The sequence below is a fragment of the Actinomyces sp. SKVG-SVH-4(1) genome (assembly GCF_048514265.1).
GTDB lineage: Bacteria > Actinomycetota > Actinomycetes > Actinomycetales > Actinomycetaceae > Actinomyces > Actinomyces oris.
In genome coordinates, this window is sequence record NZ_JBGEVE010000004.1 from 33674 (window position 1) to 91344 (window position 57671).

At 68.8% G+C, this 57671-nt stretch carries 50 protein-coding genes, 1 pseudogene and 1 riboswitch (1 of these 52 cut by a window edge); of the genes and pseudogenes, 27 read left to right on the top strand and 24 right to left on the bottom strand.

Translation table 11 applies throughout. The features are described 5' to 3' along the window. Window positions 1-1062: pentapeptide repeat-containing protein (locus tag AB7V09_RS04780; protein WP_419143076.1), on the top strand; the 1062-nt coding region annotated here is incomplete at its 5' end. 500 nt (window positions 1063-1562) lie between these two features. Here AB7V09_RS04780 and AB7V09_RS04785 read toward each other — a convergent pair. From AB7V09_RS04785 to AB7V09_RS04805, 5 genes are all read right to left on the bottom strand, one after another. Continuing rightward, window positions 1563-1832, bottom strand: a complete 270-nt coding sequence (locus AB7V09_RS04785) for a hypothetical protein (protein ID WP_419143077.1) — start codon at window positions 1830-1832, stop codon at window positions 1563-1565. Between the two features lie 269 nt (window positions 1833-2101). After that, a complete protein-coding gene (locus AB7V09_RS04790; protein ID WP_419143078.1) occupies window positions 2102-2971 on the bottom strand; it encodes an EamA family transporter in 870 nt (289 codons plus the stop codon). Between the two features lie 86 nt (window positions 2972-3057). After that, the gene (locus AB7V09_RS04795; protein ID WP_419143079.1) at window positions 3058-3804 is read right to left on the bottom strand and encodes an ABC transporter permease; all 747 of its coding nucleotides are present in this window, start codon (window positions 3802-3804) and stop codon (window positions 3058-3060) included. After that, window positions 3804-4637, bottom strand: a complete 834-nt coding sequence (locus tag AB7V09_RS04800; RefSeq protein WP_419143080.1) for an ABC transporter ATP-binding protein — start codon at window positions 4635-4637, stop codon at window positions 3804-3806. The genes AB7V09_RS04795 and AB7V09_RS04800 overlap by 1 nt, the downstream gene beginning before the upstream one ends. 54 nt (window positions 4638-4691) lie before the next feature. Continuing rightward, window positions 4692-5309 carry a TetR/AcrR family transcriptional regulator gene (locus AB7V09_RS04805; protein WP_419143081.1) on the bottom strand — a complete coding sequence of 206 codons (618 nt, stop codon included), beginning with the start codon at window positions 5307-5309 and terminating at the stop codon, window positions 4692-4694. A 392-nt stretch (window positions 5310-5701) separates the two neighbouring features. Here AB7V09_RS04805 and AB7V09_RS04810 point away from each other — a divergent pair, with 392 nt between their 5' ends. Then, complete coding sequence (locus tag AB7V09_RS04810; RefSeq protein WP_419143082.1) at window positions 5702-5971, top strand: ribbon-helix-helix protein, CopG family; 270 nt, start codon at window positions 5702-5704, stop codon at window positions 5969-5971. An 84-nt stretch (window positions 5972-6055) separates the two neighbouring features. On the opposite strand, the gene AB7V09_RS04815 is transcribed toward AB7V09_RS04810, so the two are convergent. After that, window positions 6056-6868: a 16S rRNA (uracil(1498)-N(3))-methyltransferase gene (locus AB7V09_RS04815; protein ID WP_419143083.1), complete on the bottom strand. Its 813-nt coding sequence runs from the start codon at window positions 6866-6868 to the stop codon at window positions 6056-6058. Window positions 6869-6928: 60 nt separating this feature from the next. Between AB7V09_RS04815 and AB7V09_RS04820 the strand changes: the two genes are divergently transcribed. After that, the gene (locus AB7V09_RS04820) at window positions 6929-7726 is read left to right on the top strand and encodes a YggS family pyridoxal phosphate-dependent enzyme (protein WP_314920393.1); all 798 of its coding nucleotides are present in this window, start codon (window positions 6929-6931) and stop codon (window positions 7724-7726) included. Between the two features lie 15 nt (window positions 7727-7741). Here the strand turns inward: AB7V09_RS04820 and dnaJ are convergent, their stop codons facing one another. Further along, entirely contained in the window at window positions 7742-8866 is a 1125-nt protein-coding gene (gene dnaJ, locus AB7V09_RS04825) for a molecular chaperone DnaJ (RefSeq protein ID WP_141407059.1), read from the bottom strand. 90 nt (window positions 8867-8956) lie between these two features. Further along, window positions 8957-10042 (bottom strand): heat-inducible transcriptional repressor HrcA, encoded by a 1086-nt coding sequence (hrcA, locus tag AB7V09_RS04830; RefSeq protein ID WP_314158449.1) that lies wholly within the window; start codon window positions 10040-10042, stop codon window positions 8957-8959. A 170-nt stretch (window positions 10043-10212) separates the two neighbouring features. Here hrcA and AB7V09_RS04835 point away from each other — a divergent pair, with 170 nt between their 5' ends. Further along, entirely contained in the window at window positions 10213-11289 is a 1077-nt protein-coding gene (locus AB7V09_RS04835) for a DUF3097 domain-containing protein (RefSeq protein WP_075374653.1), read from the top strand. A gap of 50 nt (window positions 11290-11339) precedes the next feature. On the opposite strand, the gene AB7V09_RS04840 is transcribed toward AB7V09_RS04835, so the two are convergent. The 5 genes from AB7V09_RS04840 to AB7V09_RS04860 all read right to left on the bottom strand — a co-directional run bounded on the left by AB7V09_RS04840 (window position 11340) and on the right by AB7V09_RS04860 (window position 16176). After that, window positions 11340-11954, bottom strand: coding sequence for a VOC family protein (locus AB7V09_RS04840; RefSeq protein ID WP_419143084.1), 615 nt, complete (start codon window positions 11952-11954; stop codon window positions 11340-11342). Between the two features lie 90 nt (window positions 11955-12044). Next, window positions 12045-13472 (bottom strand): sodium:proton antiporter, encoded by a 1428-nt coding sequence (locus tag AB7V09_RS04845; protein WP_419143085.1) that lies wholly within the window; start codon window positions 13470-13472, stop codon window positions 12045-12047. A gap of 134 nt (window positions 13473-13606) precedes the next feature. Beyond that, complete coding sequence (gene hemH / locus AB7V09_RS04850; protein WP_075414234.1) at window positions 13607-14650, bottom strand: ferrochelatase; 1044 nt, start codon at window positions 14648-14650, stop codon at window positions 13607-13609. Between the two features lie 245 nt (window positions 14651-14895). Beyond that, a complete protein-coding gene (locus AB7V09_RS04855; RefSeq protein ID WP_419143086.1) occupies window positions 14896-15441 on the bottom strand; it encodes a hypothetical protein in 546 nt (181 codons plus the stop codon). 342 nt (window positions 15442-15783) lie between these two features. Then, window positions 15784-16176: a hypothetical protein gene (locus tag AB7V09_RS04860; RefSeq protein ID WP_314157953.1), complete on the bottom strand. Its 393-nt coding sequence runs from the start codon at window positions 16174-16176 to the stop codon at window positions 15784-15786. A gap of 335 nt (window positions 16177-16511) precedes the next feature. On the opposite strand from AB7V09_RS04860, the pseudogene AB7V09_RS04865 reads away from it, so the two are divergent. The 3 genes and pseudogenes from AB7V09_RS04865 to AB7V09_RS04875 form a co-directional block, all read left to right on the top strand. Then, window positions 16512-16859, top strand: a pseudogene (locus AB7V09_RS04865) (IS110 family transposase); the annotation flags it as partial. Window positions 16860-17039: 180 nt separating this feature from the next. Beyond that, window positions 17040-17741, top strand: coding sequence for a hypothetical protein (locus AB7V09_RS04870; RefSeq protein WP_419143087.1), 702 nt, complete (start codon window positions 17040-17042; stop codon window positions 17739-17741). Between the two features lie 158 nt (window positions 17742-17899). After that, complete coding sequence (locus AB7V09_RS04875) at window positions 17900-18865, top strand: ImmA/IrrE family metallo-endopeptidase (protein ID WP_419143088.1); 966 nt, start codon at window positions 17900-17902, stop codon at window positions 18863-18865. 27 nt (window positions 18866-18892) lie between these two features. On the opposite strand, the gene hemW is transcribed toward AB7V09_RS04875, so the two are convergent. From hemW to lepA, 5 genes are all read right to left on the bottom strand, one after another. Beyond that, the gene (gene hemW / locus AB7V09_RS04880; protein ID WP_419143089.1) at window positions 18893-20179 is read right to left on the bottom strand and encodes a radical SAM family heme chaperone HemW; all 1287 of its coding nucleotides are present in this window, start codon (window positions 20177-20179) and stop codon (window positions 18893-18895) included. Next, entirely contained in the window at window positions 20176-21492 is a 1317-nt protein-coding gene (locus AB7V09_RS04885; protein WP_419143090.1) for a CynX/NimT family MFS transporter, read from the bottom strand. Before AB7V09_RS04885 ends, hemW begins: the two co-directional genes overlap by 4 nt. Beyond that, a complete protein-coding gene (trmB, locus tag AB7V09_RS04890) occupies window positions 21489-22499 on the bottom strand; it encodes a tRNA (guanosine(46)-N7)-methyltransferase TrmB (RefSeq protein ID WP_419143091.1) in 1011 nt (336 codons plus the stop codon). Before trmB ends, AB7V09_RS04885 begins: the two co-directional genes overlap by 4 nt. Window positions 22500-22575: 76 nt before the next feature. Beyond that, window positions 22576-23391: an MOSC domain-containing protein gene (locus tag AB7V09_RS04895; protein WP_101558324.1), complete on the bottom strand. Its 816-nt coding sequence runs from the start codon at window positions 23389-23391 to the stop codon at window positions 22576-22578. 95 nt (window positions 23392-23486) lie between these two features. Next, window positions 23487-25370 carry a translation elongation factor 4 gene (gene lepA, locus AB7V09_RS04900; RefSeq protein ID WP_004565118.1) on the bottom strand — a complete coding sequence of 628 codons (1884 nt, stop codon included), beginning with the start codon at window positions 25368-25370 and terminating at the stop codon, window positions 23487-23489. A gap of 212 nt (window positions 25371-25582) precedes the next feature. Here lepA and AB7V09_RS04905 point away from each other — a divergent pair, with 212 nt between their 5' ends. The 19 genes from AB7V09_RS04905 to ribH all read left to right on the top strand — a co-directional run bounded on the left by AB7V09_RS04905 (window position 25583) and on the right by ribH (window position 48236). Then, window positions 25583-26071 (top strand): DedA family protein, encoded by a 489-nt coding sequence (locus AB7V09_RS04905; RefSeq protein ID WP_419143092.1) that lies wholly within the window; start codon window positions 25583-25585, stop codon window positions 26069-26071. A 157-nt stretch (window positions 26072-26228) separates the two neighbouring features. Continuing rightward, window positions 26229-27842 (top strand): S8 family peptidase, encoded by a 1614-nt coding sequence (locus tag AB7V09_RS04910; protein WP_419143093.1) that lies wholly within the window; start codon window positions 26229-26231, stop codon window positions 27840-27842. A 274-nt stretch (window positions 27843-28116) separates the two neighbouring features. After that, a complete protein-coding gene (locus tag AB7V09_RS04915; protein WP_419143094.1) occupies window positions 28117-29886 on the top strand; it encodes an anthranilate synthase component 1 in 1770 nt (589 codons plus the stop codon). Window positions 29887-29889: 3 nt separating this feature from the next. Then, window positions 29890-30597 carry an anthranilate synthase component II gene (locus tag AB7V09_RS04920; protein WP_419143095.1) on the top strand — a complete coding sequence of 236 codons (708 nt, stop codon included), beginning with the start codon at window positions 29890-29892 and terminating at the stop codon, window positions 30595-30597. 113 nt (window positions 30598-30710) lie between these two features. Next, on the top strand, window positions 30711-31799 hold the full coding sequence (trpD, locus tag AB7V09_RS04925; RefSeq protein ID WP_419143096.1) for an anthranilate phosphoribosyltransferase: 1089 nt from the start codon (window positions 30711-30713) through the stop codon (window positions 31797-31799). 9 nt (window positions 31800-31808) lie between these two features. Then, window positions 31809-34076 (top strand): tryptophan synthase subunit beta, encoded by a 2268-nt coding sequence (trpB, locus tag AB7V09_RS04930; protein WP_419143097.1) that lies wholly within the window; start codon window positions 31809-31811, stop codon window positions 34074-34076. A 1-nt stretch (window position 34077) separates the two neighbouring features. Then, window positions 34078-34953 (top strand): tryptophan synthase subunit alpha, encoded by an 876-nt coding sequence (trpA, locus tag AB7V09_RS04935; protein ID WP_419143098.1) that lies wholly within the window; start codon window positions 34078-34080, stop codon window positions 34951-34953. Between the two features lie 206 nt (window positions 34954-35159). Then, window positions 35160-36695 carry a hypothetical protein gene (locus AB7V09_RS04940; protein ID WP_419143099.1) on the top strand — a complete coding sequence of 512 codons (1536 nt, stop codon included), beginning with the start codon at window positions 35160-35162 and terminating at the stop codon, window positions 36693-36695. A gap of 182 nt (window positions 36696-36877) precedes the next feature. After that, entirely contained in the window at window positions 36878-38389 is a 1512-nt protein-coding gene (locus tag AB7V09_RS04945) for a hypothetical protein (protein WP_419143100.1), read from the top strand. 159 nt (window positions 38390-38548) lie between these two features. Continuing rightward, window positions 38549-39202 (top strand): type II toxin-antitoxin system PemK/MazF family toxin, encoded by a 654-nt coding sequence (locus AB7V09_RS04950; protein WP_419143101.1) that lies wholly within the window; start codon window positions 38549-38551, stop codon window positions 39200-39202. 184 nt (window positions 39203-39386) lie between these two features. After that, window positions 39387-39608, top strand: a complete 222-nt coding sequence (locus AB7V09_RS04955) for a lactococcin 972 family bacteriocin (RefSeq protein WP_419143102.1) — start codon at window positions 39387-39389, stop codon at window positions 39606-39608. A 66-nt stretch (window positions 39609-39674) separates the two neighbouring features. Further along, a complete protein-coding gene (locus tag AB7V09_RS04960) occupies window positions 39675-41660 on the top strand; it encodes a hypothetical protein (RefSeq protein WP_419143103.1) in 1986 nt (661 codons plus the stop codon). Then, entirely contained in the window at window positions 41653-42357 is a 705-nt protein-coding gene (locus AB7V09_RS04965) for an ATP-binding cassette domain-containing protein (RefSeq protein ID WP_009747435.1), read from the top strand. The genes AB7V09_RS04960 and AB7V09_RS04965 overlap by 8 nt, the downstream gene beginning before the upstream one ends. A 142-nt stretch (window positions 42358-42499) precedes the next feature. Continuing rightward, a complete protein-coding gene (gene rpsT, locus AB7V09_RS04970) occupies window positions 42500-42760 on the top strand; it encodes a 30S ribosomal protein S20 (RefSeq protein WP_009396927.1) in 261 nt (86 codons plus the stop codon). A gap of 107 nt (window positions 42761-42867) precedes the next feature. Next, the gene (locus AB7V09_RS04975) at window positions 42868-44355 is read left to right on the top strand and encodes a DUF1846 domain-containing protein (protein ID WP_009405457.1); all 1488 of its coding nucleotides are present in this window, start codon (window positions 42868-42870) and stop codon (window positions 44353-44355) included. Window positions 44356-44486: 131 nt separating this feature from the next. Then, a riboswitch (FMN riboswitch) is annotated at window positions 44487-44616 on the top strand. 86 nt (window positions 44617-44702) lie between these two features. Then, on the top strand, window positions 44703-45791 hold the full coding sequence (gene ribD, locus AB7V09_RS04980; RefSeq protein ID WP_419143104.1) for a bifunctional diaminohydroxyphosphoribosylaminopyrimidine deaminase/5-amino-6-(5-phosphoribosylamino)uracil reductase RibD: 1089 nt from the start codon (window positions 44703-44705) through the stop codon (window positions 45789-45791). Continuing rightward, window positions 45791-46441, top strand: coding sequence for a riboflavin synthase (locus tag AB7V09_RS04985; RefSeq protein ID WP_419143105.1), 651 nt, complete (start codon window positions 45791-45793; stop codon window positions 46439-46441). The genes ribD and AB7V09_RS04985 overlap by 1 nt, the downstream gene beginning before the upstream one ends. Continuing rightward, window positions 46435-47766: a bifunctional 3,4-dihydroxy-2-butanone-4-phosphate synthase/GTP cyclohydrolase II gene (locus tag AB7V09_RS04990; RefSeq protein WP_279015078.1), complete on the top strand. Its 1332-nt coding sequence runs from the start codon at window positions 46435-46437 to the stop codon at window positions 47764-47766. The genes AB7V09_RS04985 and AB7V09_RS04990 overlap by 7 nt, the downstream gene beginning before the upstream one ends. Next, window positions 47763-48236 (top strand): 6,7-dimethyl-8-ribityllumazine synthase, encoded by a 474-nt coding sequence (gene ribH / locus AB7V09_RS04995; protein WP_009747580.1) that lies wholly within the window; start codon window positions 47763-47765, stop codon window positions 48234-48236. The genes AB7V09_RS04990 and ribH overlap by 4 nt, the downstream gene beginning before the upstream one ends. 7 nt (window positions 48237-48243) lie before the next feature. Here ribH and holA read toward each other — a convergent pair whose 3' ends face one another. The 5 genes from holA to AB7V09_RS05020 form a co-directional block, all read right to left on the bottom strand. Then, entirely contained in the window at window positions 48244-49146 is a 903-nt protein-coding gene (holA, locus tag AB7V09_RS05000) for a DNA polymerase III subunit delta (RefSeq protein ID WP_009405959.1), read from the bottom strand. Next, window positions 49143-51035, bottom strand: coding sequence for a ComEC/Rec2 family competence protein (locus AB7V09_RS05005; RefSeq protein ID WP_419143106.1), 1893 nt, complete (start codon window positions 51033-51035; stop codon window positions 49143-49145). The genes holA and AB7V09_RS05005 overlap by 4 nt, the downstream gene beginning before the upstream one ends. Then, complete coding sequence (locus tag AB7V09_RS05010; protein ID WP_419143200.1) at window positions 51032-51805, bottom strand: helix-hairpin-helix domain-containing protein; 774 nt, start codon at window positions 51803-51805, stop codon at window positions 51032-51034. Before AB7V09_RS05010 ends, AB7V09_RS05005 begins: the two co-directional genes overlap by 4 nt. A gap of 157 nt (window positions 51806-51962) precedes the next feature. Further along, window positions 51963-52838, bottom strand: coding sequence for a DegV family protein (locus AB7V09_RS05015; RefSeq protein WP_419143107.1), 876 nt, complete (start codon window positions 52836-52838; stop codon window positions 51963-51965). Between the two features lie 69 nt (window positions 52839-52907). After that, on the bottom strand, window positions 52908-54164 hold the full coding sequence (locus AB7V09_RS05020) for a glycosyltransferase (RefSeq protein WP_419143108.1): 1257 nt from the start codon (window positions 54162-54164) through the stop codon (window positions 52908-52910). 265 nt (window positions 54165-54429) lie between these two features. On the opposite strand from AB7V09_RS05020, the gene AB7V09_RS05025 reads away from it, so the two are divergent. Next, a complete protein-coding gene (locus tag AB7V09_RS05025; protein WP_419143109.1) occupies window positions 54430-56442 on the top strand; it encodes a helicase HerA-like domain-containing protein in 2013 nt (670 codons plus the stop codon). Between the two features lie 121 nt (window positions 56443-56563). Here AB7V09_RS05025 and AB7V09_RS05030 read toward each other — a convergent pair whose 3' ends face one another. After that, window positions 56564-57671: the 3' portion of a leucine--tRNA ligase gene (locus AB7V09_RS05030; protein ID WP_419143110.1), read on the bottom strand. Its footprint extends 1874 nt past the window's final position; the window shows 1108 of its 2982 coding nt (coding positions 1875-2982); its start codon lies off the right edge, out of view — the gene reads right to left on this strand; its stop codon occupies window positions 56564-56566.

A 57671-nucleotide genomic window follows, 5' to 3' on the forward strand; every position in this document is an offset into this window, starting at 1 on the left:
ACACGCTTCGACGGCAACACCCACTTCGACACAGTCCACTTTTACCACGACGCAAACTTCACCGGAGCCCAATTCCATCAGGGCGCTAAGAGCACTGAATTGGAGGCAACATTCCGAGGCACACGCTTCGACGGCAACACCCACTTCGACACAGTCCACTTTTACCACGACGCAAACTTCACCGGAGCCCAATTCCAGGAGAGCGCCGATTCAATCCTAAATACTAGTTTTAAAGGAACGCACTTCCACAACAAAGCCACCTTCAATAATGCCCACTTTCACCGAGATGCCAGCATGCTCGCAACTGGCATAAAAGTCTCCTTCAGAGGTAGCCATTTCCACGGTGAAACCCATTTTGATAACACCCACTTCTGGCGGCGTGCTTATTTTGACGTCAACAGAGATACTGGCTTTGTAACCACATTCGATAAAGAGACAACTTTCCATGACGCCCACTTCTTCGACTACGCAAGTTTTCAGGAAGCGGTTTTCAATGATTCCGCAGACTTTGGAAATCAATATGGAAGTGGGGAAGCAAAGTTTAAAAGTAAAGCGTGTTTTTGTGGAGCCAAGTTTAAATCCGCCGACTTTTCAAGGGTTGAGTTTGCAGGAGTCGATTTCAGTAACACAACTTTTGGTGTCGTTGATTTCAGTGCAGCACACTTCGACTTAGAGCCACGTTCTCCTTTCTTCAAGACTAGCACCCTATCAGCCGATTTCACTCACGCCACATTCGAATGGCGTATCAATTTTCGAGATATCGCGTTTGATCGCTGCACCACATTCGAAGGTGACGCTCGATTTCGTGAGGCAACGTTTCCTTACAACACTAGTTTTGGATTAGATGTGTTTTTCGAATCTAACACTAAAGTCGCAGCCAATGCATTAGGAGCAGTATTCAAAAAAGGAGCGGACTTTACGGAAATTAAACACGATGGGATAAGCTTTCGAGGCGTATGGTTCAACGTAAAACTACGGAATACGGAAGAAATTCTGTTCCCGGATTCTATACCTATAGGAAAGAATGGTCTCCCTTTGGGGGCAGAGTGGAAAACATTCTAGCCTGCGTCGACATCGGTCTGAGGTCATTAGTTTACCTGAGCAACGGATACTGTTTTCATGATACATGACACTAGTCGTACGACCGCAATCCATGCACGCTTAACGAAAGGTGATTCTCATCATAGAAACAACATAGACACGAGAAACAAAGATGGCGCCGAGCGTCCCAAGAAATATACCAGGAACCTTATGAGGTTCCCCGGAGGCGTTGACACCGTATCGGACCGCAATAAGGACAGCAGAGAAAAAGTAGATCCGGATCTGTAAAGCAGCCAGCGGCACCATCGTTGCACTACTCAAGGAAGGTTTTTACCCGTACCAAGCACGCCTTAACGTCCTCCTCAATCACCCCAGGAGGCACCAAGCATGTGTGTCCCCCAGACCAATCAGTACGTCGAGTCTCTAAGTCAACATTCAAATCACTAAGTCGTCAAGTGGCGCACCAAGTACGAAGGTCCTATCCGGCGCTCCAAGTACGTCTGACCTGAGTTGCACAGTTTTTAGTGCCCTGTTGGGATGCTCAGGGCGGTGAGGATTTCTTCGGCTTCGGGGGTCAGAGGGTCGGCAGCGGTGAGGTGGTGGCCGTTGAGGTTGATGGTGACGTCCTGGAGGGGCTTGAGGGTACGGATGATGCGTTTGATGTTGATCCCGGTGGTGTCCTGGAGGTGTCGGGCGACGGCCAGGGCGGCCATGACCACGGTCAGGTGCGCCTCGATGGCATCGCGCTGGTGGTGGAACACGGGGCGGGCTCTCAGGTCGTGCTTGCTCATCCGGAAAGACTGCTCGACGTGCCACAGCTCGTGATACGAGGAGACCACCTCACCGGCGCCCATCAGATGCGCGGGAATGTTGGTGACATACCCCTTGAGCCCCACCAGCGACCTGGCCCGGGCCAGGGACGCCTCATCCAGGGTGGCGTCACCGGCGTGGGTGGTGACGAACCTGGTGCCCTTGGGACGCTTCTCGCCGGCGATGACGGCCCTAGCGCGGTTGGCCTGTGCAACTCAGGTCTGACACCAGGCCTTCTGATGAGCGACGCTCAGAGCGCCATCGCAAGCGTCCCACTGACGAGGAGCACCAGCCCCACAAGGTACCGCCTGTTGACGGCCTCGCGCAGGACGAGGGCGGAGAAGAGGACGGTGACCAGCACGCTCAACTTGTCGATGGGGACGACCACGCTGGCGGGGCCGTCCTGGAGAGCCCGGTAGTAGCAGAGCCAGGAGGCACAGGTGGCTGCCCCGGAGGCTAGGACGAAGCCGAGCTCACCTTTCGGCACAGTGCGGACCTCCCGGAGCTTGCCGGTGACGGCCACCATCACCCAAGCCATCACCAGCACCACCCCGGTACGGATCGCGGTACCGAGGTTGGACTCCACCCCGGTGATGCCGGCCTTTCCGAGGATTGCGGTGAGCGCGGCGAAGAAGGCTGAGCCGAGCGCGTAGAGCAGCCAGCCCCCGCCGTCGTACACGGCCCGCGGCAGGCCGCGCAGGTCATCGGCGTCGAGCATCAGCAACGTCCCGACAGCGATCAGAGCCACTCCGAGCGCACCGATGAGGCTCACCCTCTCCCCCAGGAAGATGAGGGCCAGCAGCACCGTCAGCACCGTGCTCAGCTTGTCGATCGGCACGACCTTGTTGACGCTGCCGAGCTGGAGCGCCTTGAAGTAGCACAGCCAGGAGGCCCCGGTCGCGAGCCCCGAGAGCACCAGCAGCCCAGTGCTGTGGGCATCGAGGTGGGCCAGCTCGGCCTGCGAGCCGACGATGAACACCATGCCCCAGGCGCCTGCCAGCACCACAATGGTGCGCAGCGCCGTCGCCACGGTCGAGTCGGTAGTGCAGATCCCCTCCTTGGCCAGGACGGCAGTGATGCCGGCAAAAAGCGCTGAGCCGCAGGCGAAGACGATCCACATAAGGCAACCCTAACCCCACCTACACTACCGCACGGCGGGCGCAAAGGTCCTCTCCCTCGCACCCGCCATTGCTGGCCCCTCCCGGCTCAGCGGGTCTTGCGCGGCACGGTGGAGGCTGCCACCCCCAGGACCACCAGGCCGAAGCAGACGAGGTAGGCCAGGTATCGGAAGAAATCGTCGGAAGGCTCACTGGATGTGGTGAGCTCGGTGACGGCGTCGACCGCCCAGCTCATGGGCAGGGCGTCACCGACCACCTCCAGGGCACGCGGCAACTGGTCGCGGCTAACCAGGAGCCCGCACAGGAACAGCTGGGGCGCGACGACCACCGGCATGAACTGGACGGCCTGAAACTCGGTGCGCGCGAAGGCCGACACCAGCAGCCCCAGGGACACCCCGACGAAGGCGTCGATCAGCGCGGTGAGCACCACCCATCCCCAGGAGGCGGAGATGTCCACATCCAGGCCCCAAGCGGCCACAGCGCACAGGATGAGGGACTGGATGACAGCGGTCAGCGCAAAGGCTGTGGCGTAGCCGAACAGGAGGTCGGCCCGGTGGATCGGAGTGGTCCACAACCGCTCCAGGGTCCCACTCACGCGTTCGCGCAGCATGGCGACGCTGGTGACCAGGAACATGACCGTCGTCGGCAGGATCGCCATCATGGAGACGGCGATGCGGTTGAACAGCAGGTCCGCGCCGGGGTAGTCGCGGTAGACGAAGTACAGCAGGGTCAGCAGCGCGGCGGGCACGATCGCGATGAGACCGACCGTGCGCTGGTCGGCGCGCAGCTGGGTGAGGATGCGGCGGGTGGTGGCCAGGTAGGTGCGCAGGTGCATCAGCGCTGCCCTCCTTTCTGCTCAGGCCGGCTCTCGGAGTCGGCGATGACGGCCAGGAAGGCGGCGTCGACCGTGTCCGCCCCGGTGCTGGACAGGAGGTCCTTGGCCGTGGTGGTGGCCAGGATGCGGCCGCTGCGCATGAGGAGGACCTGGTCGCAGCGGAAGGCCTCGTCCATGACGTGGCTGGAGACCAGGAGGGTGGCGCCGCCCTCGGCCAGGGCGTGGAAGGTGGTCCACAGCTCCTCACGGGTAACGGGGTCCAGGCCGACGGTGGGCTCATCCATGACGAGCAGGTCGGGGTCGGCCACAAGCGCGCAGGCCAGGCTCACTCGCCCGGCCTCACCACCGGAGTAGGTGGACACGGGTCGGTCCGCCAGGGCGGCCAGTCCGACGACGTCGAGGACCTCATCCAGGTCGCGGGCCCGGCTGCCGGCAAGGGAGGCGAAGTAGCGCAGGTTCTGGCGGGCGGTCAGGTCGGTGTAGACGGCCTGGTCCTGGGTGACGTAGCCAACCCGGCCGCGCACTGCGGCGGCACCGGGAGCGTGCCCGAGGACCTCGACCTGCCCGCGGTAGCGCTGGACGCCGACGATGGTGCGCATGAGGGTGGTCTTGCCGCAGCCCGAGGGGCCGAGCAGGCCGGTGATGGTGCCGGGCACCAGGTTCAGGTCCAGGCCATGGAGGATCTCCTTGCGCCCGCGAGTCACGCGCAGGTCCGTCGCGGTGACGGCCGGCTGCTCCGAGGAGGCGGAGGACGTGTTGTCTCGACTGGAGTCGTGCGATTGGTTGCTGGCCCCCGACTCCCGGGGCGCTTCTCCTCCATCGCTTTTCATCATGTGATGAATATAGGTCGACGGCGAGCCTGTGTCCAGTGATGGGTTCGGGTGTTCTCAGGCGGGATCGGCGAGGCCGGGCAGGTCGTCAAAGGCGTAGCGCTGGATGGTGGGGCCGACGAGCGCAACCACGGCTTCGGCGTCGAGGGCGGCGATGTGGTCCATGCGGGCGACCCAGCGGGCCAAGCCGAGTCCGATGATCTGGCTGGCGATGAGCTGGGCGCGCAGCTGGGGGCGGTCGGGGCAGAAGTGGGTGACGATCGGCGAGAGAATCCCGGTGGCGATGAAGTCGCGGAAGGGCTCGACGTCACTGCCCTGTCCGAGTGCGGCATGGATGACCGCCGTGAAGCGGTCCGCGCCCGCGTCGTCCCACAGGCTAACGACGGCGCGCACGATCCCCTCTCCCAGCTGCTCGGGCTCGAGCTCGGTGATGGAGGCCGCCCGGTGCATGAGGTTGGCATCGACCCCGGCGGTCGACTCAATGACGGCCTTGGCGAAGAGCGTGGCTCGGTCCGGGAAGTAGTGGTGGACCAGGGCCGGGTCGACGCCGGCGTCGCGCGCGATGCCGCGCAGGGAGGTCTGGTAGCCGTTGCGGGCGAAGGCGGTGCGGGCCGCCGCCAGGATGGCCTCGCGCGTGTCCGGGCTTCCCGCCGGCCGCCGCCCCCTCGGGCTCATCGCTCACTCGTCTCGCTCATGGTCAGAGCATGCCCGCATGCCGCTCCGTTGGGAAGCAGCCGCACGACACGACATGTTAGAATTTTGTTTGACAAAATACGTCGACAGGGGGTTGTGCGGATGTTGGACAGGATCACCGTTCATCCTCGCATCACCCGACGCCACCCTGACATACAGGTCGCAGACGTTGAGTCCGCCTGGCGCAGCGCCATCGCAGTCCGCCGAAGAAACTATGACCCACCTGAGTACTACGCAGCAGCCGGAGCAGACTCTCATGGACGGCTGCTCGAGATGGTTGGAGTGGAACTCGATGATGGCAGCCTACTGATTTTTCACGCCATGAGACTCACCGACAAGATGGCTCAGGAACTACAGGTCAGAAGGGAGAGCACATGAGTACCTATAAGACGAGGAGTGGAGCCACGCTCACTGACGACGAGATCGAGCGAATTGGTGAGGCAGCAGAACGAGGAGAGTATCCCGGCACTCCAGGAGAGTTCATTGTTTCTCCAGGCAGGCCTCGACTCTCGGACGAGGATCTTGTCACCATCGCTTTCAAAGTGCCACGCTCACATCGAGACGCACTGGACCGTAGGGCTGAGGCGCAGGGCGAAACTCGCAGTCAGTTCATGCGAGAAGCACTCGAAAGAGCACTAGCCTGAAGCAAGCAGTGTCCACGCTGACACCACGCTCGTCAGCCAACCGACTCAGCTCCTCCGATCTCCACAAGGATCGTCACCACCACCTCACTCCCACAGGCCGCTGGCGTGGGCGAGGACGGCCAGGGCGACGGGGCCGGCTGAGGCGGTGCGCATGACGTGGGGGCCCAGCCGCACCGTCGTCGCACCGGCCACCTCCAGGGCCGCCGTCTCCTCGGGGCTGATACCGCCCTCCGGACCCACGACGACGGCCAGCGCCCGCGGCGCCTCTCCGGGCGCGGGCAGGCGCACCGACTCCATAGCGGTGCTGATCGGGGTGCTGGCCTCCTCATGCAGGACCAGCACCACTCCCCCGCCGCGAACCGTCTGCCCCACCCAGTCGACCAGTCTGCGGGTGTCCCGCACCTCCTCGACCTCGGGGACGCGGGCCCGCCGGGCCTGCTTGGCGGCCTGGAGGGCGGTGGCCTGCCAGCGCTGGCGCCCCTTGGCCTGCTTGGCGCCCTGCCACACCGACACGCAGCGCTCAGACTGCCAGGGCAGCACCAGCCCCACCCCGACCTCGGTGGCGGTCTCCACGGCCTGCTCGTCGCGCCCGCCCTTGGCCAGGGCCTGAACAAGGGTCAGCCGCAGCGAGGGCTCCGGCTCCTCAACACGCTCCAGGACCCGCACGGCCAGACGGTCCTTGGCTCCGCCGACGCCGGCCCCGGTCACCTCGCACACCAGGCGCAGGCCCGCGCCGTCAACGAGGTCCACACGCTCCTGGGCACGCAGGCGCTTAACGGTCACGGCATGGCGGGCCTCAGGCCCGGTGAGCATGAGGACGGTGCCGAAGGTGGCCGAGGCGACGGCGTCGGCGGGCTCGATGGTCTCGGGCGTGAAGAGGAAGACGGGTGCGGTCACGGCTCCAGCCTACGGGCCGTATCCAACCGGTGTCCGCCGGCGGTGCTAGCGTCAGTGACCATGACCGAGCCTTCAGCCGCCCATCCCCCTCAGTCGTCCCCATCCCCCGCCTACACCACCGCCGTCACGGTGGAAGACTTCCGCCGCAACCTGGCCGCCATCCGCGCCCGGATTGACGCCGCCGCGAAGCGCGCCGGCCGCGACGCCGCCGACATCCGTCTGCTGCCGGTCTCCAAGACCGTCCCCGAGGAGCGCCTGCGTACCGCCTTCGCCGCGGGCATCACCCAGATGGGTGAGAACAAGGTCCAGGAGGCCCAGCGCAAGAGTGAGAACCTGGCGGACCTGGGTATCTCCTGGTCGGTCATCGGCCACCTGCAGACGAACAAGGCCAAGAACGTGGCCGCCTTCGCCGACGAGTTCCAGGCCCTGGACTCCCTGCGCCTGGCCGAGGCGCTCGACCGGCGTCTCCAGGCGGCCGGGCGGGGCCTGGACGTCTACGTGCAGGTCAACTCCTCGGGCGAACCCAGCAAGTTCGGGCTGGAGCCCGACGACGTCGCAGGCTTCCTCACAGCGCTACCGGTTTACTCCTCGCTGCGGGTGCGTGGGCTCATGACCCTGGCCGCCAACACCAGTGACGAGGCACGGGTGCGCGAGTGCTTCAGCGTCATGCGCCGGCTGCGCGACAACGCGCTCGAAGCGGGCACCGTCGGCGACGGACTGTTGTCGATGGGGATGAGCGGGGACTTCGAGGCCGCCATCGAGGGCGGCTCCACCTGCGTGCGGGTGGGCCAGGCGATCTTCGGGGCCCGGGTCACCCCCGACTCCCACTACTGGCCCGAGGCGCCTCAGACCGCTTAGTTGCGGGTCGCCTGCTCAGCGCCCGGAGAAGCGCTCCTTGAGCTTGCCCATGACACTCGAGTCGCGCACGGGCTCGACGTCGTCCTCCCCGCGCAAGCGGGCCAGCTCGGCCAGCAGCTCGCGCTGACGGTCATCCAGGCGCGTGGGGGTCTCCACGACGATGGACACGTGCAGATCCCCGCGGCCCTTGCGGCGCAGGCGCCCCACACCCAGGCCGTCGAGGACGACCTCGTCGCCGGGCTGACTGCCGGCCTTGACGGTGACGTTCTGCTCGCCGTCGAGGGTCTGCAGCGGGAAGACGGCACCCAGGGCGGCCGCGGTCATGGGCACGCGCAGCTCGGTGTAGAGGTCGTCGCCGTCGCGCTCGAGGAACTCGTGCGGCTTCTCGTGGATCTCCAGGTAGAGGTCGCCGTTGGGGCCGCCGGCCGGGCCGGCCTCGCCGCGCCCCGACATGCGGATACGGGTCCCGGTGGACACCCCGGCGGGGATGGAGACCTCCAGGTCCTGGCGCACCCGGGTGCGGCCCTCGCCGGAGCAGTCCTTGCAGGGGGTGACGATGACGGTGCCGTAGCCCTGGCAGCCCGGGCAGGGCGAGGAGGTCATCACCTGTCCCAGGAGGGTACGGGTCATGCGCTGGACGTTGCCGACCCCGTTGCACTGGGAGCAGGTGACCGGCTCGGTGCCCGGTGCGCAGCAGGAGCCGTCGCAGGCGGTGCAGGTGACGTAGGTGTCGATGGGGACCGACCGGGTCGCCCCGAAGGCGACGTCGGCGAGCTCCACGTCCACGGCCACGAGGGCGTCCTGGCCGCGGCGGGCCCGGGAGGCCGGTCCGCGGCTGGCCGCTCCCCCTCCGAAGAAGGACTGGAAGATGCCGCCCAGGTCGCCGAAGTCGGCTCCGGCGAAGCCGCCGCCGAAGCCGCCGCCGCCTCGCACGGCGTCCTCCCCACCCAGGTCGTACATCTGGCGCTTATCGGGGTCGGAGAGGACCTCGTAGGCGGAGGAGACCTCCTTGAACTCGTCCTCGTGGCCGGGGCCGGCGACGTCGGGGTGCAGCTGGCGGGCCTTCTTGCGGTAGGCCTTCTTGATCTCCTCGGGGCTGGCGTCGCGGCTGACGCCGAGGACCTCGTAGTAGTTGCTCACTGCGTTCTTCCTTTACGGCTACGACTTCTGCGGTGGTGGTCTGGGGCGTGCCCGGCCGGTCCACTTGGGGCGGGCCGGACAGGCCGGTTCTCAGGTCTCCGGTGGGGACAGGAACCGGGACAGGTAGCGGGCCACGGCCCGAACGGCGGTCATGGTGGCCGGGTAGTCCATGCGGGTGGGGCCGATGACCCCGAGGTGGGCGACGGCCTCACCGGTTCCCGGCCCGTAGGTGGTGGTGACGACGGACGCCTCGGCCAGGGCGTCGTCGTTGTTCTCCGATCCGATGCTCACGCGCATCCGGTTCTCGCCGGCCGGTGCGCCGTTGTCGGCGGTGAACAGGCGAAGCAGCACCACCTGCTCCTCGACGGCGTCCAGGAGGGGCCCCAGGGAGGAGAAGTCGGGGGTGGCGCGGGCCAGGTTCGCGGTCCCGGCGACGACGAGCCGCTCCTCCGCATCGGGGCGCAGGGCGGCGATGAGCTCGTCACAGACGGCCTCGAGCAGGAATCGTTCGTCGGCAGGCGCCTGCTCGGCCAGGGCCGACAGGATCGGGGCGACGTCGGCGGCGCGGCGACCTGCGAGGGCGCCGTTGAGCCGGGTGCGCAGGCGCTCCAGGACGAGGGGGTCGACGACGTCGGCGATGTCGAAGCCCCCGTCATGGCGCGCGCTCACGGAGCCCCGGGACCTGAGGGTCACGGTTCGCTGGTCGACACGCCCAGTGTCGGTGATGATGACCAGCAGGACGCGCTCGGGCCCCAGGGCCACGAGCTCGAGGTGCTGGAGGGCCGCGTACCGCAGGCTGGGGTACTCGACGACGGCGAGCTGGCCGGTGAGCTGGGCCAGGGCCCGCACGGTGCGGGCCACGACCTGCTCCAGGTCGACCGCTCCGGACAGGAGCGCGGTGATGGCGGCACGCTCGGGCGCTGAGAGGGGCTTGATGCGGGCGACCTCGTCGACGAAGAGCCGGTAGCCCTTCTGGGTGGGCACGCGCCCGGCCGAGGTGTGCGGCTGGTGGATGTAGCCCTCGTCCTCCAGGGCCGCCATGTCGTTGCGGATGGTCGCCGGGGACACGCCCAGGCGGTAGCGCTCCACGAGGGCCTTGGACCCCACGGGCTCACGCGTGCGCACGTAGTCGGTGACGATGGCGGACAGGACCTTGAGACGTCGGTCGTTGGCCACGGGTCCTCCTCCCTCATCAGTGCCGAGACGCGATCAGTGCCGGTGTTAGGCGGCAGGCCGCCCGCACACCTGTGGGATGCGGCCAGCGATTAGCACTCACCCCACGTGAGTGCCATCCTACGCTGTGGTCCGGCGGGTCCACCGCCGGCGGACCGTGAGTTTCCCCTACCGTGCCGAGGGTGAACACGCCCGCCCCGTACCGCTCCCCCGTTCCCGGATCGACCGCCGCCCGCCGAGCCGCCCTGAGGGCTCGCGCCGAGGCCGAGCAGAAGCAGCAGGCACAGGGCGCCCCGGCCGCTTCGCGCTCGCGCGGTGGGGCGGCTGCGAGCAAGTCCGCTGCCCGCAGGCCCTCGTCGAGCGACCGCTACGGCGGGGACGTCCTGTCGGTCAACCCGCACCGCACGGGGCCCGGCGCCATACGCCCGGAGTCGGTGCACGTGCCGGTGACGCCGGGACTGGTGGTCGAGGACCGCCAGACCGGCTTCGTCGGGGCCGCGGTGGCGGTGGAGAAGTCGGGCGGCCAGCACGTCGTGGTCCTGGAGGACCGCCACGGTGTGCGCCGCGGCTTCGCTCTGGGGCCGGGTTTCTGGATCGAGGGCCGCCCGGTGATCCTGGACCCGCCCGTGGCGCGCACACGCAAGCCCACCGGAGCGGTGAGCGCCGCCGGCAGACGGCTGACGGCCTCGGGCTCCTACGCGGTCGAGGGTGAGCGGGCCAAGGTGGCGCGCGCCTCGCGGATCTGGGTGGAGGGCAAGCACGACGCCGAGCTGGTGGAGAAGGTCTGGGGTGACGACCTGCGCCACGAGGGCGTCGTCGTCCTCATGCTCGACGGCGTCGACAACCTTGAGGAGGTCATGGCCGACTTCGGTCCGGCCCCCGAGCGGCGGGCCGGCGTCCTCGTGGACCACCTGGTGGCCGGTTCCAAGGAGTCGCGGATCGCTCAGCGGGTGGCCGAGATGCCCGGTGGGGAGAACGTGCTGGTTCTGGGGCACCCGTACGTGGATGTGTGGCAGGCGGTCAAGCCGGCCCGGGTGGGTTTGGAGCGCTGGCCGGACATCCCGCGGGGCACCGACATCAAGCACGGCACCCTGGAGGCCCTGGGCTGGCCGCACGCCACCCAGGCTGACGTCGCCCGGGGCTGGCAGCGCATCCTGGCGACGGTGCGCTCCTACAAGGACCTCGAGCCGAGCCTGTTGGGGCGGATGGAGGAGCTCATCGACTTCGTCACCGCCCCGGGCACGCGCTGAGGAGTCACCGAGGAGCCACAGTCCTCAACACAGTGCCCCCACGGAGAGTCTCACAGGAGGCTGCCGTCATCGAAGGTCACCGTCATGGCCTGCCAGGGTTCCACGAGCTCGAGCCGATCGTCATCGCTCAGCCTGAGGACGGTGTTCCACTTGCGCTCGGGCATCGGGTAGGTGACGTGGGCGATCGAGCCGATCCCATTGGGGTGGGTGAAGTCCCGGGGTCCGGGGTCAGTGCTGAAGTGGCTCATGAGAAACGGCAGGTCGACGTCGTCGGGGAAGAAGACCTCGTAACACAGCTCCCGCCCGTGGGGGTCCACGCGCTTGGGCTTGAGGCGCAGGCCCTTACCACTCAGCAGGGTTCTCCCCTCCTCCAGCTCGGAGACATCGCCCTCGAGGCACAGGCCGCACACCCCCTCGGGGTCTCGGTCCCAGGAGAGGAAGCGGCGAGCCGCGCCTCTGCGCGGGCCGAGCGCGAGCAGGCGCCCCAGGAGCGGCGGCATGCCTGTGCGGGCCAGGAGCTCCAGGTAGGGGCCGGAAGAGAAGTAGATGAGCGCGTTGTAGGGACGCTTCACTGTGCCGTACTCGACGGCGAAGCCCCTGGTCTCGAAGTCGGCCACTGCCCGAGAGAGGTCCTTGACCTTGTAGATGACGTGTCCCAGCTGCACGTGCTCAGGCTACGCATACGCAATTCGGGAGGGAACCCGCCCTTGCGAGAGCAGATGCAGCTGGTGGACCAACAGAGTCCGACAGCCGGCTCAGTTGTCCGCACCCTCGGCCTGGTCGGCCAGGGCCAGGCGGCGGGACTGGGCCAGCAGAAGGGCGTCGCGGCCCAGGAGCCCCACGGTGAGCACCCCGCCCAGGGCCTTCCACAGGAGGCCCGGGGCGATGAAGAGCAGGACCATGGCGGCGATGATCGGCACCAGGTGCTTCATGGCTCGCCACACGTAGCCGCCGAAGCTGGGCATCTCGACGCCGTCGGACTCGGCGACGGACTTGACCATGAAGTTCGGGCCGTTGCCGATGTAGGTGATGGCTCCGCACAGGACGGCGCCCAGCGAGATGGACACGAGGTACAGCTCGGGAACCCCGGTCCCGGCCACAGGAACGCTCCCGGGGTGGGGGACCTTGCCGGCCATCTCGAAGAAGGTCGCGTAGGTGGGGGCGTTGTCCAGGACGGAGGAGAGCCCGCCGGTGAAGATGAAGAAGGTGACCTCGTTGAGCGGCAGCGAGCCGGCGACCTCGTCGAGGTAGTGCAGGGCCGGGATCATGGTGAGGAAGATGCCGATGAACAGGATGCCGACCTCGGCGATGGGCCCCCAAGTGAACTGGTTGTCCTTGAAGCGGACCTCCCGGCTGCCCAGGAAGTAGGAGCCGGCAGCGGAGGCGAGCATGATGAACTCGCGCACGGGGATCCAGTCGCCCAGGGCGGCGTGCCCCTCCTCGATGGCGTGAGCGTCGACGGAGGGGGCGAAGGCGACGGCGGCGATGATGACGGCGAAGAAGACGAAGTTGAGCGAGCCCTTGAGGCCCAGGGGCTCGATCTCGGTGTCGTCGTCGTGCACGGCTTTGGCGGGCTCCTGGGAGTAGTAGTAGGAGTCCAGGGCGTAGTAGCTCACCAGCAGCATGATGTTGACGAAGAGGTACTCGCGCAGGAGGTTGAAGGTCCAGGTGAAGGGCACTCCGCGCAGGAAGCCCAGGAACAGGGGCGGGTCGCCCAGGGGCGTGAGGAGGCCGCCGCAGTTGGCCACGATGAAGATCGTGTACAGCACCGTATGCACCCGGTAGTGGCGCTCCTTGTTGGTGGCCAGCAGGGGCCGGATGAGGAGCATGGCGGCGCCGGTGGTGCCCACGAAGGAGGCGATGACTCCGCCGATGGCCAGGAAGATCGTGTTGTTGCGGGGCGTGGCCCGGATGTCGCCCTTGAGGAAGATGCCTCCGGAGACGACGAACAGGGCCAGCAGGAGGCAGATGAACTGGACGTACTCCACCACGGCGGCGAAGACGGACGTCCAGCCCAGGGCGACCCACATCCAGGCGGCCACCGGCACCCCCAGGCCCACGGCGACGATCAGCTGGCTGGAGTGCTTCTCCCACCAGTGGGCCGTGGCCGGGATCAGCGGCAGGACGGCGATGCAGGCGAGCATGCCCGCGAAGGGCAGGACGGACCACCACTCAAGATGCACGGCAACTTCCTCACAGAATCGGGACTGTTCGCGTCACCATACCGTCCCGGGCATCAGTTTCCCCGGTGAGGGCCTGTCGTCTCTCGTGCTGAGACCAACTTTCCGGCTTGCTGCGGCCACGGGGCGCGCCGGCCTCAGATCCAGCCGGCCAGTACCTTTCTGGCCTGCTGAGCCAGGGTGGCGATGGCGCCGTCGGAGTCGTTGCCCCAGGGGATGTAGTGGAAGCTGCCGCCCCCGGCAGTGGTGAAGGTCTCGCGGTTGAGCTGGTTGATCTCCTCGAGAGTCTCCAGGCAGTCGGAGACGAAGCCGGGGCAGATGACATCGAGGCGGGGGCATCCGGCGCGGCCGAGATCGTCGACCGTGTCAATGGTGGCCGGTCCGATCCAGGCGGCGGGCCCGAAGACGGACTGGAAGGTGAGCTGGGCGAGGCCATCGGGCAGGTCGAGTCGCCGGGAGAGGAGCTGGGCGGTGCGCTCGCACTCGGAGCGGTAGGGGTCTCCGGCGTCGTGCATGGCCTGGGGGATGGAGTGGAAGGACAGCAGGAGGCGCTCGCCGGCAGCCGGGTCGGGGCGGCCGTGGACCTGCCAGTGCTGCTCCAGTGCGGTGGCGAGGGCCTCGATGTAGGCGGGCGCCATCTCGAAGGAGCGGATGGTGCGCAGCTCGGGCTGGTTGCGGGAGGCCAGGATGAAGCGGGCGGCCTCATCGACGACGGTGCCGGCCGAGGAGGCGGCGTACTGCGGGTAGAGCGGGATGAGGGCGATCCTGCGGCAGCCGGCCTCCATGAGCTCACCCATGACGCGGCGCAGGGCTGGCTGCCCGTAGCGCATGGCGATACGCACCTGGACCGATTCGCCGAGCTCTTCCTGAAGCAGCTCGCCCTGGCGCTCGCTGTAGTGCATGAGCGGGGAGCCCGAGCGGCTGGCCTCCTCCCCGGGGCGCCAGATGGTGGCGTACTTCGCCGCCGACGCGCGAGGGCGCACCCGCAGGATGATGCCCTCCAGGACGGGCCGCCACAGGAGGGGGTGCATCTCAACGATCCGGCGGTCGGAGAGGAACTCCCGCAGGAAGGGCCGGACAGCCCTGGCCGTGGGGGCCGACGGCGTGCCGAGGTTGGCCAGGATGAGGGCGGGACGCTCGTCCGCGCCACGAGGGTCGGAGGCGGTGGGGCTCAGGGGCACGGAGGTCCTTGGGAGGGGCAGGATCGTTCTCGACGACGACGGTGTTGAGCGACGTCGGCCTCACTCTAGCCGAGCGGGCACGCCCTCCGGCTCGCAACGAGTCCGCGCCCCGCCGGCTGAGACGAGCGGGGCGCTGAGGGGGCCTGAAGAGATTCAGCGGACGACGTCGTAGCCCTGGATGCGCACGTAGGAGTAGGCGGACAGGAGCATCACCAGCGGGACCGTCACGAGCCAGCCGAACACTGTCAGTACGCCACAACAAGGTAGAGGCCGGCTCCGGTCAGGGCGAAGGGGAAGAGCTCTCCCACATGACTGGACAGGGTGGCCCAGGACGCCTTCATTCCGGCAATGCCGTCCATCCCCTTGTCCACAGTGAAGTACACCGAGTAGTGGAAGAGGAAGGCCGCGATAATGCCCGGAACAACACACAGGAGGGAGCCCACGGACGTGGCGAGCCACGTGAGAAAAGCTGCGAGAAGGCTCGCACCGAAGTTCGGGAAAGTGAACAGGTCACCCCAGGCCAAGGGTCTCCCGGTGGCCACCTTGATCGCCATGTGAGTGGTCACGATACTAGCGAAGAGACCAATAGCGAAGGCGATGTAGTTTCCGTAGGGAACTCCCAGGCTGAAGCCGTGCTCCTCTCCGTTGACAGTGTAGTGGGCCTCTACAGTGAAGCTGGAAAGAACAGTCCACAGGCCCATCCCCACAACGAGAATGAGCGCATTCTCCTTGAACTTGGACCACGCCCAGGACATGCCGTCACCGACACTCATCGGCGCGCCCCCCATCACGCCTGGAGGATACGGAGGCATCCCTCCGCTGGCACCCATACCGGGCTGAGGGCCGTAGCCCGGCACCTCACCCGGCTGGGGACCGTAGCCCGGAGCGGCCGCGGATTGGGGTCCATATCCGGGTTGCTGTTGAGGGTCGGGGCCGGCTCCGTAGCCGGGCTGCGCCCCGTAGTCCGGAACGCTCCCGGCCCGGGGATCGTAGCCTGGTTGCGGCCCGTAGCCGGGGGTACCTGTTCCCTGAGGGATGCCACCAGCCTGGGAACCGTCGTCTGGGTAACCTGGATACTATGGAGTAGTCATCCCATCAGATTGCCACAACTCCCTGACACTACACTGAAAATATCACTGCATCAGAAGAGGTAGACCGTGAGCGGCCCGCGCCTGCTGGATCGCCGCAAGGACCTTCTTCCTATTCCACGTCACAAACTCCAGATCGCCTCCCCGTGCGGTCGAGATAACTACGGTGACGTGAAGGATGACGACCCTGGGGCGCACAGCAAGGATGTCAGCGATGGGGATACGCAGCCGACTTCGCTCACTGTTGAGATTCATGGAGTGCGGCTCGAAGACGAGCCCCGTGGTGGTGACCAGCAGATGCCCTCCACGAGCCACACGCCCCCGCGCACCAGTGAGAATGGCGGGCAGCGAGATGAACCGCTCCAACGCAGAAGCGGGACGGTCGAGATGGTTCGCCGGCACTCTGAGAAGGATCTGCGCCTCAGGTGTCATCGTCATAACCGTCCCCCTTCGATTCCGCCCAGCTATTGACCTGCCGTCAGCCTACTGTTTCGCCCGCGAAGCACGATGGGTAGAACCGCCCCTCAACACACGGATCCTCTCGCAAAGAGTCGCTTCGCGAGGTAGACCTCTCTGCGGCCAGCAGCACAGGACGCTCTCGCCTCCCTGCCTCCAGCAGTCACCGCCTTGCGGGCTCACTGGGTCAGGGCGCTGGTGACCGCTGATAAGGGGAACGACCCATCGAGCGTGAAGTCTTTCGCAGCCGTGGGTGCGGGACCGGTCGTCCACCGTCTGGCTCTGCACCCATGCAGCGAGAGGCGGCACGAAGATGAATATCGAGGAATCGAGGTCTTCATCGGCACTGGGCGTCGTCAAGGAGCGAGCACTGGGCCACGGCCCAGGGCTGGAAGGTCTTCAACAGGGCCCTGCCCGACGACGAGGAGCGCCTGCGTGCTCTCTACAAGAAGCTGGCTGATCATGGGAACCTGCTGGTGGTGGTCGATCAGCCCGCCACCATCGGGGCCCTGACCGTGGCGGTGGCTCAGGACATGGGCATCACCGTGGGCTACCTGCCCGGACTGTCCATGAGACGAATCGCTAACCTGACACCGGGCAGCACCAAGACCGACGGCAAGGACACCGACACCAAGGACGCTGCCGTCATCGCCCAGGCCCACCGCCACATCCTGATCCTCCACGCCATGATCCGCAACGACATTCTCTACGACCCCCATTCATCAACACAGCCACCCGTAGCCGCTTGACACACCACAACAGCCCCCCTGCCACTTCCGGTTCTGTGCGCTCACCTGTGGTAACTTCTGGTTCCGTCCACTCGTTCGAGGCTCCGGGAGGCCCTCATGACTCAGCCCATCACACAGCTACCGCACACACGAGTCATCACCGGAACGGCGGCCGAGCAGGAACTCCGCACGATGGGCCTGACCCCCTCCAAACTCACTCAGCCCTGCGTTGAGGGGCTGCAGAGCGCAGTCGCCGGCTACTCACATTTCGAGCCGGCGATCGCCTTCGGAATCTCCATCTGGTCGAAAATCGTGGGAGCGCTGCGCAAACAGCTCAACGACGAGAACTGGAAGCACCATGACATCGCCAACGCTCCCCGATCGGTCAGCCCAGACGGAACCATGGCAATCGCAGCAGTTGGCGGCGACTCACAGACTGCTCACGCGAACGGCAACCCGCGCAATGTGCACCTCAAAGGACCCAAATTCGCCAATGAGATCGAAAACAACGCGGCAAAGAGTAGCGCTCCAAGATACACGCAGTGTCGACTCAACCTCGGACCTGGAGATGAGGATACAGTTTTCGCCAACCTGCAAACCTGGGTCCTACTCTATTTCTGGGACCGAGCCAGCAATGAGTTACGCCTGGAGCTGTCACTGCCGATAGAATGCGACAAAGGCTTCGTTACCCAGTGGGAGACGCGAATCATTCTTCCCACACAAGACCTCTCAGGATATACTGAATTGTCTTCCGGAGACGACATGCAGTCCTATTCAGCCACACAGGACGTGGACTTCGAGATCACCGCTATCTCATGACACTCGAGGCATCGCGAGTCACCCTGGCCAGACAGAGGGCAGGACTGTCCAAGTCAGCGCTGGCCCACAAAGCCGGGACGACACCTCGCACAGTAACAACATGGGAGTCTACGGGCCCCCCCTCATCGAGGTTGCATCAGATCGCCACCATCACAGGGATGCCGCCTGAGTTCTTCTCGACCAAGGAGATTGACCTACTGGAAGAGAAACAGGTGTTCTTCCGGGCACGACGACGTTCTCCATCCGCCTTACTGCGTCGTTCAACAGCCTTCGGAGCACTTGGCGTCGAGTTCTACAGATCCGTCTCCAAACATTTTAGGACACCCGCCCTCAGCCTGATCGACACCGAGTTTCGCAACTCACCTCAAGAGGCAGCTATGGCTCTGCGTCTGGCATGGGGAATGGGCCTGGGGCCTGCTCCAAATCTGGTGCAGATGGCTGAGGCTCACGGCATCAGGGTCCTCGGAATTCCATTGGAGGACGTCAAAGTGGATGCATTCAGTTTCTGGTCAGCGGAGGGACGCCCCTTCATCTTCCTGTCCCGAGTCAAGACAGCGGAGCGTTCACGTTTCGATCTGGCACACGAGATCGGCCACTTGGTACTCCACTCAGATGTCACCAGAACCGAAGAGTCGACAGACCGCCAGATCGAGCATGAAGCGAATATCTTTGCCGCCGAGTTCCTGCTTCCCACAGAGGCCTTGCGTGCCAAGCTGTCAAGTCCTCCGTCACTCGATACTCTGATGAAGATCAAGAGCACCTACGGAACGTCGGCCATCGCAACGGCGCGTTCGATCTACGACGCAGGAGTGCTGTCGGACTGGGGATACCGTCAGATGCTCGCTGCGCTCACCACACGAGGCTTCCATCAAGGGGAGCCGGGCAGCACACTCCCCTACGAGAAATCACGAGTCTTCAGCACAGTCAATGATCATCTCAGGTCTCGGGGACTCTCAGTCTCGGACTGGGCCAGGACAATCGGTCAACGCCCTGAAGATGTTACTGGTTTTATGCTCGGCCAAGCACTTCACGCAGCCCCGGCTCCGGGCACGGAATTCAGCATCGAAGATCTGGACAGCGAGAAGGACCCGGCTGTCAGGCCAAAACTTCAGATTGTGAAGTAACTCGATTCAGCAGTACCTTGGTTGGGATCATCGAGTCAGGGCGCGGGTGACGGTGTCGGCCATGAGACGACCGCGCAGGGTGAGGACCGCCCGGCCCCGCATGGCCGCGCCGGCATCGAGCAGCCCGTCGGCCACAAGTCCGGCCACGACGGGTACCAGGTGCGGCGGGGTGGCTCCAGCCACGTCAGGCCGGTCTGCTGAGGGGCAGTCCGGCCGGTTCCCGAGGCTCGCCAGCTCGATGCCCTCGCGCAGCCGGATACCCAGCATGATCCGCTCCAGCTCGCGGGAGTCGGCATCAATGACCTCGTGCCCGGCCACAGGCAGGTGACCGGTGGCGATCTGCCCGGCCCAGGCGACCGGGTGCTTGGTGTTCCACAGGCGCACGTCCCCCAGGTGGGAGTGAGCTCCGGGCCCGGCTCCCCACCAGTCCCAGTCCAGCCAGTAGGCCTGGTTGTGACGGCACTCGGAGCCGGGCCGAGCCCAGTTGGAGATCTCGTAGCACTCGTAGCCGGCCCGCCCCAGGGCGGCGTCGGCCATCTCGTACTTGATGGCCTCGTCGTCGTCCTCGGGCATCGGCAGCTCCCCGCGGCGCACCTGCCCCCACATGCGAGTGCCCTCCTCGATGACCAAGGCGTAGGCGCTCACGTGGTCCGGGCCGATGCGGGTCACCGCCTCCAGGGAGCGCTGCCAGTCCTCCAGGGACTCCCCCGGCGCCCCGTAGATGAGGTCCAAGGAGGTGCTGAGGCCCGCCCGCCGTGCCCACTCCACCACGCGGGGCACCCGGGCAGGCTCATGGGTGCGCTCCAGGACCTTCAGCACGTGGGGCACGGCCGACTGCATCCCGAAGGAGACGCGGGTGAAGCCGCCTTCGGCCAGGGCCGCCAGGCCGGCCTCGTCCACGGAGTCCGGGTTGGCCTCCGTGGTCACCTCCGCGTCTGCTGCGAGCCCGAAGCACTCGCGCACCAGATCCAGCATGCTCACCAGATCGGCGGCGGGCAGCATGGTGGGGGTTCCTCCGCCCACGAAAACGGTCTGCGCAGCGCGCACCGGCAGGCCCGCCTCGTCCATGGCGCGGCGGGCGGCGCGCAGCTCGCCGGCGAGGGTTCCCACGAAGTCCTCGGCCGAGGCGCCCTGCCCCATGGCCAGGTTCGTGTAGGTGTTGAAGTCGCAGTAGCCGCAACGCACCCGGCAGTAGGGCACGTGCAGATACACCGAGAACGGGCGCTCGCTGCCGTCCGGTGCGGACGCGGCCACCTGCACCGGCAGCTCCCCCAACCCCGGCAGTGGCTCCCCCACTGGCTGGGCCGGGCTCACTGGTCGCCGCCTTGCTCGGCCTGCTCATCCTCGCCGGACAGGACGCCGGCGGGAATGGCCGGCTCGGGCCTGCCGGAGTCGCCGGCGCGGGCCGCGATCTGGGCGCACACGGTCATGAGCACCAGCACCCCCACGACCATGGCGAAAGGGGCCACCCAGCCGCCACTGTGCTCATGGACCCAGCCCATGACCACCGGCCCCGTGGCGGCCAGGCAGTAGCCGGTCGTCTGGATGACGGCGGTGGTCCGGCGGTTCTCGTCAACCGACTCCGAGCGACGGATGACCAGGGTGAACAGGGCGGCGAAGAAGGCGCCGTGCGCAATGCCGGAGAACATGCAGGGCACCAGCCAGTAGGCGGGGGCCACCGTCAGGCAGACCGGCAGCATGAGCCAGCAGGCGCAGATGACGCCCAGGACCCTGCTGGCAGGCCACCCCAGCGCCTCGAACATGACCGGGACCAGCAGGGGTCCCACGATTCCCAGCAGGGAGAACACGGAGGCGGCGACACCCGCACCGGACTCGCTCATGGAGAGCTCGTCGACCAGGGCCGTGGGCAGCCACCCCGAGATCGCGTAGTAGGAGAAGGTCTGGGCCGCGAAGGCCACCGCCATCACCCAGGTCAGGGGGCGTTTCCAGACGGCGGTACCGGTCGACGACGTCGGACGGGCCAGGGAGCGCTCCGTCACCCAGGAGGTCATGCCCGATCGCTCCCGCAGGCTCTGCCGGGGCGCCTGGCTGCCGGGCGGGAAGACCCACAGCCACATGGCACCGGCCAGCAGTACCGGGATGGCGGTCCAGGCGGCGGCCGAGCCCTGCCAGCCGATGACGAGGGCCAGCGGCACGGCCAGGGCGGTGGCAGCAGTGACGATAACGTTGCAGGTCGAGGAGTACAGGCCCGTCATGAGTGAGGTGCGGTGCCAGAAGTCGCGGCCGATGACCATGGGCGCCACCAGGTTGCCCACCGTCAGCCCCGCACCGATGATGACGGTTCCGGCGAAGGCCGCCCAGGTGGTGCCGGCCGAGCGCAGCAGCGCCCCGGCCAGAGCCATGACCAGGGTGAGCAGGCCCGCGGTGTTGATGCCGACGCGGCGCACCACCATCGAGGCCAGCGGGGTGAGCAGCCCGAAGCACAGGATCGGCACGGAGGTCAGTGCGCCGCGCGCCACCTCCCCCATCCCCAGGTCCTGCCCCAGGCGCGTCAGCAGGGGCGGGATGACGCCGACCGGTGCCCGCAGGACCGCGCAGAACCCGAGGAAGCCGGCGACGATGACCATGAGCCAGGCGCGGCGGGGCAGCCTGGCAGCTGCACTCACGACCGGTCCGCCGGGTGCAGCAGGCCGTCGCCGCGTCCCTCACGCAGGCGCCAGGGCTGGGACTCCAGGTGGTTCCAGGCCTGTCCCTCGGCCTCGAGGTGATCCAACATGGAGGCGCCGCGCTCGGGGATCCAGCCCGCTTCGGTGCGCACTGCGGTCAGGTCGCGGATCGTGCGCCCGGCATCCAGGCCCCGCTGCTCGAAGCGGGTCATGACCCGCCCCTCGTAACGGGGCGACCACCCGCCGCGCACACCCGCCGGGGATCCCGGGTCCAGACCGTTGCCCAGGCTGCCCTCCTCGGCAGTCTCGGCCCCCAGGTCGGGGCGGGCACCGGCGTCGTCATGCCGGAAGTAGGGCAGAGTGATGTCCGGGCGCAGGCCCGTGGGCAGCGCCGCCACGGCCTCGATGACGTCGCGCATCTGCCAGGCGTAGTCCGCCCAGTCGGTGGCCAGGCGCCACACCCCGCCCGGACGCAGCACCCGGGCCACCGAGTCGGCGAAGGCCGTGGTCACCAGGCGGCGCTTGCGGTGGCGGGGCTTGCGCCAGGGGTCGGGGAAGAACACCCACACCTCGCTGGCGCAGGACACCGGCAGGGCCGTGGCCAGCAGCTGGGAGGCGTCGGCGGGGACGACGCGCACGTTGTGCAGGCCCTGACGGTGGATCGAGGTCACCAGGCGGGCGATGGCGGTCTCCCAGACCTCCACCGCCAGGTAGTCCACCCCCGGGTGGGCGGCGGCATGTGCCAGGAGCGCCTCCCCGCTGCCCGAGCCGACCTCGACGATCAGCGGCCGCACCTGACCCATGTGCCCGAAGACCTTCTCCGGATCGAGGCGGAAGCTCGGGGACACGGTGCGCACGGCGTCGGCCCGAGGCACGTCGACCACGTAGCGGGGGCCGAGCTGGGCCAGGGCCTCGGCCTGGACGGGGCGCAGCCTGCCGCCGGCGCGCGAGAAGGAGCGCACCCTGGAGTGGATGGCGTGGGAGCGGGGCGGGTGGTGCTGAGCCATGCGGAGCCTTGCGTCCTTTACTTCTGTGAGGTCTCGAAACCGTCTGCCCGGGGTCGTCGGGCACCCAGCGGCGCCATCAGCCGACCTGCTCGTGGGCGGCGGCCCGCACGTACTTCTTGGTGAAGTCGGCGATGACGCAGTTGCCGAAGATCTCGGAGTTGAGCAGTCCCTGGGCGTCGCGCGGGTCGTGGTGGGCGAACCAGCGCCTGCAGGTGACCCGGTGCCCCGGGGAGGAGACCACGCGCACCTCGTCGCCGGCCTGCACCGTCCCCTCGGTGAGCACCGCCAGGTAGACGCCCACCCGGTTGCGCGCCGAGAAGACCTCCACCCAGTCCGCACGGCCCACACCGCGGGCGAAGGTGGCGCACGGGTTGCGCACGCCGGTCACCCTGACCCGCAGTCCTGCGTTGCTCGGGTCGCCGATGGACAGGATCGCGCCGATCTCCACGTCGTCGATGTCGCCCTCGATGAGGAGGTTCTCCCCCAGCCGCCCCGGCTCAATACCGCCCAGGACCTCGGACCAGTGACGCTGCTCGGCGGCGCTCATGACGTAGAGGGCCTTGTCAGTGCCACCGTGGTGGGCGCGGTCCCCGTGCCTGTCGGTGACGATCCCGGTCCGGCTCACCTCAACCGGCCCGTCGACGGCGCCCTTGTGGATCGCCGAGACACCTGCCGCTCCGGCGTCGGGCCGCAGCCCCTTGACGGTGCATACCGCGCCGACGGTTCCCACCAGGTCGCCGTCGTGGAACGGTGAGGGCTCGTCCTGGTGGCGCCCGTCCGCACCGGCGTGGGGCTCACCCAGGACCCGGGCCAGCTCCCGGGTCAGGACCAGGCCGGAGCCGTCGTCGCTCAGGGCAGCATCAACCGTGGTCTGCCTGCTCGTGTCACTCATGTCCGCAGCCGTCCTTCCGTCGTCCGCCGGCGCCGTCCTGGTACTACTCGGTCCTACTCAGCCCTGCTCGATCCTGCTCGTGCCCGCCGGCTGCGCTACTTGCCCGGCTTGGCGCCGGTGGGAGTGTCCGCGCCGAGGGCCGCGATGAAGGCCTCCTGAGGCACCTCGACCCGGCCGATGGCCTTCATACGCTTCTTGCCCTCCTTCTGCTTCTCCAGCAGCTTGCGCTTACGGGTGATGTCACCGCCGTAGCACTTGGCGAGCATGTCCTTGCGCAGCGCCCGGATGGTCTCGCGGGCGATGACGCGGGTGCCGATGGCCGCCTGCACGGGGACCTCGAACTGCTGACGCGGGATGAGGTCCTTGAGACGCTTGGTCATCATGACGCCGTAGGAGTAGGCCGAGTCGCGGTGGACGATGGCGCTGAAGGCGTCCACCTTGTCCCCGTTGAGCAGGATGTCGACCTTGACCAGGTTGGCGTCCTGGGAGCCGTCCGCCTCGTAGTCCAGGGAGGCGTAGCCGCGGGTGCGCGACTTCAGGGCGTCGAAGAAGTCGAAAACGATCTCCGCCAGCGGCAGCACGTAGTGCATCTCCACGCGGGACTCGGAAAGGTAGTCCATGCCCTGCATGGTGCCGCGGCGCGACTGGCACAGCTCCATGACCGTGCCCACGAACTCGCTGGGGGTCAGGATCGTGGCCCGCACCACCGGCTCGGAGACGGAGGAGACCTTGCCCTCGGGGAACTCGCTGGGGTTGGTCACCGTGTGCGTGCTGCGGTCCTCCATCGTCACCTCGTAGACCACGGAGGGGGCGGTGGAGATGATGTCCAGGTTGAACTCGCGCTCCAGACGCTCGCGGATGATCTCCAGGTGAAGCAGGCCCAGGTAGCCGCAGCGGAAGCCGAAGCCCAGGGCCACGGAGGTCTCCGGCTCGTAGGTCAGGGCGGCGTCGTTGAGCTTGAGCTTGTCCAGGGCGTCGCGCAGAGCCGGGAAGTCCGAGCCGTCCACCGGGAACAGGCCGGAGAAGACCATGGGCTTGGGGTCCTGGTAGCCCGACAGGGGCTCGTCGGCCGGGGCCGCCGCGGAGGTGACCGTGTCACCGACCTTGGACTGGCGCACGTCCTTGACCCCGGTGATGAGGTAGCCGACCTCGCCTGCCCCCAGGCCGGCCGACGGCGTGGGCTCGGGGCTGATGACGCCGATCTCCAGCAGGTCGTGGACGGCCTTGGTGGAGAGCATCTCGATGCGCTCGCGGGGCTTGAGGGCGCCGTCGACGACGCGCACGTAGGTGACCACGCCGCGGTAGGTGTCGTAGACGGAGTCGAAGATCATGGCGCGGGCCGGGGCCTCGGGGTCGCCGTGCGGGGGTGGGACGGTCTCGACGATCCGGTCGAGCAGCTCGGGCACGCCCTGGCCGGTCTTGCCTGAGACCTTGAGGACGTCGTCGACGTCGCAGCCGATGAGGGAGGCGATCTCCTCGGCGTGCTTCTCCGGCTCGGCGGCGGGCAGGTCGATCTTGTTGAGGACCGGGATGATGGTCAGGTCCCCCTCGATGGCCATGTAGAGGTTGGCCAGGGTCTGGGCCTGGATGCCCTGGGCGGCGTCGACCAGGAGGACCGCGCCCTCGCAGGCCGCCAGGGAGCGGTTGACCTCGTAGGAGAAGTCGACGTGCCCGGGGGTGTCGATCATGTTGAGGGCGTAGGCGCGCGTGACGCCGTCGTCGCCCTCAATGGCCCAGGGCATGCGCACGGCCTGGGACTTGATGGTGATGCCGCGCTCGCGCTCGATGTCCATGCGGTCCAGGTACTGGGCCCGCATGTCGCGGGGCTGGACGACGCCGGTGGCCTGGAGCATGCGGTCGGCCAGGGTGGACTTGCCGTGGTCGATGTGCGCGATGATGCAGAAGTTGCGCAGCCGGGCCTGCTCGGTGGCGGCGGGCTGGACGCTGGTCATCTGCTCTGGTGTGGGGATCGGTGACACGGAGATCGGTTCCTGGCTCTTCCTCATATCCGGCATGGGTCTGGCCCAAGTCTCCCACGACGGCGGCCCGCCGCCCCAGCCCGCCGGGCCAACCCACAGTGTGAGGTGCGGCCACGCGCCGGTTCCCCACGCCTCCCGCGGGCGCAGGCGTCAGCACGGGCACAGGCGAGCCCGCCACCGGGCACCAGTTGACTTAGGTTAGCCTTCCTCGCATGCTGGAACGGATCCACTCCCTGCCCTATCCCTGGGTCTTCCTGTTCTTCTGGTGCCTGGCCATGATGCGTTCGCACACCATGTACTGGATCGGCCGGGGTATCACGGCGGGGACCGCGCGCACCCGGTGGGTCTCGTTGCTCGAGTCCCCCGTGTACGCCCGCGCCCAGGCGTGGTCGGCGCGCTGGGGCGTGCTGGCAGTGCCGGCGTCCTTCCTGACCGTCGGCATCCAGAGCGTCATCCAGCTCTCCGCGGGAGTGGCCCGCATGCCGCTGCGCCGCTACGTGGCGGCCACGGCCGCCGGGGCGATCGCCTGGGCCGCCGTCTACACGACCATCGGCATGGCGATCCTGACGGCCTGGCTGACCGGACCGACGGGGCGTCTCATCTGCCTCCTGATGCTCACGGCCCTGGCGCTTGTCGTGGTCATTCGCCGCAGTCGGGTCATGCGAGCAGGCCGGGGCGGCCCGCGCCGCGAGCGCGTCTGACCCGGGCAGCTCTGGCATCTCTGTCCGCACAGCCCGCTGGGGAGGCCTCCCCACACTCACGGGTGAGCCTGTTCCGCAGTCTCATGCCAGAATCGTCGCATTCGGGGTTCCTGTGCACTCCCTGTCCCGAGACGTCCTTACCGAAAGCCTCCCCACCATGACCCTCAGCAGAAAACGCGTCCTGCTCATCGTCGTCGCCTCCGTCGCGACAGTCTGTCTCATCGCCGTCGGCCTGGTTCGCGCCGGAGTCCTCGGCGGACACAAGGCCACCGCCGCGGCATCGGCCTCGGCCCACGGCAACGCGGCGAAGGTCACCGAGCCCAGTGACCGCTTCATCATCTCTTACGCCGAGAACTCGGCGGCGGGCAAGGTCATCGCCTCCGCGAAGGCCTACGGCGAGAACGTCCTCAACTCCCTGCCCGCCAAGGACAAGGAGGCGCTGACCGCCGCCGCGGGAAAGTTCTCGGTCAAGCTGGAGAGCGTGACCGCTCACGCCATGAGCACAGCGGCCGTGAAGCTGAGTGGTAAGCTCACCGTGGATCAGGTCAAGGAGTTCATCTCCACGCTCGAGGCCGCTGACGGCATCGAGGCCGTCGAACCCGATATTCACGTCACCGCCCTGGGCGACACCTCCGCCCAGGACCGCAATGTCCCCAACGACCCCTACTTCTCCAAACAGTGGGACATGACCTCGGGCTCCTACGGAATCAACGCCACCAACGCCTGGTCGCAGTCCACCGGCAAGGGCGTCACGGTCGCCGTCATCGACTCCGGCATCCTGACCGACCACCCAGACCTCAAGGGCCAGCTCCTGCCGGGCTACGACTTCATCTCCGACGCCGAGAGCGCCCGTGACAACGACGGCTACGACGCCGATCCCTCCGACGAGGGGGACTGGTCCGAACCGGGTGAGTGCCCCGCCTATGACGGCGGCAGCAAGCACCGGGACAAGGGCCAGCAGTCGACCTGGCACGGTTCCCATGTAGCCGGCACCATCGCCGCGCGCACGAACAACGGCGATGGTGTCGCGGGTGTCGCCCCGGACGCCAAGATCGTGCCCATCCGCTTCCTGGGCCGCTGCGGCTCCGACGGCGCCAACCTCGTCGACGCCATCACCTGGGCCTCCGGTGGCAAGGTCAACGGCGTACCGGTCAACAAGAACCGTGCCCAGGTCATCAATATGAGCCTGGGCGGCCCTGGCGCGTGCACACGCTTCCTGCAGAAGACAATCGATTCCGCTGTCGCACGCGGCTCCATCATCGTCGCCGCCGCCGGCAACAGTGATGAGGACGCCGGTAACGTCAATCCTGCCAGCTGCGAGAACGTCATCACCGTCGGTGCCACCACGAGCACCGGGACCCGCTCGTCCTTCTCGAACTACGGTGACACCGTCGAGATCTCCGCCCCCGGTGGAGAGGCCAGCAAGACCAGCCCCGAGATCCTGTCCACGACCGACGAGTCGCCGACAGCCCCACAGGCCCCCGCTTACTCCTTCATGATAGGCACCAGTCAGGCGGCTCCCCACGTCTCCGGGACCATCGCGCTGATGCTGGCCGCCAACCCCGATCTGAAGACCGCGGAGGTCGTCAGCATCCTGCAGAACACGGCCACCCCCATGGCCAAGTGCGACCGAAAGTCCTGCGGCGCCGGCATCGTCAACGCAGCCTCCGCCGTCGCCGAGGCGGGCAGCAAGAGCGCCAAACCCAGCAGCAAGCCCAGCGCCAAGCCCAGTGCCACCTCCGGTAGAAGAACCCTCCGCCTGGGCAACTGACGCGGACGAGCACCTGAGCCGCACCGATGCCTGTGCACGCCACACGACCGGTGCGGGCAGGCGTCTCATCTCCGGCCGACGATTTGGTCACGTCATCACATCGTTCTACCCTCGGTGCCATGACAGCGTTCCGTGACCGCCAGTGGTGGTGGCTCCCCTCGAGGCGAGCCGCCATCATCCTGACGCGTTAGGACCTTCCGGCTCGCTCACCGCGGGCCCGCCCGACGCATGAGTGAGAGGCCCGCCTGAACCCCGATCTCAGGAAAGAGGCCCCATGTCACCCACCGTGCCCGACTCCGTGCCAGACACTGCCCCCGAGGCCGCACCGTCAGCCGCCTCGCCCACCGTCTCACCCACTGTGCTGACGCGCTCAGTGCGCTACCACGCCGACGGCGGCGCCCTGCTGGAGCAGCTGACTTGCTCCGGTCTGCTGCGCACCACTACGGGCCCGGCCGCGCAGGGCGGCCCCGTGCGGCCAGTGGACTGCGTTCTGCTGGAGAGCGCCGACATCACCACCAAGGCCTCCCGTACCACGGTCGCCGTCCTGGAGGCCTCGGCCAGGCTGACGTGCTGGGGCGGGACCGTGATGGCTGAGGCGCTGGACGCCGTCGACGGAGGGGGCCCCGGGGCCGATGGTCTGGCGGCTCTGGCTCGTCTTGAGGAGGGGCTGGCCGAGCACGTCACCGACCGCCGCCCCGGCCGGCTGGCTCTGAGCCTGCCCACGATCTGCGACGACGACCCGACCGTCGAGGAGCGCGAGCGGCTCACCGCCCTGTCCACGATCGAGCCGCTGCGCCTCCTGGCCCGGGCAGAGGTCGACCACCCCCACCTGCCACTGGAGGCGGGGGCCTTCGCCTTCGACTACCTGTCCACCTTCGAGTCCCTGCCCGAGGTGGACCAGGGCGCCAACACCTGCCCCGACTACCTCTTCTACGACGCCCGCATCATCCTGGTCGTCGACCACCCCACCCAGGAGGCGACCCTCGTGGGGGCCTCGGTCGACGCCGCCGACCTGGAGCGGCGCATGGAGGCGTTGGCCACCGCCATCGACGGGATCGACGACCCAGCCGCCAGCGCCGACGCAGCTGCCGACACAGCCATTGAGGCACCGGCCGGTGGCCCCGACTCCCCCGTCCTGCACGCGGTGCCCACCGTCTCCGACGCCGACTTCGAGGCGGTCGTGGAGGAGATGCGCGGATACATCGCCGACGGCGACGTCTACCAGGTGGTGCCCTCGCGCGGCTTCACCATTGACTGCCCCGATGCGCTGGCCGCCTACCACGTGCTGCGCCACGCCAACCCCAGCCCCTACATGTTCTACCTGGCCACCCCGGACTTCGAGCTCTTCGGCGCCTCCCCGGAGTCGGCACTGCTGTACTCGGTGCGCAGCGGCCGGGTCGCCATCCGCCCCATCGCCGGGACCCGGCCGCGCGGGCTGCACCCCGACGGCTCGGTGGATCACGAGCGAGACACCCGCCTGGAGCTGGAGCTGCGCACCGATGCCAAGGAGGTCGCCGAGCACGTCATGCTCGTGGACCTGGCTCGTAACGACGTCGCCCGGGTCAGCCGTCCGGGCACCCGCAGTGTGCAGGACCTGCTGCGCGTGGACCGCTACAGCCGAGTGATGCACCTGGTCTCGGAGGTCTCCGGCGAGCTGGCCGAGGACCTCGACGCCCTGGACGCCTTCCGCGCCTCCATGACGATGGGCACCCTCACCGGGGCCCCCAAGCTGCGGGCCGCCGAGCTCATCCGCCAGGCCGAAGGAGTGCGTCGCGGCTCTTACGGCGGCTCGGTGGGGTACATCCGCGGTGACGGGGAGCTGGACACCTGCATCGTCATCCGCTCCGGCTTCGTGTCCGCCGGCACCGCCCTGGTCCAGGCCGGGGCCGGTGTCGTGGCGGCCTCCTCCCCGGCCGCCGAGGCAGCCGAGACCGTCCACAAGGCCCGCGCCGTCCTGGAGGCGGTCGCCGCCGCGCAGGGCGCCGCCCTCGTCATCGACCAAACCGGCAACCAGGCTGGCAACCAGACCGGAGAGGATGCCTGACCCATGCCCTTCACCAGCAGCCAGAGCACCGCACAGGCCGCCGGGAGTCGTGCCGAGGCACCGGCACCGGCTCGAGTGGTTCTGCTCGACAACCGCGACTCCTTCGTCTACAACCTCGTCGACCAGTTCGCGACCCTCGGCTCCCAGATCGAGGTCTACCGCAACAACGTGCCGGCCTCCCGGGTGCTCGCCGCCCTGGAGCCCACCGAGGCCGAGCGCCAGGCAGGGCGGCGCCCGGTCCTGTGCCTGTCCCCCGGGCCGGGCTACCCGGCGACGTCGGGCTGCCTCATGGAGCTCATCGCCACCGCCCTGGACGAGGCGATCCCCACGCTGGGCATCTGCCTGGGGTTCCAGGCCCTGGTCGAGGCCTGCGGCGGGCGGGTCGCCCCGGTCGGCCCGGTCCACGGCCGCTCCGACCGCCTCGAGGTCACTGAGGCGGGACGCGCGGACGAGGCCTTCGCGGTCCTCGACGGCGGTCCGCTGGATGTGGCCCGCTACCACTCCCTGGGCACGCGCACACTTCCTGAGGCACTTGTCAGCCTTGCCCGGACTACCCAGACGGACGAGGACCCAAGCGGTGGCATCGTCATGGCGGCCAGGCACCGGTCGCTGCCCGCGGTCGGGCTGCAGTTCCACCCCGAGTCGATCCTCACCCCGCAGGGCCCGGCCCTGCTCAAGGCCGTCACCGCCGGCCTGGCCCGAACCCCCTGAGCCACACCTGCGCCCCGTCGGCCCGCACATACCGACGTCGGAGCCGCCGTTCGGGCAGAATCACCCCCGGGCGCTCGACCAGCCTCAACCACCTGCGAAGGAGCTACAGACCGATGAGTCAGACCAACAGCGCGGCCCCGGCCGCTGCGCAGGCCGCGCCTGCCGCCACGGCGCAGGAGGCGCACGAGCTGCTGCGAGAGGTGGTGCAGGGACGGCGCCTGAGCCGCGAGCAGGCCTCCGCGGTCTTCGCGGCCCTGGGTGCCGGCGAGCTGTCCGAGGTGGAGACGGCGGCGCTGCTGGCGGCGCTGCACGCCCGCGGTGAGGAGCCCCAGGAGGTCGCCGGGGCCGCGAGCGCCTTCCGCCAGGTGGCCCGGGACTTCCCGTCGGTGTCCTTTCCGCTGGTGGACGTCGTGGGCACCGGGGGCGACGGCGTGGGCACGATCAACATCTCCACGGGGGCGGGCCTGGTGGCCGCCTCAATGGGGGTCGCAGTGGCCAAGCACGGCAACCGGGCCGTGTCCTCCAGGACGGGGGCGGCCGATGTCATCGCCGAGCTGGGGCTGCCGCTGGACGTGGAGCCGGCCACGGCGGTCGAGCTGTTGGCCCGTGACCACTTCACCTTCCTGTTCGCCCAGGCCTACCACCCGGCGATGCGGCACGTGGCCCCGGTGCGCAAGGCGCTGGCCACGCCCACGATCTTCAATGTCCTGGGGCCGTTGGTGAACCCGGCCCACCTGACCTTCCAGCTCATGGGCGTGTGGGACCCGGGCATGCTGGACATGATCGCTGAGGCCATGGTCCAGCTGGGGCGCGAGCGCGCGCTCGTGGTCCACGGCTCGGGCCTGGACGAGATCGCCGTCCACGGGCCGACCCTCGTGCGTGAGGCGACGCCCGACGGGGTGCGGGCCTACGAGGTCACGCCTGCGGATCTGGGGGTGCCCGCCTACGAGCTGGCCGACCTGCTGGGCGGGGAGCCGGCCGACAACGCCCGCCTGCTGCGCGAGGCCGTCTCGGGTGAGGGACGGCCCGCCCACCGCGACGCGATCGCTGTCAATGCCGGTGCCCTGCTGTACCTCACCGGCCGGGCCGACAGCCTCGCCGACGGCTCTGCGGCGGCCCTGGAGCAGATCCTTTCCGGTGGCGTGGCCCGCCACCTGGAGTCCATGACCAAAGCCAGTGACCTCGCCACTGAGACGGCCTGAGGAGAAGCCGTGACCACCCCCGACACCGCCCCCGTCCCCGCCGCGTCACCCGATGGCGCAGGCCCTGGCGAGCGCACCCACCGTGAGCCGGTCGAGGCGCGCCTCATCGCCACGGGCACCGTCCTGGACTCCATCGTCCAGGCGCGCCGCGAGCGCATTGATGAGCTGCGCGCCCGTTTCGGGCACCTGAGAGCTGAGGACCTGGAGCGCTCGCAGCGCTCCTTCGCGGCCGCCCTGCGCACCCGTAGCGGCCAGGGCCGTAGCCCGCAGCCTGCTCTCATCATGGAGTGCAAGGCGGCCTCGCCCTCGCGCGGCACCATCCGCTCCGACTACGACCCGGCTTCGCTGGCCGCCCAGTACGCGCCCTACGCGGCCGCGGTCTCGGTGCTCACCGAGCCCGATCGTTTCAACGGCTCCTTCGACGACCTGGCGGCTGTGCGCGAGGTGGTGGATGTGCCCGTCCTGTGCAAGGACTTCATCGTCGATGAGGTCCAGGTGCTGGCGGCTCGCAGCCTGGGGGCGGACGCGGTCCTGCTCATGCTCTCGGTGGTGCCCGACGACGTCTACCGCGAGCTGGCCGAGCTGGCCCACAGCCTGGGCATGGAGGTGCTCACGGAGGTCTCCACGCCTCAGGAGATGCATCGTGCCTCGGCCCTGGGGGCGGAGGTCATCGGCATCAACAACCGTGACCTGCGCACCTTGGAGACGGATCTGGCGCGCACCGAGGAGATGGCTCCCCTGGCCCCGGCCGGGGTGGTGCTTGTGGGTGAGTCGGGGGTCGGTGCTGCCGAGGACGTGCGGCGCCTGTCGGGCCTGGTGGACGCCCTCCTGGTGGGCTCGTCCCTGTCCGGGGCCCCGGATCCGGCCGAGGCCGCTCGTCAGCTGGCCACCGCGGTACCGCTGCCTCAGGGTGAGGGCGCGTCGTCGTCGGCCCTGGACCGGGACGGCCAGGAGACGGGGCACCACCCGCGCCTGCCGGCCTTCTTCGGACCCTACGGGGGCCAGTTCGTGCCCGAGCTGCTCATCCCGGCGCTGGACCAGCTCGAGGACGCCTTCATCGACGCCCAGGCCGATCCGGCCTTCGCCGCCGAGCTGGAGACGCTCATGACCCGTTACCTGGGGCGTCCCACGGCGGTCACCGAGCTGCGCAACCTGCCACTGGAGGGCAACGCCCGCATCCTGCTCAAGCGCGAGGACCTGGTCCATGGTGGCGCCCACAAGGGCAACCAGGTTCTGGGGCAGGCCCTCCTGGCCAAGCGGATGGGTAAGCGGCGCATCATCGCCGAGACCGGCGCGGGCCAGCACGGGACGGCCACCGCCATGGTCTGCGCTCTGCTGGGCCTGGACTGCACCATCTACATGGGGGCCACCGACGTCGTGCGTCAGGCGCCCAATGTCGAGCGCATGGAGCTCATGGGCGCCACGGTGGTCCCGGTGGACAGTGGTGCGGGCACGCTCAAGGACGCCGTCAACGAGGCGCTGCGCGACTGGACGGCCTCCTTCGCCGACACCCACTACCTGCTGGGCACGGCGGCCGGGCCTCACCCCTTCCCCACGATCGTGCGTGAGTACCACCGGGTCATCTCCCGGGAGGCCCGCGCCCAGGTCCTGGGCCTGACGGGGCGGCTGCCGGACTCGGTCATCGCCTGCGTGGGCGGCGGCTCGAACGCGATCGGCATGTTCGCCGAGTTCATCGATGACCCCGGGGTCGAGCTCATCGGGGTTGAGCCGGCCGGTGAGGGCCTGGACACCTCCCGCCACGGCGCCCCCATCAACAAGGGGCTGGTGGGGATCCTCCACGGGGCGCGCAGCTACCTCATGCGCACCTCGGAGGGGCAGGTCGAGGAGTCCTTCTCGGTCTCGGCGGGCCTGGACTACCCGGGCGTGGGGCCCGAGCACGCCTGGCTGTCGGACACCGGCCGGGCCCGCTACGTGGGCATCAGTGACGACGAGGCGATCGAGGCATTCCGCCTGCTGTCGCGCCACGAGGGGATCATCCCCGCGGTGGAGTCGGCCCACGCGCTGGCTCAGGCCCTGGCCATGGCCCGCCAGGCGCCCGACGGCGAGGAGCCCCCGATCCTACTGGTGTGCCTGTCGGGCCGTGGGGACAAGGATCTCGACCAGGTGCAGGCGAGGCTGGGCGGCTCCTTCTCCACTGACGGCGCCGTGGCCAGGGCCTCGCGCATGGTGGAGCAGATGGGCAAGCGCACCGAGTACGCGGGTCTGAACGCCGCCAGGGGCACCAGCCCGGACGCCGGCCCGGATGAGGAGTTCTGAGATGAGTCGTTATCCCGCGATGTTCGCCGCCCTCAAGGAGCGCGGCGAGGGCGCTTTCGTCCCCTTCGTCATGGTCGGCGACCCCGACCCGGACACCAGCGAGGCCGTCATCGAGGCGCTCATCGCCGGTGGGGCCGACGCCCTCGAGCTCGGCGTGCCCTTCACCGACCCGGTCGCCGACGGCCCCACGATCCAGAAGGCCCATGTGCGGGCCCTGGCCGCGGGTGTGGGTTTCCAGGACTGCCTGGAGGTGGTTCGGCGGGTGCGCCGGCGCCACCCGCGGCTGCCCATCGGCATGCTCATCTACGGCAACGTGCCCTTCGCCATGGGCCTGGAGCGCTTCTACTCCGAGTGCGCGCAGGCCGGCATCGACTCGGTGCTGCTGCCCGACGTCCCGATCCGCGAGTCGGCCCCCTTCAGCCGGGCCGCCGAGGAGGCCGGTGTCGACGCCGTCTACATCGCCCCGCCGTCGGCCGCGGCCGAGACTCTGGACGCAGTGGCGGCGGCCTCACGCGGTTACGTCTACGCCGTCTCCCGGGTGGGGGTGACCGGCACCGAGCGGGCCTCCTCCACCGTGGGGCTGGCCGAGTCGGTGGAGCGCCTACGCGCCGACGCCGCCGCACCAGTGATGCTGGGCTTCGGCATCTCCACGCCCGAGCAGGTCGCCGAGGCCATCGCAGCCGGTGCCGACGGCGCCATCAGTGGATCGGCCACGGTCAAGATCGTGGAGCGCTACGCCCCCGAGATCATGGCGGCCGCCAGCGGCAACAACGGCGCAGGCGGTAACGAGGAGCGTCGTCACTACGCGCTCGGAGCGCTGCGCAGTGACCTGGTCACCTTCACCGCCACGATGAAGGAGGCCACGCGCCCGCACTGACGGGCGAAGTCTGGCAGACGAACCGCGAAGAGCCACGACAAAGGTCGGTTGCGCCGAAAGCTGGGCGCAACCGACCTTTGTCTATTCCTTTCGTGAAGGCAGGGAAAGTGCGGCAGAAGAAGCACTTCGCCATTTCCATAGCACTGTGTTCAGAGATATATTAAAGGACCGGTCGGCGTCCCTTCCGATTCATTTCAGTGAAAGGCATGCTCATGCACGTCCCATCTCTCCCATCCACTCGTCCGTGGCGGCGTCTCCTGGGTGTCGCCACGGCTCTTCCCCTGCTCACCATCGGCGCCGTCGCCTCTCCGGTGAGCGCAGCCGTCCCAACCGCCACCCCGAGCCCAGGAATCACCGTGGAGGGGCACTATCATCCCGCCGGCGCCGGCTGCCACGGCTCCGACAGTGCCGAGGGCTGCCTGAGCTGGGGTGTCCGAGTCCCCTCGACCGTCGCCCCGAACTCATCGACCACCGTCACCATTGAGGCCGACTCCGTGCCGGGTCAGTGGACCTGGTCCTGCCCCTCTCCGGACGGCGACAGGGTGGCCGGGACCAGTGCCTTCTACATTGACAGAGGCAAGGACGAGCCCGTATCGAAGCTGGCCGACTCCGGCCTGGGTTTCTTCGACCACCTGTACTACAACCATCACGGGGACAGCGCCGGCTCGGTCACAGCCGCTTCCTGCACTCCTGAGCACCTGAGCCTGACCTACGAGGTCGACTTCGACACCGCCCGGGACCAGAGCTCCTATCTCGACCTGGACCTGGGGACCACAGTCGTGGCTCCCGGCGCGGACGCGCGCAGCTACACCTTCAGCCCGAAGATCACGACCTCCACGGGCAGCCTGGTTCTCACGCCCACCGCGACAGCCAAGAAGCCGGCTGCCAGCGAGGCTCACGCCACCGTGTCCACCCAGGAGGTCGCGGTCGACGGCGCCGCCAAGGACACCTCCCGCTTCACCATGACGGCGCGGAACGACTCCACCACACCCCTGTCCAACTTCACCATCTCCGCCGGCAGATCCAGAGGACAGGCACAGGTGGGCACCCTGACCTGCGACCTGACCTCCTTCGGAGGCAAGGTCGTCTCCGCCACCGGACCGGCCGAGAACCTCACGGTCTCCAGCGGAGCGGCGAAGGTCCCTCAGGGCAAGGAGATCACCTGCCAGGTCGACCTGACCGGCGTCACGGGACGCAACACGGTCAAGGCCGCACTGACCACCGGCAAGCAGACCTTCTCCAGTGACTTCACCAAGGATCGCCCCATCAGCGAGGTGAAGGTCGAGCCCACTGATCGCGGAGTTGAGGCCGCCCCCACCGGCACCTACGAGGTCGAGGTCGGCTACTCCGTCACCTTCACCAACACTACCGACGCCGACGGCCACACCTCCAATATCGTCCTGCACCCCCCGATCCCGGCCGGCTTCAGCTTCATGTACGTGTTGGACAGTGGCGTCCCATGGTGGATCAGTATGGACGACTACGCGCTCCAGCCCGATGGCTCCATACCCCTGTCCACGAGCGACACCCTGTACGCCCACTCCTCGACCACGATGACCTTCACCGCCTTCTACGAGGTCAAGGCCGAGGCGGTCACCGAGGACACGTGGAAGTCCCTGGGCACCTGCGACCCCAAGGACCCCTCCAAGGGACTGACCACCCAGATCGACGTCGTCGGCAGCGACGGGGTTGAGCCCGGCACCTACTCGGCCTGCACCGTCGTGACGCGCACGAAGAACTGAGCACGAGCTCAGGTCGATCAGCCCGGCTGGTTGAAGGTCGGATAGGTGAGTATTTCACCTATCCGACCTTCATATGGCTGTCTCCCGCAACGGAAATCCCATTCAGTAAGAAGCAGTCCGTTGAAGACGCAATTCGTTCCTTACTCCATTCACCTCACTTCACCTCACTGAAAGGCGCGCTCATGCACTTCCCATCCTCCCCACCCTCTCTTCCCTGGCGGCGCCTCCTGCGCATCGCCCTGGCTCTTCCCCTGCTCGCCGCCGCAGCCGTCGCCGCCCCGGCGTCCGCTGATACCGACATCACCGTGGAGGGGCTGTATCACACAGCCGGTGCAGGCTGCCATGGCTCCGACAATGCCGAGGGCTGCCTGAGCTGGAAGGTCCGCATCCCATCAGCCATCGCCCCGAAGAGCGCCACGGACGTCACCATTGAGGCCGACTCCGTGCCGGGCCAGTGGACCTGGACCTGCCCCTCCCAGAACGGTGACGAAGTGGCCGGGACGAGCTCCTTCTACATCGACAATGGCGACGGTGAGCCCCCGGCCTTGATCGTGGACTCCGAGCTGAGCTCCATCTCTGAGCTGTACAACCCCCTGCTGGGTGAGCCCATCGGCTCGGTCAAAGCCGTTTCCTGCACTCCTGAGCACCTGAAGCTGACCTATGAGATCAACTTCTACCTCCAATGGGACAAGAGCAGCTACCTCGACCTGGATCTGGGGACCACGGTGGCGGCTCCCGGTGCGGACGCGCGCAGCTACCGTTTCACCCCTACCGTCGAGGTCTCCACGCGCAACGCGATTCTTCAGCCCACCGTCACGGCGAACAAGCCCGCTGCCAGCGAGGCTCACGCCACCGTGTCCACCCAGGACGTCAGGGTCGACGGCGCCGCCAAGGACGCCTCCCGCTTCACCATGACGGCACGGAACGACTCCACCACCCCGCTGTCTCACTTCACCATCTCCGCCGGCAGGTCCAAGGGGCAGGCACAGGTGGGCGCCCTGACCTGCGACCTGACCGCCTTCGGAGGCAAGGTCGTCTCGGCCACCGGACCGGCTGAGAGTCTCAGCGTCTCCAGCGGAACGGCGAAGGTCCCCCAGGGCAAGGACGTCACCTGCCAGGTGGACCTGACCGGCGTCGTGGGACGCAACCGGGTCAAGGCCTCACTGACCACCGGCAACCAGACCTTCTCCAGCGACTACGTCAACCACCGGCCGGTGATTGAGGTGGAGACTCATCCCACGGATCTCCTGGTCGAGGCCGAGCCCACCGGCACCTACGAGGTCGAGGTCGGCTACACCGTCACCTTCACCAACACCACCGACGCCAACGGATCCAGCTCCGATATCGTCCTGCGGCCCGGGATTCCGGCCGGCTTCACCCTCAAGAGCGTGACAGGTACCGGCACCCCGTGGTGGGTCGGCCCGGACAGCTATGCCCTTCAGGACGACGGCTCCTTGTCCTTGCGCACCGGTGACTCCCTGAACGCCCACTCGTCAACCACGATGACCTTCACCAGCACCTACCAGGTCAACGCCGAGGCGGTCACCGCGGAGACCTGGAAGTCCCTGGGCACCTGCGACCCCCAGGACCCCTCCCGGGGGCTGACCATGCAGATCGACGTCGCCGGCAGCTACGGCGGCACCGAAGCGGGGAGCCAGACAATCTGCACCCCTGTGACGCGCTCCGGGAACTAGTACCTCTCCGACGCGATTCTCCGGGCGCACCGCACCGTCACCCCATTCGCCGGCGCCACCGGTGGTCCCCCTGCTTCGAGGCAGGTCCACCGGTGGCGCTGGTCGCCGTCGTGAGCCTGCAGCAGCCGCCCCTTCCCGCCCGGCGGTAGGGTGGCGCCCATGGCCAGCCTTCTCAACCGGATCCTCACCCTGCTCGGACGCGCCGCCTCCGACGCCGTCAGCGACGCCCTTTCCCAGAAGTCCTCGACGCCGTCGGGCACGTCGGAGAGCAGGTCACCAGGTTCAGCTGAGACCGCGCAGTCCCGCGCCCCCAAGTCGTCGGCGGCGAAGCCGTCACCGACCCGGCCCCGCGCCCACGACAGCGGCGCTGCGGTGGGTGCGACGGCCCCCTTGGCGCGAGGCGTCAGCGTCTACGACGTCTCCGCCCTGGGGCTGCCCGACTTCGCTTACTCCCCCGACCCCGATGGCGAGGCCGACCCCGGCGAGGTGGTGTGGGCCTGGGTTCCCTTCGAAGAGGATCCCGCCCAGGGTAAGGACCGGCCCGTCCTGGTCCTGGCTCGCCATGAGACCCGTCTGGTCGTGGCCCAGATGACGAGCAAGGACCACGACCGCGACGCCGCCCAGGAGGCGCGCTGGGGCCGCTTCTGGCACGACGTCGGCACCGGTGACTGGGACCGGCAGGGTCGCCCCAGTGAGGTGCGTCTGGACCGTCTGCTCCTGGTGGAGCCGGCCTCGGTGCGCCGCGAGGGAGCCACGATGAAGCGCGAGGTCTTCGACGGCGTCGTGGCCGCCCTGCGCCACCACCACTCCTGATCGCCTCCAGATTTCGACAGATCGCACAGGATACGGATGTCATCCGCTAGGCCCGGACACGCTGGAAAGCACCTGCATCGGAGGTTTCTACAAAACAAGATTGAAGTATTGCCTATCCTTCCTTCACGCATAAACTTGACTCACTGGCCAGCCCACCTATCCCTATGAAGTGATCGGAGCGATCATGGCACTCCCAACAGTCGCCGGCGGGACCTGGAGCTACGGCACGAACTCGAAAGTTGTCTACTCGAACTTTCATCACCCTTCTCGATGCCATGGCTCCTCAGCCCGAACCTACAATGGGCTCATCACCGCACGAAGTCCCAAAACTGCCGCAGGGAAGTGGTCTTACGCTCAGGTCCAACGCTCCACTGACACAAACGAAGCCTTCTACTGGTTCTGCTGAGAGCCATTAGTGTCTTGCGGTAGGCGGCGGCCCCGCTGATGGAGCCCCACCTACCGCACCACCCTCATGAAGATTCTTCTCAGAGCCACCTGGGCCCTCAACCTCACGCTGTGCTTGGCGACTATCCTGCTTATCCCACAGTCGCTCCTTTTCTTGTTCCCAGCCGAGACGAACGGCTATGTCATTATCAGTGAAACCGGCGTCGACCCGGATGAGCTTCATCAGATCGGCAAGCAGGCCGGCGTCGAGGTTGCCCAGGTACGCCACATCACAGACTTCGCCGATACCACCGACGAGTCATACTCGACAACCAGCGTCGAGCTCCTCGGCTACGAGGCTGATGACTACATTCGCCCGCCATTGACTCCCCTGCTCCTGCCGGAGCCCATCGCCTACAGCGCCAGCACCGTCCAAGACGATGCCCTGGGCGGGTGGTATGCGATCGGCTCGCGGCAAAATACCACCCAGTTCCTCAGCCAGGTCACAGACCGGTGGTGCGATCGCATCAGTGAGTCGGGGATTCTGACACCGGGCCTTGCCCTGTCCACCGCCATCAGCTCCGAGATCGGCGTGAGCCTGCTCCTGGCCCAGACGGTTCTGGCGCTCGTCCTGGCCCTTGCCACCGTCTCCCAGTCCTCCTCCTACAGGAGCGCCCGGTTGCAGGGCCGCTCCCACACCCGTCTGGCCCTCCACCTCCTCAAGAACAGCCTCCTGACAGCATGCCGGTGGCTCCTGCTCCCTCTGGCGCTACTCGCCCTGCTGGTGGCCTACGACATCTACGGCTCCGCCGTGCTGAGCGTCCACCGTCTGAGCGCCGAGCTCATCGCCTGCTGCGCGCTCCTGTCCCTGGCCGCAACCCTGACCGGCACGCTCGCAGGATGGGTGGTGCTCGCGGTTGGAAGCAGGCAGCGACCCGGGACAGCAGAGCGTCCGCGCCACGGGATCGCCCTGCTGACCTATGCGCTCGTCCTGGCCATGACCTGGTCCTTCTCCACCGCGAGCTCCAGCCTCATCATCGATGTCCTCCAGGCGCAGGCACTTCGCAACCAGGCTCAGGCCCAGCAGTCCCTTCCCCCGGCCACCGCTCTGAGCATCTGGTCCGTCAGCGAGCCCACCTTCGGTGCCAAGACACCCCAGATAGCCTCCTTCATCACCCAGGCCCAGCAGGAGGGGAGCCTCGTTCTGGCCTGGGCGATCCCCAACGGCTCCACCGGGGACGGCGACGGGCCGCCCATCCTGTATCTCAACAACACGGCCGCCGCCCACTACGGCCTGCCCAAGGTTACCGCGCAGCAGGTGACCCTCTACCGGCCCCGGTCGCTGGCCGGCCAGGACGAGGCCTTGACCCAGGAGCTCGTCGAGCAGGCGCGTTTCAACACCATGCACGGGGCGAGCGCGAACGCCGTCACCGTCACCTCCCACGACCTTGAGGAGGTCAGCTCGCTCCTACCGGAGAGGCTCCCCGCCGTCAGCTTCTTCCTCAGTAGCGAGGGCACCCGCACCAGCGACTGCCTCATCGCCGTGGTCCCCGACGGCTACTTCGCCCCAGACGACTACCTGTCCGCCATCACCCAGGGGGCCGCAGTCCTCACCGGCCAGAACCTCGTCTCCCTGCGGGAGCGGCTGCGCGAGCACCACGTGGAGGATCTCGTGGCGCGCTTCGACGCCGTCGGCACCGGCAACACGGCCCTCAGGGAGCAAACCACGCACATGGCAGTCCTCCACGCCCTCATCCTGCTGACCACAGCCACCGGAGCCGCGGCCAGCGCCGGGCTCGCGGCACGCACCTGGGCACAGGCCAGAAGTCGCAGGCGTGAGATCGAGCGCCTGCTGGGGCATCGCATGCTGGCCGAGCGCCTCCTGACCGCGGTCCTCATCACCATCCCGGTACTCATCCTCGCCTGGCCGCTCCTGACCCAGCCCAGTGCCGAGCTGGTCCTTACTCAGGTGGCGTGCGCACTCACCCTCACCGTGGCTGCTGTCGTGGGAGCACGCCACGCCACTGCCCGGCCCACCCACCCCCGCCGCAGGAGGCAGGCCCGCCATGGCTGACACACTCACCGCTACAGACCTGACCATCTCCAGAGGCGGGCGCCTGCTCGTCGACGGGCTGGATCTGTCCCTGAAGGAGGGGACTGTCACGGCACTGACCGGCCCCAACGGCTCCGGCAAGACCACCACGGCATGGTGCCTGGGCCTGCACGATCTCGATTTCACCGGAACCGTGACCATCGATGGCCGGCCCTCCAGCAGGATGAGCCCGCGTGACATTCGCCTGGTGCACCGCACCACGATCGCCCTCCAGCCCCAGGACCTTCTTCTGGAGGACTCCTGGACCCCCATCGCCACACTGCGCCACGCCGCTTGGGCACTCGGGCTCCCCCGGCGCCAGCGCGCGGCGCGGATCGCCGATGCCCTGGGCGCGGCCCGGCTCACCACCCTGTCCCGAACTCGCACGGGCCTGCTCAGCGGCGGAGAGCGGATGCGAGTGGCCCTGGCGCGAACACTGCTCATGGAGCACCCCCGCCTGGTCATCCTCGATGAGCCCACCGCCGGTGCGGATGAGGAGCTGGCCACGGTGGTCATCGGCGCCATGGACGCGTGGGCTCGGACCTCTGCCGCGATCCTCGTGATCACCCATGACCCAAGGCTTATCGAGCGTGCGGAGAACCAGGTAGAGCTCAGCACAGGCGAGCAAGTTCACGTGCACAGCCTCCATGAGCACGAAGCCATTGAGAATTTGGACTGATAGAGTCACCCCTTGGACCTCTGGCCTGGCCGGCTGCGGGGTCCGGCGACCGGGTCAGCCAGGTGCCCCACCACCTCATGTCAACCCGTGGCGCGAACCCTCTCTCCGGCCATTGACCAATCAGACGCGAGAAAGTTTCACCGTGGCGAACATCAAGTCCCAGATCAAGCGCATCAAGACCAACGAGAAGGCCCGCCTGCGCAACAAGTCCGTCAAGTCCGAGCTCAAGACCTACGTGCGTCGCGTGCGCGAGGCCGTCGAGGCCGGTGACAAGGACGCCGCGCTCGAGCACCTCAAGGCCGCCTCCCGCAAGCTGGACAAGGCCGTCTCCAAGGGCGTCATCCACAAGAACCAGGCCGCCAACCGCAAGTCCAAGCTCGCCAAGCGCGTCGCCTCCCTCTGAGGCCACCGCAGCAGTGAGCATCTGAAGGGCGCCTCCCACCGGGGAGGCGCCCTCCCCTTTTTTCCATCACCTTCACCCATTCATCAGACCGCTTCAAGGAGAGCCCATTGCGCATCGGATTCGACCGCGACAAGTACCTGCGGATGCAGTCCAGCCACATCGCGGAGCGCCGCGCCCAGTTCGGCGGCAAGCTCTATCTGGAGTTCGGCGGCAAGCTCATTGACGACATGCACGCCTCGCGCGTGCTGCCGGGCTTCACCCCGGACAACAAGATCGTCATGCTCGCCGAGCTGGCCGACGAGGTCGAGATCGTCATGGCGGTCAACGCCAAGCACCTCGCCCGCAACAAGGTCCGCGCGGACCTGGGCATCCCCTACGAGGACGACCTGCTGCGCCACATCGACGCCTTCCGCAGCTACGGGCTCTATGTGGGCAGCGTCGTCGTGACCCAGTGGACTGATGACAACCGCCAGGCCCAGGACTTCAAGCGCAAGCTCGAGGCGCTGGGCATCACGGTCTACCGCCACTTCCCCATCCCCGGTTACCCCGGTGACGTCGCCCGCATCGTCTCGGCGGAGGGCTACGGGCGCAACGAGTACATCGAGACCAGGCGGGACCTGGTGGTCGTCACCGCCCCCGGCCCGGGCAGCGGCAAGATGGCCACCTGCCTGTCCCAGATCTACCACGACCACCAGCGGGGCATCTCCTCGGGCTACGCGAAGTTCGAGACCTTCCCGATCTGGAACCTGCCGCTGGACCACCCGGTCAACATCGCCTACGAGGCCGCCACCGCCGACCTCGACGACGTCAACATGATCGACCCCTTCCACCTGGCTGCCCACGGCGTCCAGACCGTCAACTACAACCGCGACGTCGAGGTCTTCCCGGTCCTGAGCCGCCTGTTCGAAGAGATCCTGGGCTCCTCGCCCTACGCCTCCCCCACGGACATGGGCGTCAACATGGCCGGCAACTGCATCAGCGACGACGAGGTCTGCCGGCAGGCCGCCTGTCAGGAGATCATCCGCCGCTACTACCGGGCCCTGGTGACCGAGAAGCGCGAGGTCATCGCCCCCGTCCAGTCCCAGCGGATCGCGCTGCTCATGGCCAAGGTGGGGGTGAGCAAGGAGGACCGCCCCGTCGTGCCGCCCGCGCTGGAGGTGGCTGAGGCCACCGGCGAGCCGGCCTCGGCGATCGAGCTGCCCGACGGGCGCATCGTGACGGGCAAGACCTCCGCCCTGCTGGGGTGCTCCTCGGCGATGCTGCTCAACGCTCTCAAGCTCCTGGCCGGGATCGATGATGACGTCAACCTGCTGGCCCCGGCCTCCATCGAACCCATCCAGAAGCTCAAGACCCAGAGGCTGGGAAGCCGCAACCCGCGCCTGCACACCGACGAGGTGCTCATCGCCCTGGCCGTGTCCGCCAACGGGGACGACAACGCCCGCAAGGCTCTCGACCAGCTCGAGACGCTGCGGGGCTGCGAGGTCCACACCTCCACGATCCTGGGCTCGGTGGACGAGGGCATCTTCCGCGCCCTGGGAGTCCAGGTCACCAACGAGCCCGTCTACGCCACCAAGTCCCTGTACCGCAAGAAGTGAGGCCCGGTGCGGGCCACCCTCCTGCGGTGCGCCCGCACCCGGACACCCTGCCGAGGTGTGGATGGTCACATAGGTGCGCAGAGGTGACTGAACGCACTCGCGCGCGGTACATTCTCCTCAACGAGATGAGCTCGTGTGCTCTGGGGTCGGTGAAAGTCCGAACCGGCGGTGACAGTCCGCGAACCGGTCGCATCCAGCGATCGGCTGACCAGGTGGAACTCCTGGACCGACGGTGAGAGTCCGGATGGGAAGCGCACACGGGACACACCATGCCTCGCCCGGTGCCGTGCACCCGGCGGTCGATCATGGCGGTGTCTCTCCCCAGCGCACCCGAGGGAGAGGACCGGATGACCTCGTTCACCACCGTGCAGACGGCCGCGATGCAGCGCGCCCTACGGGCCGCGGCCTGCCCCGACGCCCCGCCCGGCCCCAACCCCCGGGTCGGCTGCGTCATCCTCTCCCCCGACGGCGGCATCCTCGCCGAGGGCCATCACCGTGGCGCCGGCAGCGCCCACGCCGAGGTCGACGCACTGGCGAACCTCGCCGCGACGGGCGCCTCCGCCCGAGGAGCGACCGTCCTGCTCACCCTCGAGCCGTGCAACCACCAGGGCCGCACCGGCCCGTGCGTCAAGGCGCTCCTCGACGCCGGCGTGGCCGAGGTCATCTACGCCCAGGACGACCCGACCGAGCAGGCCGGGGGCGGCGCGGCGGCGCTGGAGGCCGCCGGCGTGCGGGTACGGCGCGGGCTGTGCGCCCAGGAGGCCGCGCGTCTCAACCGCCCGTGGCTCCTGGCCGTGACCCGCGGGCGCCCCATGGTGACGTGGAAGCTCGCCGCCACCCTCGACGGCCGTATCGCCGCTGCTGACGGCACCAGCCAGTGGATCACCCCGGTGGCGGCCCGCCACGACGCCCACCGCCTGCGCCGCCAGTGCGACGCCATCATGGTGGGCACCGGCACCGCCCTCGCCGACGACCCCGCCCTCACCGTCCGCGATGAGGCGGGTCAGCCCGCGCCGGCCCACCTCCAGCCGCTGCGCGTCGTCGTCGGCTCCAGGAGCCTGCCTGCCACCTCCCGGGTGCTCGCCGACGACCACTACCTCCTCCTGCCCGATCACGACCCGCGCGCCGTCCTGGCCGTGCTCGCCGAGCACGAGATCCGCCATGTCCTGCTCGAAGGAGGCCCGACCCTCGCGACCGCATTCCTGCGCGCCGGCCTCGTCGATCAGGTCGTCGCCTACATGGCCCCCGCGCTTCTGGGCGCGGGAGCGGCCGCTCTCACCGACTTCGGGGCGGCGACGATCAGCGATGCCCTGAGGCTGAGTCACCCCCGCGTCGAGGTCCTCGGCGCAGGTGACGAGCTCGCCGTCCGCCTCTGCGGTGACCTGGAGGCCAACGACGTTCCCACTGCCCACTTCCACACCGAGGAGAGTCACTGATGTTCACCGGAATCGTCGAGGAGCTCGGACGCGTCGTCCGGCTCGAGACCGTCGAGGACAGCGCCCGGCTGACAGTCGAGGCGCCCACCGTCACCCAGGACGTGAGCCCGGGCGACTCCGTCAGCGTCAACGGGTGCTGCCTGACGGTCACCGCCTTGCACGGAAGCACCTTCACCGCCGACCTCATGGCCGAGACTCTCACGCGCACCACCCTGGGCTCCCAGGCGCCGGGAGACCCGGTCAACCTCGAGCGCGCCCTGCGCGCCAGCGACCGGCTCGGCGGGCACATCGTCCAAGGGCACGTCGATGCCACCGCCGAGGTCCTCGACCACCACCGCGGTGAGCACTGGGACCTCCTACGCATCGGCCTGCCGCAGGCGATCGCCCGTTACGTGGCCGTCAAGGGATCGGTCGCCCTCGACGGGGTGTCGCTAACGGTCGTCGACGTTGCCGACGCCTCCGACGTCGCCCCTGTGCCGGGGGCGGGGGCGTCGCTCAGCGTCGGGCTCATTCCCGAGACGCTGCGACGCACGACCCTGGGCTCGAGGCGACCCGGAGAACGGGTCAACCTCGAGGTCGACGTCCTGGCCAAGTACGCCGAGCGTCTTCTGGGCGCCCGCCCGAGCCAGGAGGGGCAGCAGGCATGCTGAGCACCAGGAGCGCATCCCCGGGCACGCGCATGGACCGCGTCGAGGACGCTCTCGCCGCCCTGCGCGAGGGCCGGACGGTCATCGTCGTCGACGATGAGAGCCGGGAGAACGAGGGTGACCTCATCCTGCCCGCGCAGAGTGCCACGACCGAGCAGCTGGCCTTCGCGATCCGGCACTCGACCGGCATCATCTGCGCCCCCATGGCGGGCCAGGAGCTCAACCGCCTGGGCATCCCCATGATGACCGAGCACAACACCGATCCCAAGAGGACGGCCTTCACCCTGAGCGCCGACGCCCGCACCGGCATCACCACAGGTGTGAGCGCCGCCGACCGGGCTCGCACCGTCCGCGTCCTGGCGGACCCGGGCTCAGCTCCCGACGACCTCGTCCGCCCCGGCCACGTCTTCCCCCTGCGGGCGCGCGAGGGCGGGATCCTCACGCGCCGCGGTCACACGGAGGCCGCCGTCGACCTCATGCGCCTGTCGGGCAACCGGCCCGTGGGGGTCCTGGTGGAGGTCATCAACGACGACGGAACCATGGCGCGGCGGCACCAGCTGCGTGAGCTCGCCGACGCCCACGCCATGCCCATGATCTCGATCAGTGACCTGGAGCGCTACCGGTGGCTGCACGAGGAACTCGTCGAGGAGGTCGTCTCGGCGCACCTGCCAACCGCGCACGGGGAGTTCACCGCCCACGCCCTGCGCAGCAGGGTCGACGGCACCGAGTACCTCGCACTGGTGTGCGGCAGCATCGCTGACGGTGAGGACGTCCTGGCCCGAGTCCACTCCGCCTGCCTGACCGGCGACGTCCTGTCCTCCCTCCGCTGTGACTGCGGGCCGCAGCTGCGCGCCGCCATGGAGGCGATCAGTGCCCGCGGCCGCGGGGTCCTCGTCTATGCCTCCGACCATGAGGGGCGCGGCATCGGGCTCATCGACAAGCTCCGCGCCTACGCGCTGCAGGAGGAGGGTATGGACACCCTCGACGCCAACGTCGCGCTGGGGCTTCCGGCCGACGCCCGCAGCTACGCCACCGCCGCCCAGGTGCTGCGGCATCTGGGCGTGCGCTCAGTCGAGCTCATGACGAACAACCCGGACAAGGTGGCCGGCCTGGAGCGCTACGGCGTCAGTGTCCGCTCCATGACGCCGACACCGACCTTCGCCAACGGGGAGAACCTCGACTACCTGCGCACCAAGCGCGACCGCATGGGCCATCTGCTCACCGGGCTCGACCCCACCGGGGCCGACGCGGACTCACCGCCCGGCGAGACGAGGGCCGACGACGACACCTGGCACACGAGCAACGAGAACGAAGGAGAGGAACGATGAGCGGATCCGGGGCACCTGAGCAGAGCGCACCTCACGCACGGGGCATGAGGGTGACAGTCGTGGCCGCCCAGTGGCACGAACGCATCATGGGGGGCCTGGTCGCCGGGGCGCTGCGCGCCGTCGAGGAGGCCGGAGCCCAGGCGAGCGTCGTCAGGGCGGTGGGCTCCTTCGAGCTTCCGGTCCTCGCCACGGCCGCCGCGCGAGGCGGTGCCGAGGCGGTCGTCGCGCTGGGCGTCGTCATCCGCGGCGGCACCCCGCACTTCGACTACGTGTGCCGGGCCGCGACCGACGGGCTGAGCCGGGTGGCGCTGGACACCGGGGTGCCGGTGGGCTTCGGCGTGCTCACCTGCGACGACGAGGCCCAGGCGCTGGCCCGCTGCGGCGGGCCGGGCGCGGAGGAGGACAAGGGCTACGAGGCGGCGTGCGCGGCGATGTCCACGGCGCTCACGCTGGCCGCCATGCGGGGCTGAGAGCTGCTCAGCGCCGGCGACTGCCGGTGCGGCGGGCGTTGCAGATCGTCAGGACCGCCCGCTCGACGGCGTAGACGGGGTCGCGGCTGGCCCCCTTGGCCTCGGCGTCGGCCCGGGCCACGGCCAGGATCGAGGTGGCCAGGGCGTCGTCGGACCAGCCCTGGAGTTCGCGGCGGGCCCGGTCCACCTGCCAGGGGGCCATGCCCAGCTCGGCGGGGCTCATGCGCCTGCCCCCGGCGGCCGCGACCCGGGCGAGCTGGCGCACCTTCATGGCCAGGGCCGCAACGATGGCCACCGGGTCGGTGCCGGTGGCCACGGCGTGGCGCAGGGCCGTGATGGCGGCCGGGGTGTTGCCGGCCGCGGCGGCGTCGGCCACGGTGAAGCCGGTGGCCTCGATGCGCCCGGCGTAGTAGGTGCGCACGTGGTCGACGCTGATGGTGCCCTGGGTGTCGGCGAGGAGCTGGTCGACGGCGGAGCACAGCTCGCGCAGGTCGCTGCCCAGGGCGTCGACGAGGGCACCGACGGCCTCGGGGGCGATACTTCGTCCGGCGCGGCGCACGTCGGCCACGACCAGGGAGGACTTGTCCTTGGCGCTCTTGACGGCCTCGCACTGGATGGTCGGGTAGGGCGAGGCCTTGATGGCGTCCAGCAGGCGTTTGCCCCGCTGGCCCCCGTTGTGGCGCAGGATGACGCTGACCTCGGGGTCGGCGGCGCCCACGTAAGCGATGAGGTCGCTCAGCAGGGCGTCAGTCATCTGCTCCAGCGCGGGGACGTAGACGAGTCGGGGCTCGCCGAACAGGGAGGGCGACACGAGGGTGTCGAGCTGGTGGGGCTCGTAGGTGGCGGCCTCCAGGCGCGTGATCTCGGTGGTGGGGTCCTTGGCCTTGGCCTGCGCCAGGAGGCTCCTCACAGCTCGGTCGGCGAGGACCTCCTCGCCGGCGCGGATGAGGACGATCGGCGCCAGCTGGGCCTGGTCCCAGCGCAGTCCAGCCGGTGCCTTGCGCGGGCCCCGGGAGCGGGGGGTGCGGGTCGCTGCCATGGGGCAAGCCTGCCACGAGCGGGCCGCGTCAACCGCCCGGCTTCCTCCAGCAGGGCGCGGCGGGCGCGAGGAGCCGCCGCGAGCAGGACCCCGATCTCGCAGGCCCCCAGTGCCAGGGCGCCCGTGAGGCCGCCTGGCCAGGGCAGGGCGGCGCCGGGCAGGTGGGCGAAGAAGCCGGCGACGAGCACCATCCAGGAGCAGGCCGCGAGCGCCGGCCAGGCGATGACGGTGGCGGCCGCGGGCCAGGCCGGTGCGATCAGCGCCGCCAGGAGCCCGCTGATGGTGGCGATGACGGCGGCCGGCTCACTGAGCAGGTTGGCGGGCACCGACCAGGCCCCCACCGAGGGCTGAAGGAGGATGAGGATCGGCCCGCAGGCGGCCTGGGCCACCAGCGGCAGGGCCACGGCGGCGGCCAGCCACCTGGGCAGGCGGCGTGAGAGGTGGGCTGTGACTGGCTTGGAGCCGATGACGATCCCGGCGGTGGCCACCACGGACAGTGCGAAGCCGTAGTCGCGGGACTGCCAGGGGTCGATGAGCAGCAGGACGATGGCTCCGGCGCACAGGGCGGGCACGGAGGCGGCGCGTCTGCCGGCGACGACGCCCAGCAGCATGACGGCCCCCATGGTGGCGGCGCGCAGCACGGAGCCTGAGGGACGCACCAGGATGACGAGGAGGGTGAGCATGACTGCGCCGAGCAGTGCCCGCCACCGCCGGGGCAGCGCCCCGAGGGCTTCCAGGCCCAGTCCCAGGATGATGGCGACGTGCTGCCCGGAGACGGCGGTCAGGTGCGTCATGGAGACGGTGCGCATGTCCTCGCGCAACGGGGCCGGCAGGGCGTGGTCGTCGCCCAGGGCGACACCGGGTACGAGGCTGCGGGCTCCCGGCGGCCACAGACCTGTCTCCTCCCCCGCTCCTGCGGCGACCGGGGCCCCGATGCCCGGGGCGCCGACGGCCTGGGCGAGACCGGCGCGGACGGAGGTGACGGCCCCGAGTATCCCGCTCGGTGGGCCAAGGACGGTCAGACCGGCGCGCTTGGGGATGATGGCAGCTTCGGCGCGGCCGGGGTCGGTGGGACGCAGGCGCGTGCGCACGCGGACGCGGGTCCCCATGGGCAGGCTCAGCCACTGCGTGTCGCCCAGGACGGTGGCACTCAGGGTGGAGGCCCGCGTGTCCACCTGTTCGACGTCGAGGGTGGTGATGACCAGGGTGGAGCGGCTGGTGGCTGAGACTCGCGGCTGCTGGGAGACGGTGCCGATGAGGGTGACCGGCTGCCCAGTGGCCACTGCCGCGGTCAGCGGGTCGCGCTGGCGGGCCCACAGGTGGGCGGCACTGATGGTCAGGACCGTCGCGGCGCACAGGGCGCACACGAGCAGGCTGGCGCTGAGGGTTCCCATCGCCCCGGGGTCGTACTCGGGGGCGCCGGGACGCGGGTCGGCCCGGTGTCGCGGTGGCCGGAAGCGCAGGACAGCCACCACGAGCAGCGCAGCCAGGGCGGTGCACCCGGAGGCCAGGAGTAGGACCTGCCTCCAGGCGTCTGCCGCCTCACGTCCAACGGCCCACCCGGCGCCGGCCCAGCAGGCCAGCGCCGGGGCGAGCAGGCGCAGGTCGAGGGCCTCGGGGGCCTTGGGGGAGGTGGCGTGCTGACCTCCGTCTCGGTACCGGTTGCGCTCCTGCTCCTGGCGTAGGCGCGCATACAGCGCGGGGTCGTCCCACGGTGCCCTGGGACTGCCCCCACCATTGCCTTCGTGGTCCTCGTTCATACGGTGGCCTGTTCTCGCAGGCCCTCGAGCTTGGCCTTGCCGATGCCGGGGACGTCGGTGAGGGCGTCAACGCTGGCGAAGGGCCCGTGGGAGTCGCGGTACTCAACGATCCGTTGGGCCAGGGCCGGGCCGATTCCGGGCAGCTTCTCCAGCTCGGAGGCCGAGGCCGTGTTGATATTGACCATCCCGGATGCGCCGCCACCGCCGGACTTTCCCGGGGCGGTTCGCGCACCGGAGGCGGCGTCCCCACCGGTTTGGGGTGCGGGCTCGGGCAGGACCTCGCCGATGCGCGGGACCCGGATCTGCTCGCCGTCGGTCAGGACCCGGGCGAGGTTGAGCTGCTGGGTGTCTGCCTCCGCGCTGGCTCCTCCGACGGCGTTGATGGCGTCGGTGACGCGGCTTCCCGGGGGCAGGGTCACCACCCCCGGCCTGCTCACCGCCCCGGTGACGTGGACGACGACGCTGCCCGATGTCGTGCTCAAGCCGCCTGGTACTGCTGCCGGTCCCGTGGTCGGCACCATGGCCGGTTTCATGGCTGGACTCGCGGCCGCCCCTGTGGGTGGGGGCCGCATTGGAGCCGATGCCCCTGCCGCTGCGGCCGGAGCCGCGTGGCCGCCGGCGCCGGTGGAGACCAGTACGGCTCTCAGGGCCAGGGCCAGAGCCAGGATGAGGAGGGCGGAGCCGGCGATGATCGCCGCCCGGGGCGCGATCGCGAGGCGACGTGGCCGGCGCACCGGCTCCTCGGGATCGGTTGAGCAGGCCAGACGCACAAGGTCGTCCAGGGACCTGTGCGCGTCGCTCCGTCTGGCTCCCATGTCCTCGACGGTAGGGACTTGACCCATGGGGCGCATGGTGAGGCTGTCTGCCCTGTGGAGAGCAGTGGCGCCTGGCGGCCTGTGGCAACCGGGCCGCGTCGTCAGGCCTGGCTCAATGGGTCTTCAGGTCCGGGGCGACGGCGATGCCGAGGGCGCCGGGACCCACGTGGGTGCTCGTCGCCTCGTCGACCGGGAGGGTGAGGACCTCGGAGACCTTGGCTCCTGCCTCCTCCATCGCCTGGCGCAGATCGGTCTCGAGCAGCGCCAGCTTGTCGGCGTCGTCGCCTTGAATGACCAGGCGCACCGGGTCTGCGGGGCGCCTGGGGCCGGACAGGGCGGTCCCGCCGGCGACGCGGACGGCCTGCGCGATGAGGTGGCGCCTGGCGCGAGCCGCCCCGCGCACAGTCTCCAGCGTCCGGATTCCGTCGCGGGTCAGGGCCAGGACCGGGCGGATTCCCAGGACACCGTCCAGGCGGGCCGTGGTGCGGTCGATCCTTCCCGAGCGGGCCAGGCGCCCCAGGTCGTCGACGACGAAGAGCTGGCAGGACCGGGCGGTGCTGGCCTGAGCCAGGGCGGCACCGCGACGGGCGTCGTGGGCGCCGGAGGCTGCCAGCACCGCGAGCCCCAGGGCGCCGGAGCTGGTGCCGGAGTCGACCACGCGCAGCCACTGCGGGCGTCGGCGCCCCGCGCTCGGGCCCGGGCCGTTGGGCTGGTCCCGGTACTCGGCCTCGAGCTGGGCGGCGGCGATGCGGGCGTTGTCCATGGTGCCGGACAGGGCCGAGGAGATGTGGATGGCCAGGACCTCTTCGGCCCTGCTGGCCGCGCGCCGGTAGGCGTCCACCAGCTCCTGGACACTGGGCCGTGAGGTGGTGGCGGCCTCAACGTTGTCGGCGGGGATGGCGTGCAGCGGCACCACCTCGATCGCGCGCTCACGCAGCAGGGGCTCCGTCAGGCAGGCGGCGGAGTCGGTGACGACGGCGAGCGACATGCGGCATACCTTATCGGCAAGCCGCGCGCTCATCGGCAAGGCGCCACGGCCGCTCTCCAGGGCCGGCCATCAGCGATACGAGACCAGGAGGTCCTCGTAGAGGTTGATGAGCCGCCTGGTCATCGTCTCGGAGTCGAACTGCTCAGCCACCTCCAGGGCCCCCTCGGACAGCGCGGCGAGCCGGGCGTCGTCGGACAGCAGGGAGGCGAAGACCCGGGCGAAGTCCTCCCCCTCGATGCCGCCGGTGAGAATCGCGTTGCGCTCGGTGAGGCACTCGGTCATCCGCTCGTCGCAGTAGACGATCGGCAGCCCGCAGGCGGCGGCCTCCAGGAACACCATGGGCTGGTTGTCGAAGTGGTAGGAGGCCAGGGAGAAGACGTCGGCCTGCTTGAGCAGGACAGCGACCTCCTCCGGCGAGCACGTGCCGGTCAGGATCACCCGGTCCGCCACCCCGAGCTCCTCGGCGCGCCGCCCCAGCTCCTCCTGGGAGGGGCCCGGGCCCACGAGCACCAGCTTGACCGGCAGGCCCGATAGGTGGGGCATGGCCTCAACGAGCGTCATCTGCCGCTTCTCCGGGCTGAGGCGGGCCACGCAGATGATGATCTTCTCGCCGGGGGCCTTGGGGATCGGTGAGTCGGCGGCGCGGGCACTGCGGTAGCGGGTGGAGTCCAGCCCGTTGGGCAGCACCATGCAGGGGGTGGTCAGTCCGCCGTCGTCGATGAGGATCCGGGCCAGGTGCTGGGAGGGCGACAGGCAGGCGTCGCACTTGTTGGCGAAGGCCGCCGTCAGGCGCCACCCCTGACGGGACAGGGCCGTCTTCATGTCGCGCTTGTTGAGGTGCTTGATGGTCTCCCGGTGAACGCGCGGCAGGACAGGCTGCGACTTGAGCGCCACGGGGAAGGCGACGGACAGGGCCAGCAGGCCCGAGAGCACGGCCAGCGGGTAGTCGTCGATGAGCTCGGTGTAGAGGGTGTGGATGGTGGTGACGTGGGGGATGTTCTGGCGCTTGGCCACCCAGTGCGCCAGGACCCCCAGGCTGAACTGGGTCTGGCTGTGGACGATGTCGAAGTCGTAAGCGTCGAAGCGCCGGGCCAGGCCCGGATAGATGGTGGCGACCTCGCGGCTGTCGAAGACGTAGTAGCGCGAGGAGGACAGGCGGATGACGTGATCGTCGGTCTCCTCATGGCCCTCGGCCTTGGGGGCCACCACGTAGACCTCGTGTCCCATGCGCTCCAGGGCGGCACGGAAGGTGGCTGTGGAGGTGGCGACGCCGTGGACGGAGGGCAGGTAGTCGTCAATGAAGAAGGCGATCCGCACAGCGTTCACTTGTTCCTGTGGTTCGGGTGCACCAGCAGCAGGCCCGTCAGGGGCGGTTCTTTCGGAAACGACGACACAGGGGGCAGCATGGGGGTGTAAACCTCGCGGCACTGGGGCGGGCAGGTGCGGGATCAGACGTACTATCTCAACGCCATTGAGGCCCGAGGGTACCTTGTTCGCCGGGCTCCTGCCTCTCTCGCGGTCAGAAACGGCGCCGGCTCCAACGGCACGCCCGGGTCAGCGCACTGGCAGGTTCGGCGTTTACGATGGCGCCATGACCGATTCCGCTGAGATCGCACGCCTCAAGGCCGAGGCCGCCCAGGCCGCCGCCGAAGCCGCCGCAGCCAAGGCCGCCGCCGCCCAGGCGGCCCTTGACGCCGCCATCGCCTCCACCCCGGCCTCAGCCGTGGAGCAGGCCGGCGAGCCCCGCACTACTGACGCATCGGGCGAGCCCCCCGCTCAGGCAGCCGATGCCACCCCCTCCGCCGAGCCGGCTGCGACCGCCGAACAGCCCCAGCACCCGGTGCAGGAGCCAGTTCAGGATCCGACACCCGCGCAGGCCGAGACCGCCGCTGCAGCCGATCAGGTATCGGGCAGTCAGGAGGCCGAGGAGACCGGCTACACAGCCCAGGTGCGTTCCGGCTACAGCTTCTCCTCCCCCACTCTGCCGGTGGGCACCTACCTCGACACGCTCTCGGGCGGTGAGCCCGCGGCGGTCAAGGGCCTGTCGGTGGGCATCCCGCTGGGACTGCTCAACCGGCACGCGCTGGTGGCCGGGGCGACCGGAACCGGTAAGACCCGCACGCTCCAGCTCCTGGCCGAGGGGCTGTCCGCCGCCGGCGTCCCGGTGTTCCTGGCCGACGTCAAGGGGGACCTGACCGGACTGGCCGAGGCCGGAGCCCCCAACGACAAGATCGCCTCCCGCATCGCCTCCACCGGCCAGGACTGGACGGGCCAGTCCTTCCCCATCGAGCTGTTCAACCTCGGCGGGTCGGACTCCGGCGCCGGCATCAGCGGCACCCCGATCCGCACGACGGTCACCGAGTTCGGGCCGATCCTGCTCTCGCGGGTCCTGGGCCTGAACGACACGCAGGCCTCCGCCCTCCAGCTGGTCTTCCACTGGGCGGACAGCCAGGGGCTGGCCCTGCTGGACCTGAAGGACCTGCGCGCCGTCGTCGACTACCTGACGAACACGGAGGCCGGTAAGGAGGAGCTCAAGACCATCGGTGGGGTCTCCGCGGCCACGGCCGGGGTCATCCTGCGGGAGATCGCCGCCCTGGAGGCGGCCGGCGGCGAGGCCTTCTTCGGTGAGCCGGCGCTCGACGTGCGTGACCTCATGCGGGTCTCCCCCGATGGGCGCGGCATCATCTCCGCCCTGGAGCTGGCCGACATCCAGTCCCAGGGCACGCTGTTCTCCACCTTCCTCATGTGGCTGCTCGCCGAGCTCTTCGAGACCCTGCCGGAGGTCGGCGACCCGGACAAGCCCACCATGGTGTTCTTCTTCGACGAGGCGCACCTGCTGTTCTCCGGTGCCTCGAAGGCCTTCCTGGAGGCCGTGGTGCGCACGGTGCGGCTCATCCGCTCCAAGGGCGTGGGCATCGTCTTCATCACCCAGTCCCCCACGGACGTCCCCGACGAGGTCCTGACCCAGCTCGGAAGCCGGGTGCAGCACGCGCTGCGCGCCCACACCCCGGCCGACGCCGCCAACCTCAAGAAGGCGGTCTCCACCTTCCCGGTCAGCCCGGTGGACCTCAGCCGGGTGCTCACGTCGCTGGGCACCGGCCAGGCCGTCGTCAGCGTGCTGGACGAGAAGGGGCGCCCGGCACCGGTGGCCCCGGTGATCATCAACGTGCCCGCCGCCGTCATGGGGCCGGCCCAGGACGGCACCGTCAGCCAGGTACTGGCCTCCTCGCCGCTGAAACCCAAGTACGCCACAAGTGTGGACAATGAGTCCGCCTACGAGCTGCTGGCCCAGCGGGTCCAGGCCGACGCCGAGGCCGCCGAGGCCGCTCGCGCCGCCGAGCAGGCCGCCAAGGAGCAGGCCAAGGCCGACGCCGCCGCGCAGAAGGCCCTGGAGAAGGAGGCCGCCCGCCAGGCGGCTCAGCGTCAGAAGGAGGCCGAGCGCCTGGAGCGCGAGGCCGTCAAGGAGGCCCAGCGCCGCCAGCGCGAGGCGGAGAGGGCCGCCGAGCGGCGCAAACGGGAGGTCGAGAAGACCATCGGCTCGGTGGGCCGCCAGATCACCCGCGAGATCACGCGCTCCATCTTCGGCACCCTCAGGCGCCGCTGAGAACCAGCTCAAGCAAGACGAAGGGGCTGCACCAACCATCTCGGATTGGTGCAGCCCCTCGTGCTACTGCTGGGCTACCGCGGCGCGGCCGTGAGCGGCGCCGTCGGGGAGCCCGCCGCGGTTACTCGGGGACGATGCTCACCAGCTTGGGGGCGCGCACGATCACCTTGCGCACGCCGCGCCCGTCCAGGGTGCGGATGACGCCGGGGGCCTCCAGGGCCAGTTTCTCGAGCTCGGCCTCGGAGATGTCGGGGTCGACTTCGAGGCGGTCGCGGACCTTGCCCTTGACCTGGATGACGCAGGTGACCTTCTCGGCGGCCAGCAGGGACTCGTCGGTCACGACCGGGAAGTCCTCGTGGGCCAGGGAGTGCTCGTGGCCCAGGCGCTTCCAGATCTCCTCGGCGATGTGCGGGGCCACGGGCGCCGTCATGAGGACGAGGGCCTCGACGGCCTCGCGCGGGACCGCCCCGAGCCCGGTGAGGTGGTTGTTGAGGACGATGAGCTTGGCGATGGCCGTGTTCAGGCGCATCCCCTCGTAGTCCTCACGCACGCCCACGATCGTCTTGGCCACGAGCCGGCGGGTCTCCTCGTCGGCGCTCTCCTCGGTCACCGTCAGCTCGCCGGTGGTCTCGTCGATGACGTTGCGCCACAGGCGCTGCAGGAAGCGCTGGCTGCCGGCGACGGCACGGGTGTCCCACGGGCGGTCGGCGTCCAGCGGCCCCATGCTCATCTCGTAGACGCGGAAGGTATCGGCGCCGTAGGCCTCGTACATGTCGTCGGGGGTGACGATGTTCTTCAGGGACTTGCCCATCTTGCCGTACTCGCGGCGCACCGGCTGCCCCTGCCACAGGTAGCTGGTGGAGCCGTCCTCAGCGGTGACCTCCTCGACCTCGTCAGCGGGCACGTACTGGCCGCGGGAGTCGGTGTAGGCGTAGGCCTGGACGTAGCCCTGGTTGAAGAGGCGGTGGTAGGGCTCGGAGGAGGAGACGTGGCCCAGGTCGAACAGGACCTTGTGCCAGAAGCGCGCGTAAAGCAGGTGCAGGACGGCGTGCTCGACGCCGCCGACGTACAGGTCGGTGCCGCCGGAGATGTTGCCGGCCTGCGGGCGCGGCCCCATCCAGTAGGCCTCGTTGGCCGGGTCGACGAGCGCCTTGTCATCGGTGGGGTCGATGTAGCGCATCTCGTACCAGCACGAGCCGGCCCACTGCGGCATCGTATTGGTCTCGCGG

Coding starts and splice junctions, on each gene's coding strand:
- AB7V09_RS04805 (WP_419143081.1), bottom strand. CDS start 5,309: ATGAGCCCGAGGGGGCGGCGGCCGGCGGGAAGCCCGGACACGCGCGAG.
- AB7V09_RS04965 (WP_009747435.1), top strand. CDS start 41,653: ATGGCTGACACACTCACCGCTACAGACCTGACCATCTCCAGAGGCGGG.
- ribH (WP_009747580.1), top strand. CDS start 47,763: ATGAGCGGATCCGGGGCACCTGAGCAGAGCGCACCTCACGCACGGGGC.
- AB7V09_RS04820 (WP_314920393.1), top strand. CDS start 6,929: ATGACCGAGCCTTCAGCCGCCCATCCCCCTCAGTCGTCCCCATCCCCC.
- trmB (WP_419143091.1), bottom strand. CDS start 22,499: ATGGCTCAGCACCACCCGCCCCGCTCCCACGCCATCCACTCCAGGGTG.
- AB7V09_RS04870 (WP_419143087.1), top strand. CDS start 17,040: ATGACTCAGCCCATCACACAGCTACCGCACACACGAGTCATCACCGGA.
- AB7V09_RS04955 (WP_419143102.1), top strand. CDS start 39,387: ATGGCACTCCCAACAGTCGCCGGCGGGACCTGGAGCTACGGCACGAAC.
- AB7V09_RS04790 (WP_419143078.1), bottom strand. CDS start 2,971: ATGTGGATCGTCTTCGCCTGCGGCTCAGCGCTTTTTGCCGGCATCACT.
- AB7V09_RS04910 (WP_419143093.1), top strand. CDS start 26,229: ATGACCCTCAGCAGAAAACGCGTCCTGCTCATCGTCGTCGCCTCCGTC.
- AB7V09_RS04875 (WP_419143088.1), top strand. CDS start 17,900: ATGCCGCCTGAGTTCTTCTCGACCAAGGAGATTGACCTACTGGAAGAG.
- AB7V09_RS04960 (WP_419143103.1), top strand. CDS start 39,675: ATGAAGATTCTTCTCAGAGCCACCTGGGCCCTCAACCTCACGCTGTGC.
- AB7V09_RS04785 (WP_419143077.1), bottom strand. CDS start 1,832: ATGAGCAAGCACGACCTGAGAGCCCGCCCCGTGTTCCACCACCAGCGC.
- AB7V09_RS04905 (WP_419143092.1), top strand. CDS start 25,583: ATGCTGGAACGGATCCACTCCCTGCCCTATCCCTGGGTCTTCCTGTTC.
- AB7V09_RS04810 (WP_419143082.1), top strand. CDS start 5,702: ATGAGTACCTATAAGACGAGGAGTGGAGCCACGCTCACTGACGACGAG.
- trpA (WP_419143098.1), top strand. CDS start 34,078: ATGAGTCGTTATCCCGCGATGTTCGCCGCCCTCAAGGAGCGCGGCGAG.
- AB7V09_RS04945 (WP_419143100.1), top strand. CDS start 36,878: ATGCACTTCCCATCCTCCCCACCCTCTCTTCCCTGGCGGCGCCTCCTG.
- AB7V09_RS05025 (WP_419143109.1), top strand. CDS start 54,430: ATGACCGATTCCGCTGAGATCGCACGCCTCAAGGCCGAGGCCGCCCAG.
- AB7V09_RS04895 (WP_101558324.1), bottom strand. CDS start 23,391: ATGAGTGACACGAGCAGGCAGACCACGGTTGATGCTGCCCTGAGCGAC.
- AB7V09_RS04950 (WP_419143101.1), top strand. CDS start 38,549: ATGGCCAGCCTTCTCAACCGGATCCTCACCCTGCTCGGACGCGCCGCC.
- ribD (WP_419143104.1), top strand. CDS start 44,703: ATGACCTCGTTCACCACCGTGCAGACGGCCGCGATGCAGCGCGCCCTA.
- trpD (WP_419143096.1), top strand. CDS start 30,711: ATGAGTCAGACCAACAGCGCGGCCCCGGCCGCTGCGCAGGCCGCGCCT.
- AB7V09_RS04795 (WP_419143079.1), bottom strand. CDS start 3,804: ATGCACCTGCGCACCTACCTGGCCACCACCCGCCGCATCCTCACCCAG.
- AB7V09_RS04860 (WP_314157953.1), bottom strand. CDS start 16,176: ATGACGATGACACCTGAGGCGCAGATCCTTCTCAGAGTGCCGGCGAAC.
- AB7V09_RS04800 (WP_419143080.1), bottom strand. CDS start 4,637: ATGATGAAAAGCGATGGAGGAGAAGCGCCCCGGGAGTCGGGGGCCAGC.
- AB7V09_RS04985 (WP_419143105.1), top strand. CDS start 45,791: ATGTTCACCGGAATCGTCGAGGAGCTCGGACGCGTCGTCCGGCTCGAG.
- AB7V09_RS04915 (WP_419143094.1), top strand. CDS start 28,117: ATGTCACCCACCGTGCCCGACTCCGTGCCAGACACTGCCCCCGAGGCC.
- AB7V09_RS05005 (WP_419143106.1), bottom strand. CDS start 51,035: ATGAACGAGGACCACGAAGGCAATGGTGGGGGCAGTCCCAGGGCACCG.
- AB7V09_RS05015 (WP_419143107.1), bottom strand. CDS start 52,838: ATGTCGCTCGCCGTCGTCACCGACTCCGCCGCCTGCCTGACGGAGCCC.
- AB7V09_RS04940 (WP_419143099.1), top strand. CDS start 35,160: ATGCTCATGCACGTCCCATCTCTCCCATCCACTCGTCCGTGGCGGCGT.
- AB7V09_RS04990 (WP_279015078.1), top strand. CDS start 46,435: ATGCTGAGCACCAGGAGCGCATCCCCGGGCACGCGCATGGACCGCGTC.
- AB7V09_RS04920 (WP_419143095.1), top strand. CDS start 29,890: ATGCCCTTCACCAGCAGCCAGAGCACCGCACAGGCCGCCGGGAGTCGT.